58 protein-coding genes and 3 tRNA genes (1 of these 61 running past the window's edge) are annotated in these 57,671 nt (G+C 46.4%); 43 read left to right on the top strand and 18 right to left on the bottom strand.

Features of this window, described 5'->3' with window-relative positions; genetic code table 11:
* A protein-coding gene (gene dapD, locus AC58QD_RS12365; protein WP_497333546.1) for a 2,3,4,5-tetrahydropyridine-2,6-dicarboxylate N-acetyltransferase crosses the window boundary here: on the bottom strand, window positions 1-631 show its 5' portion. 80 nt of this gene lie to the left of the window's left edge; 631 of the gene's 711 nt are visible here — the first part of the coding sequence; its start codon is at window positions 629-631; its stop codon lies off the left edge, out of view.
* A 387-nt stretch (window positions 632-1,018) separates the two neighbouring features.
* Here dapD and pyrR point away from each other — a divergent pair, with 387 nt between their 5' ends.
* The 7 genes from pyrR (at window position 1,019) to pyrE (ending at window position 9,734) form a co-directional block, all read left to right on the top strand.
* Complete coding sequence (pyrR, locus tag AC58QD_RS12360) at window positions 1,019-1,567, top strand: bifunctional pyr operon transcriptional regulator/uracil phosphoribosyltransferase PyrR (RefSeq protein ID WP_497333970.1); 549 nt, start codon at window positions 1,019-1,021, stop codon at window positions 1,565-1,567.
* Window positions 1,568-2,482, top strand: a complete 915-nt coding sequence (locus AC58QD_RS12355; protein WP_497333544.1) for an aspartate carbamoyltransferase catalytic subunit — start codon at window positions 1,568-1,570, stop codon at window positions 2,480-2,482.
* 67 nt (window positions 2,483-2,549) lie between these two features.
* The gene (gene pyrC, locus AC58QD_RS12350; protein WP_497333542.1) at window positions 2,550-3,839 is read left to right on the top strand and encodes a dihydroorotase; all 1,290 of its coding nucleotides are present in this window, start codon (window positions 2,550-2,552) and stop codon (window positions 3,837-3,839) included.
* A 21-nt stretch (window positions 3,840-3,860) separates the two neighbouring features.
* Complete coding sequence (locus AC58QD_RS12345; RefSeq protein WP_497333540.1) at window positions 3,861-5,030, top strand: carbamoyl phosphate synthase small subunit; 1,170 nt, start codon at window positions 3,861-3,863, stop codon at window positions 5,028-5,030.
* Window positions 5,017-8,232 (top strand): carbamoyl-phosphate synthase large subunit, encoded by a 3,216-nt coding sequence (gene carB, locus AC58QD_RS12340; RefSeq protein WP_497333538.1) that lies wholly within the window; start codon window positions 5,017-5,019, stop codon window positions 8,230-8,232. Before AC58QD_RS12345 ends, carB begins: the two co-directional genes overlap by 14 nt.
* A 112-nt stretch (window positions 8,233-8,344) precedes the next feature.
* Window positions 8,345-9,091, top strand: coding sequence for an orotidine-5'-phosphate decarboxylase (gene pyrF / locus AC58QD_RS12335; RefSeq protein ID WP_497333968.1), 747 nt, complete (start codon window positions 8,345-8,347; stop codon window positions 9,089-9,091).
* 1 nt (window position 9,092) lies between these two features.
* On the top strand, window positions 9,093-9,734 hold the full coding sequence (gene pyrE, locus AC58QD_RS12330) for an orotate phosphoribosyltransferase (protein WP_497333536.1): 642 nt from the start codon (window positions 9,093-9,095) through the stop codon (window positions 9,732-9,734).
* A 323-nt stretch (window positions 9,735-10,057) separates the two neighbouring features.
* Here pyrE and AC58QD_RS12325 read toward each other — a convergent pair whose 3' ends face one another.
* Window positions 10,058-10,291 carry a YczO family protein gene (locus tag AC58QD_RS12325; RefSeq protein ID WP_497333534.1) on the bottom strand — a complete coding sequence of 78 codons (234 nt, stop codon included), beginning with the start codon at window positions 10,289-10,291 and terminating at the stop codon, window positions 10,058-10,060.
* Between the two features lie 133 nt (window positions 10,292-10,424).
* Complete coding sequence (locus AC58QD_RS12320; protein WP_497333533.1) at window positions 10,425-10,628, bottom strand: hypothetical protein; 204 nt, start codon at window positions 10,626-10,628, stop codon at window positions 10,425-10,427.
* Window positions 10,629-10,856: 228 nt separating this feature from the next.
* Here AC58QD_RS12320 and AC58QD_RS12315 point away from each other — a divergent pair, with 228 nt between their 5' ends.
* The 12 genes from AC58QD_RS12315 (at window position 10,857) to AC58QD_RS12260 (ending at window position 26,540) form a co-directional block, all read left to right on the top strand.
* Entirely contained in the window at window positions 10,857-11,624 is a 768-nt protein-coding gene (locus AC58QD_RS12315; protein ID WP_497333531.1) for an ABC transporter ATP-binding protein, read from the top strand.
* Window positions 11,584-12,699: an efflux RND transporter periplasmic adaptor subunit gene (locus AC58QD_RS12310; RefSeq protein WP_497333529.1), complete on the top strand. Its 1,116-nt coding sequence runs from the start codon at window positions 11,584-11,586 to the stop codon at window positions 12,697-12,699. The genes AC58QD_RS12315 and AC58QD_RS12310 overlap by 41 nt, the downstream gene beginning before the upstream one ends.
* 3 nt (window positions 12,700-12,702) lie before the next feature.
* Window positions 12,703-15,618 (top strand): ABC transporter permease, encoded by a 2,916-nt coding sequence (locus tag AC58QD_RS12305; RefSeq protein WP_497333527.1) that lies wholly within the window; start codon window positions 12,703-12,705, stop codon window positions 15,616-15,618.
* A gap of 3 nt (window positions 15,619-15,621) precedes the next feature.
* On the top strand, window positions 15,622-16,506 hold the full coding sequence (locus AC58QD_RS12300; RefSeq protein WP_497333525.1) for an ABC transporter ATP-binding protein: 885 nt from the start codon (window positions 15,622-15,624) through the stop codon (window positions 16,504-16,506).
* Between the two features lie 3 nt (window positions 16,507-16,509).
* On the top strand, window positions 16,510-18,033 hold the full coding sequence (locus AC58QD_RS12295) for an ABC transporter substrate-binding protein (protein ID WP_497333523.1): 1,524 nt from the start codon (window positions 16,510-16,512) through the stop codon (window positions 18,031-18,033).
* Window positions 18,034-18,076: 43 nt separating this feature from the next.
* On the top strand, window positions 18,077-20,656 hold the full coding sequence (locus tag AC58QD_RS12290; protein ID WP_497333521.1) for a hypothetical protein: 2,580 nt from the start codon (window positions 18,077-18,079) through the stop codon (window positions 20,654-20,656).
* Between the two features lie 184 nt (window positions 20,657-20,840).
* Window positions 20,841-23,930, top strand: coding sequence for an efflux RND transporter permease subunit (locus AC58QD_RS12285; protein WP_497333519.1), 3,090 nt, complete (start codon window positions 20,841-20,843; stop codon window positions 23,928-23,930).
* Window positions 23,931-24,017: 87 nt separating this feature from the next.
* Window positions 24,018-24,182, top strand: coding sequence for a hypothetical protein (locus AC58QD_RS12280; RefSeq protein WP_497333517.1), 165 nt, complete (start codon window positions 24,018-24,020; stop codon window positions 24,180-24,182).
* A 15-nt stretch (window positions 24,183-24,197) separates the two neighbouring features.
* Entirely contained in the window at window positions 24,198-25,061 is an 864-nt protein-coding gene (locus AC58QD_RS12275; RefSeq protein WP_497333515.1) for a helix-turn-helix transcriptional regulator, read from the top strand.
* A gap of 99 nt (window positions 25,062-25,160) precedes the next feature.
* Window positions 25,161-26,282, top strand: a complete 1,122-nt coding sequence (locus AC58QD_RS12270; RefSeq protein ID WP_497333513.1) for a Gfo/Idh/MocA family protein — start codon at window positions 25,161-25,163, stop codon at window positions 26,280-26,282.
* Window positions 26,283-26,371: 89 nt separating this feature from the next.
* Window positions 26,372-26,448: transfer RNA gene (locus AC58QD_RS12265), tRNA-Met, on the top strand.
* Between the two features lie 15 nt (window positions 26,449-26,463).
* Window positions 26,464-26,540, top strand: a tRNA-Ile gene (locus tag AC58QD_RS12260).
* A 171-nt stretch (window positions 26,541-26,711) separates the two neighbouring features.
* Here the strand turns inward: AC58QD_RS12260 and AC58QD_RS12255 are convergent.
* Window positions 26,712-27,662, bottom strand: coding sequence for an S-layer homology domain-containing protein (locus AC58QD_RS12255; protein ID WP_497333511.1), 951 nt, complete (start codon window positions 27,660-27,662; stop codon window positions 26,712-26,714).
* A 126-nt stretch (window positions 27,663-27,788) separates the two neighbouring features.
* Here AC58QD_RS12255 and AC58QD_RS12250 point away from each other — a divergent pair, with 126 nt between their 5' ends.
* The gene (locus tag AC58QD_RS12250) at window positions 27,789-27,941 is read left to right on the top strand and encodes a hypothetical protein (protein WP_497333509.1); all 153 of its coding nucleotides are present in this window, start codon (window positions 27,789-27,791) and stop codon (window positions 27,939-27,941) included.
* A 77-nt stretch (window positions 27,942-28,018) separates the two neighbouring features.
* Here AC58QD_RS12250 and AC58QD_RS12245 read toward each other — a convergent pair whose 3' ends face one another.
* Window positions 28,019-28,174 (bottom strand): hypothetical protein, encoded by a 156-nt coding sequence (locus AC58QD_RS12245; protein WP_497333507.1) that lies wholly within the window; start codon window positions 28,172-28,174, stop codon window positions 28,019-28,021.
* A 254-nt stretch (window positions 28,175-28,428) separates the two neighbouring features.
* Here AC58QD_RS12245 and ssuE point away from each other — a divergent pair, with 254 nt between their 5' ends.
* The 4 genes from ssuE (at window position 28,429) to AC58QD_RS12225 (ending at window position 30,845) form a co-directional block, all read left to right on the top strand.
* Window positions 28,429-28,992 carry an NADPH-dependent FMN reductase gene (ssuE, locus tag AC58QD_RS12240; protein ID WP_497333505.1) on the top strand — a complete coding sequence of 188 codons (564 nt, stop codon included), beginning with the start codon at window positions 28,429-28,431 and terminating at the stop codon, window positions 28,990-28,992.
* A 113-nt stretch (window positions 28,993-29,105) separates the two neighbouring features.
* On the top strand, window positions 29,106-29,312 hold the full coding sequence (locus tag AC58QD_RS12235; RefSeq protein WP_497333503.1) for a hypothetical protein: 207 nt from the start codon (window positions 29,106-29,108) through the stop codon (window positions 29,310-29,312).
* Between the two features lie 136 nt (window positions 29,313-29,448).
* On the top strand, window positions 29,449-29,682 hold the full coding sequence (locus AC58QD_RS12230; protein ID WP_497333501.1) for a hypothetical protein: 234 nt from the start codon (window positions 29,449-29,451) through the stop codon (window positions 29,680-29,682).
* Between the two features lie 176 nt (window positions 29,683-29,858).
* On the top strand, window positions 29,859-30,845 hold the full coding sequence (locus AC58QD_RS12225; RefSeq protein ID WP_497333499.1) for a 3'-5' exoribonuclease YhaM family protein: 987 nt from the start codon (window positions 29,859-29,861) through the stop codon (window positions 30,843-30,845).
* Here the strand turns inward: AC58QD_RS12225 and AC58QD_RS12220 are convergent.
* From AC58QD_RS12220 to AC58QD_RS12210, 3 genes are all read right to left on the bottom strand, one after another.
* Window positions 30,836-31,009 carry a hypothetical protein gene (locus tag AC58QD_RS12220; protein ID WP_497333497.1) on the bottom strand — a complete coding sequence of 58 codons (174 nt, stop codon included), beginning with the start codon at window positions 31,007-31,009 and terminating at the stop codon, window positions 30,836-30,838. The genes AC58QD_RS12225 and AC58QD_RS12220 overlap by 10 nt on opposite strands.
* Window positions 31,010-31,326: 317 nt before the next feature.
* Entirely contained in the window at window positions 31,327-31,701 is a 375-nt protein-coding gene (locus AC58QD_RS12215; RefSeq protein ID WP_497333495.1) for a hypothetical protein, read from the bottom strand.
* 33 nt (window positions 31,702-31,734) lie between these two features.
* Window positions 31,735-31,965: a hypothetical protein gene (locus AC58QD_RS12210; RefSeq protein WP_497333493.1), complete on the bottom strand. Its 231-nt coding sequence runs from the start codon at window positions 31,963-31,965 to the stop codon at window positions 31,735-31,737.
* Window positions 31,966-32,160: 195 nt separating this feature from the next.
* Between AC58QD_RS12210 and AC58QD_RS12205 the strand changes: the two genes are divergently transcribed.
* The 4 genes from AC58QD_RS12205 (at window position 32,161) to AC58QD_RS12190 (ending at window position 36,231) form a co-directional block, all read left to right on the top strand.
* Complete coding sequence (locus AC58QD_RS12205; RefSeq protein WP_497333491.1) at window positions 32,161-32,331, top strand: Spo0E family sporulation regulatory protein-aspartic acid phosphatase; 171 nt, start codon at window positions 32,161-32,163, stop codon at window positions 32,329-32,331.
* A gap of 628 nt (window positions 32,332-32,959) precedes the next feature.
* Window positions 32,960-34,117, top strand: a complete 1,158-nt coding sequence (locus tag AC58QD_RS12200; protein WP_497333489.1) for an amidase domain-containing protein — start codon at window positions 32,960-32,962, stop codon at window positions 34,115-34,117.
* 84 nt (window positions 34,118-34,201) lie between these two features.
* Window positions 34,202-35,698, top strand: a complete 1,497-nt coding sequence (locus tag AC58QD_RS12195; RefSeq protein WP_497333487.1) for an oligosaccharide flippase family protein — start codon at window positions 34,202-34,204, stop codon at window positions 35,696-35,698.
* A gap of 164 nt (window positions 35,699-35,862) precedes the next feature.
* Window positions 35,863-36,231, top strand: a complete 369-nt coding sequence (locus tag AC58QD_RS12190; RefSeq protein WP_497333485.1) for a YmaF family protein — start codon at window positions 35,863-35,865, stop codon at window positions 36,229-36,231.
* Between the two features lie 198 nt (window positions 36,232-36,429).
* Here AC58QD_RS12190 and AC58QD_RS12185 read toward each other — a convergent pair whose 3' ends face one another.
* Entirely contained in the window at window positions 36,430-36,678 is a 249-nt protein-coding gene (locus tag AC58QD_RS12185; RefSeq protein ID WP_497333483.1) for a hypothetical protein, read from the bottom strand.
* Between the two features lie 386 nt (window positions 36,679-37,064).
* Here AC58QD_RS12185 and AC58QD_RS12180 point away from each other — a divergent pair, with 386 nt between their 5' ends.
* Window positions 37,065-37,694 (top strand): YhcN/YlaJ family sporulation lipoprotein, encoded by a 630-nt coding sequence (locus tag AC58QD_RS12180; protein ID WP_497333481.1) that lies wholly within the window; start codon window positions 37,065-37,067, stop codon window positions 37,692-37,694.
* A 183-nt stretch (window positions 37,695-37,877) separates the two neighbouring features.
* Here the strand turns inward: AC58QD_RS12180 and AC58QD_RS12175 are convergent.
* Window positions 37,878-37,950, bottom strand: a tRNA-Val gene (locus AC58QD_RS12175).
* 353 nt (window positions 37,951-38,303) lie between these two features.
* Between AC58QD_RS12175 and AC58QD_RS12170 the strand changes: the two genes are divergently transcribed.
* Window positions 38,304-39,494 (top strand): HD-GYP domain-containing protein, encoded by a 1,191-nt coding sequence (locus AC58QD_RS12170; protein ID WP_497333479.1) that lies wholly within the window; start codon window positions 38,304-38,306, stop codon window positions 39,492-39,494.
* 251 nt (window positions 39,495-39,745) lie between these two features.
* Here the strand turns inward: AC58QD_RS12170 and AC58QD_RS12165 are convergent, their stop codons facing one another.
* Together AC58QD_RS12165 and AC58QD_RS12160 are read right to left on the bottom strand one after the other, a co-directional pair.
* On the bottom strand, window positions 39,746-40,051 hold the full coding sequence (locus AC58QD_RS12165; RefSeq protein ID WP_497333477.1) for a 4a-hydroxytetrahydrobiopterin dehydratase: 306 nt from the start codon (window positions 40,049-40,051) through the stop codon (window positions 39,746-39,748).
* 100 nt (window positions 40,052-40,151) lie between these two features.
* On the bottom strand, window positions 40,152-40,538 hold the full coding sequence (locus AC58QD_RS12160) for a plastocyanin/azurin family copper-binding protein (RefSeq protein WP_497333475.1): 387 nt from the start codon (window positions 40,536-40,538) through the stop codon (window positions 40,152-40,154).
* Between the two features lie 312 nt (window positions 40,539-40,850).
* Here AC58QD_RS12160 and AC58QD_RS12155 point away from each other — a divergent pair, with 312 nt between their 5' ends.
* From AC58QD_RS12155 to AC58QD_RS12130, 6 genes are all read left to right on the top strand, one after another.
* Window positions 40,851-41,144, top strand: a complete 294-nt coding sequence (locus AC58QD_RS12155) for a hypothetical protein (RefSeq protein WP_497333473.1) — start codon at window positions 40,851-40,853, stop codon at window positions 41,142-41,144.
* An 84-nt stretch (window positions 41,145-41,228) separates the two neighbouring features.
* Window positions 41,229-42,533 (top strand): S8 family peptidase, encoded by a 1,305-nt coding sequence (locus AC58QD_RS12150; protein WP_497333471.1) that lies wholly within the window; start codon window positions 41,229-41,231, stop codon window positions 42,531-42,533.
* 238 nt (window positions 42,534-42,771) lie between these two features.
* Entirely contained in the window at window positions 42,772-43,791 is a 1,020-nt protein-coding gene (locus AC58QD_RS12145) for an ABC transporter ATP-binding protein (RefSeq protein WP_497333469.1), read from the top strand.
* Window positions 43,772-44,581 (top strand): ABC transporter permease, encoded by an 810-nt coding sequence (locus AC58QD_RS12140; RefSeq protein WP_497333467.1) that lies wholly within the window; start codon window positions 43,772-43,774, stop codon window positions 44,579-44,581. The genes AC58QD_RS12145 and AC58QD_RS12140 overlap by 20 nt, the downstream gene beginning before the upstream one ends.
* A gap of 1 nt (window position 44,582) precedes the next feature.
* A complete protein-coding gene (locus tag AC58QD_RS12135) occupies window positions 44,583-45,359 on the top strand; it encodes an ABC transporter permease (protein WP_497333465.1) in 777 nt (258 codons plus the stop codon).
* A 37-nt stretch (window positions 45,360-45,396) separates the two neighbouring features.
* Complete coding sequence (locus AC58QD_RS12130; protein ID WP_497333463.1) at window positions 45,397-45,837, top strand: GNAT family N-acetyltransferase; 441 nt, start codon at window positions 45,397-45,399, stop codon at window positions 45,835-45,837.
* Here AC58QD_RS12130 and AC58QD_RS12125 read toward each other — a convergent pair.
* Window positions 45,834-47,429, bottom strand: coding sequence for an ATP-binding protein (locus AC58QD_RS12125; protein WP_497333461.1), 1,596 nt, complete (start codon window positions 47,427-47,429; stop codon window positions 45,834-45,836). The genes AC58QD_RS12130 and AC58QD_RS12125 overlap by 4 nt on opposite strands.
* A 124-nt stretch (window positions 47,430-47,553) precedes the next feature.
* On the opposite strand from AC58QD_RS12125, the gene AC58QD_RS12120 reads away from it, so the two are divergent.
* Window positions 47,554-47,796: a DUF3892 domain-containing protein gene (locus tag AC58QD_RS12120; protein ID WP_497333459.1), complete on the top strand. Its 243-nt coding sequence runs from the start codon at window positions 47,554-47,556 to the stop codon at window positions 47,794-47,796.
* A gap of 89 nt (window positions 47,797-47,885) precedes the next feature.
* On the opposite strand, the gene AC58QD_RS12115 is transcribed toward AC58QD_RS12120, so the two are convergent.
* Window positions 47,886-48,638 carry an MBL fold metallo-hydrolase gene (locus AC58QD_RS12115; protein WP_497333457.1) on the bottom strand — a complete coding sequence of 251 codons (753 nt, stop codon included), beginning with the start codon at window positions 48,636-48,638 and terminating at the stop codon, window positions 47,886-47,888.
* A 213-nt stretch (window positions 48,639-48,851) separates the two neighbouring features.
* Between AC58QD_RS12115 and AC58QD_RS12110 the strand changes: the two genes are divergently transcribed.
* The gene (locus tag AC58QD_RS12110) at window positions 48,852-49,046 is read left to right on the top strand and encodes a hypothetical protein (protein WP_497333455.1); all 195 of its coding nucleotides are present in this window, start codon (window positions 48,852-48,854) and stop codon (window positions 49,044-49,046) included.
* 56 nt (window positions 49,047-49,102) lie between these two features.
* On the opposite strand, the gene fdhD is transcribed toward AC58QD_RS12110, so the two are convergent.
* Window positions 49,103-49,906: a formate dehydrogenase accessory sulfurtransferase FdhD gene (fdhD, locus tag AC58QD_RS12105; protein WP_497333453.1), complete on the bottom strand. Its 804-nt coding sequence runs from the start codon at window positions 49,904-49,906 to the stop codon at window positions 49,103-49,105.
* Window positions 49,907-50,033: 127 nt separating this feature from the next.
* Here fdhD and AC58QD_RS12100 point away from each other — a divergent pair, with 127 nt between their 5' ends.
* Together AC58QD_RS12100 and AC58QD_RS12095 are read left to right on the top strand one after the other, a co-directional pair.
* Entirely contained in the window at window positions 50,034-52,385 is a 2,352-nt protein-coding gene (locus AC58QD_RS12100; RefSeq protein WP_497333451.1) for an FdhF/YdeP family oxidoreductase, read from the top strand.
* A 131-nt stretch (window positions 52,386-52,516) separates the two neighbouring features.
* The gene (locus tag AC58QD_RS12095; RefSeq protein WP_497333450.1) at window positions 52,517-55,048 is read left to right on the top strand and encodes an EAL domain-containing protein; all 2,532 of its coding nucleotides are present in this window, start codon (window positions 52,517-52,519) and stop codon (window positions 55,046-55,048) included.
* Here the strand turns inward: AC58QD_RS12095 and AC58QD_RS12090 are convergent.
* Window positions 55,039-55,203 carry an aspartyl-phosphate phosphatase Spo0E family protein gene (locus AC58QD_RS12090; RefSeq protein WP_497333448.1) on the bottom strand — a complete coding sequence of 55 codons (165 nt, stop codon included), beginning with the start codon at window positions 55,201-55,203 and terminating at the stop codon, window positions 55,039-55,041. The genes AC58QD_RS12095 and AC58QD_RS12090 overlap by 10 nt on opposite strands.
* Window positions 55,204-55,369: 166 nt before the next feature.
* Between AC58QD_RS12090 and AC58QD_RS12085 the strand changes: the two genes are divergently transcribed.
* On the top strand, window positions 55,370-55,984 hold the full coding sequence (locus tag AC58QD_RS12085) for a stalk domain-containing protein (RefSeq protein ID WP_497333446.1): 615 nt from the start codon (window positions 55,370-55,372) through the stop codon (window positions 55,982-55,984).
* A 121-nt stretch (window positions 55,985-56,105) separates the two neighbouring features.
* Window positions 56,106-56,402, top strand: a complete 297-nt coding sequence (locus tag AC58QD_RS12080; RefSeq protein WP_497333444.1) for a DUF1292 domain-containing protein — start codon at window positions 56,106-56,108, stop codon at window positions 56,400-56,402.
* Window positions 56,403-56,491: 89 nt separating this feature from the next.
* Here the strand turns inward: AC58QD_RS12080 and AC58QD_RS12075 are convergent, their stop codons facing one another.
* Window positions 56,492-56,908, bottom strand: a complete 417-nt coding sequence (locus AC58QD_RS12075; protein WP_497333442.1) for a DUF1885 family protein — start codon at window positions 56,906-56,908, stop codon at window positions 56,492-56,494.
* A 188-nt stretch (window positions 56,909-57,096) separates the two neighbouring features.
* On the opposite strand from AC58QD_RS12075, the gene AC58QD_RS12070 reads away from it, so the two are divergent.
* Entirely contained in the window at window positions 57,097-57,384 is a 288-nt protein-coding gene (locus AC58QD_RS12070) for a DUF3055 domain-containing protein (RefSeq protein WP_497333440.1), read from the top strand.
* Between the two features lie 136 nt (window positions 57,385-57,520).
* Here AC58QD_RS12070 and AC58QD_RS12065 read toward each other — a convergent pair.
* Window positions 57,521-57,671, bottom strand: a 151-nt coding sequence (locus AC58QD_RS12065) for an IS3 family transposase (RefSeq protein ID WP_497333966.1), incomplete at its 5' end; no start/stop codon positions are given.

Here is a 57,671-nt window from a genome sequence, read left to right as displayed (position 1 = left end):
CGCCGGCAACTACAGTGAATGGAGGCACATCAACAGTAACGACTGCGCCAGCGGCTACAACGGAGCCTTGTCCAACACGTACGCCTTCCAGGATAACAGCGTTAGCGCCAACCAGAACATCGTCTTCAATCACACAAGGTTGAGCGGAGGGAGGCTCAATAACTCCAGCTACAACTGCTCCTGCGCCGATGTGGCACATTTTACCGACTTTTGCACGACCGCCAAGCACAGCGTTCATATCAATCATAGTGCCCTCGCCTACGGAAGCGCCGATATTGATCAAAGCTCCCATCATGATAACAGCGTTGTCGCCGATGGAGACCATATCGCGAATGACTGCGCCCGGTTCGATGCGAGCATTGATGTTCTTCAGGTCAAGCATTGGAATGGCGGAATTGCGGCGATCGCTCTCTACAACATAATCCTCGATATTGGCTTTATTGGTCTCCAGAATAGCCTGAACAACTTTCCATTCTCCGAACACTACGCCAGAGTTACCAGTAATGAAGGTTTGAAGCTCGGAACCGAAGTCGATTTGCTCCAGCTGACCTTTCAGGTATACTTTAACAGGTGTTTTCTTCGTACTGTTTTTAATGAAATTAATAACTTCCATTGTATTCATTTCAGTCATAATAATAGTCTCCTTTATAAATGGTCTACCCTCTTTTATAGCATAAAAGGGTGGGTCAATCAATCCTCATCATTCGACTTGCATAAACAGTTTGATAAGGAGTATTGACTTATTTTGTCGAACGTGAGATAATTTCTTTCAGTTAAATAGCACCTTTAAGTCGGTCCCGTGAGACTGGCAAGGTATTCGAATGGAAGTAAAGAAGGGATTCTCTGCTTGGACAGGTTATGTCCTAGGGAGAATGCTTACCGATAGGCTAGCTTGTAAGCCTAGCTCATATCGCGTATGCGTATAGTCCTTTCACACGAACTCCTTGCCAACAGGTAAGGAGTTTTATTTATGTCCAGTATCACAACCAACGCACTGAAGAGAGGAGACTCTAAGAGGATGGCTCCCGACAAACACGTCATCATGGACGAAATAGCAATTCGCAGAGCGTTGACACGGATTGCTCATGAGATTTTGGAAAAAAATAAAGGTGTGGAAAGCTGTCGGTTCATCGGGGTCCGCACCAGGGGAATTTACCTGGCTCGAAGAATCGCGGAACGAATAGCGGAGATTGAGGGTGTGCCGGTACCTGTCGACGAGCTCGATGTACGGCGATACCGCGATGATGTAACAAGAGTGCATTCGGGTGCAATGGCTCCTGCAGGAAGCTCGCTAGAGATTGAAGACAAGAAAATCATCTTGTTCGACGATGTTCTCTACACAGGACGCACCGTACGCGCTGCAATGGATGCTCTGATGGATCTAGGGAGGCCGAGGATGATTCAACTGGCTGTCTTGGTAGACAGGGGACACCGTGAACTGCCGATTCGCCCAGATTACGTAGGTAAGAACTTGCCCACATCTAAGCTGGAACAAATCGAAGTCCGCTTGGACGAAGTGGACCAGATCGATGAGGTCATCATATTGCAGCAAAGGGGAGAAGCTTAAATGACACAAACCTATGTAGGGACCGATCGCCATTTGCTTGGACTTCAAGAGCTTGGAGCAGATGAGATTCGCAGCATACTGGAACGTGCCGCTTATTGGGACCAACAGACGAACAAGGTTACTTCCTTACTGAGCGGCAAATTTGTTGCCAATATGTTTTTCGAGAATAGCACGAGAACCAGGTTCTCTTTCGAAGTTGCCGAGAAGAGGCTTGGTACGCAAGTATTGAACTTCGCAGCAGCGGCGTCAAGTGTTGAAAAGGGCGAGTCTATATATGACACGGTGCGCACGCTTGAATCGATGGGGATCGACGCAGGAGTCATTCGGTTGAAGCCCATTGGTGTACTAGCCGATCTGGCAAGCAAAATCAAAGTACCTCTGATCAATGCGGGAGACGGGAATAACGAACACCCCACTCAGGCCTTGCTCGATCTTTACACTATGCGTAATCACTTCGGTGAAATAAGAGGACTCACGGTAGCGATTATCGGTGACATCCTGCACAGTCGAGTAGCTAGATCGAACTTGTGGGGATTGCAGAAGCTTGGAGCTAGAGTGCAATTCTGCGCACCACCTAATATGCAAGCTCCAGAGCTACTTAAATACGCCGACTATGTACCTATAGAACAAGCGCTGCAAGCCGATGTAGTTATGATGCTCAGGGTACAGTTAGAGCGTCATGAGAAGGGGATGTTGAAATCAGCCGAAGAATACCGGGAGCAATACGGCTTAACAGTGGAGCGCGCAGCACGTATGCAACAGCATGCCATCATCATGCATCCCGCACCGATTAACCGGAACGTCGAGATCGATGACGAGTTGGTTGAATGTGAGAAATCCAAGATATTCACGCAGATGCAGAACGGGGTTCCGATTCGCATGGCGGTTGTGGAACGGGCTTTGTCAGGTTCCTAGCACGAAAAGTCATGGACTTGCGGCAAAATGAAGGTCAAACAAATCGAATGACAGTTCAGGAGGGCACATGGGAATCTGGATACTTAACGGCAGTGTTGTAGAGCCAGGCAGCGCCGAGCCAATTAAAAAGCATTTCTATATTGAAAATAATAAAATTGCGGATATAAAGGAAGCATGGGTTGGCGGAGAACCGGATACCGCAGGACACGAAGTTATCGATGCAGCGGGTAAGCTCGTCTCGGCCGGACTAATCGATATGCATGTACACTTGCGTGAGCCTGGGTTCGAGCACAAAGAGACAATTGCATCGGGTACAGCTTCCGCTGCAAAAGGCGGATTCACCACCATCGCATGCATGCCGAACACACGGCCGGTTATCGATACAGTAGATACGGTTAACTACGTACTCGATAAAGCACAAACGGCACAATCCGTTAAGGTGCTGCCATACGCTTGTATCACCAAGAACCAGCTGGGCCGGGAGTTAACGGATTTTGCAGCGCTAAAAGCTGCTGGTGCGATTGGATTCACAGATGATGGAGTAGGCGTACAAAGCGCCCAAATGATGAAAGATGCGATGGCGCTTGCTGCTTCAATGGACATGCCGGTTATAGCACACTGCGAAGATAACACATTGGTTGAAGGCCTCTTCGTCTCAGAAGGAGAGTTCGCTCGCAGGAATGGCTTGAAGGGAATACCGAATGAGTCTGAAGCGATTCACGTAGGCAGGGATATCCTGCTTGCAGAAGCAACAGGTGTTCATTATCATGTATGCCACGTCAGCACGGAGCAGTCGGTCCGGCTGATTCGCCAAGCGAAGCAGCTTGGGTTCCGGGTTACTTCAGAAGTATGCCCACACCACTTACTGCTCTCTGATGAAGATATCCCAGGGATGGATTCGAACTGGAAAATGAATCCTCCACTGCGTACACCTAGAGATGTACAGGCTGTCCTGGAGGCACTGGAAGACGGGACGATCGATATCGTCGTAACCGACCATGCTCCTCACAGCGAAGAAGAGAAAGCGCGCGGTATGCAGCTGGCCCCATTCGGCATCGTCGGATTCGAGACGGCATTCCCGCTGCTTTACACGAAGTTTGTCACTACTGGAAGATGGACGCTCTCCTTTTTACTCGAGAAAATGACGGTTAAGCCTGCAGAAGTATTCAGACTGGATACAGGTCGTCTCGCCATAGGCGCTGAAGCGGACATTACCTTGATTGACCTAGACACAGAACAAGAAGTTGATCCTGCAACGTTTGCCAGCAAGAGCCGCAACACACCGTTCACCGGTTGGAAGCTTAAAGGCTGGCCGGTAATGACCATGGTAGCAGGCAAGGTAGTTTGGACAGCATAACCCATAGAGGAGTGAATGTGGATGCAAGCAAGATTATTATTGGAAGATGGTACGCTTTTTACGGGCAAAGCTTTCGGCAGCGAAGGGGAGTCTGTTGGTGAAGTCGTATTTAATACAGGAATTACAGGATACCAGGAAGTACTATCCGATCCGTCCTACTGTGGACAAATCGTGACGATGACTTACCCGCTGATTGGGAATTACGGGATTGCACGGGATGATTTCGAATCGATTCGCCCGTTCATTCATGGCTTCGTCGTTCGCCAACATGAAGAAGTGCCTAGTAACTGGCGCGCCCAGTATTCCGTTGACAGCTTGTTGAAGGAATATGGCATCGTTGGGATCAGCGATATCGACACTCGTATGTTGACTCGCATCATCCGCCATCACGGCGTAATGAAAGCCATGTTAACGACAACAAACCGTCCTGTTGAGGATTTGTTGGAGCAACTAAGAGGCAGCAGCTTAATGACCGATCAAGTATCACGCGTATCAACAAAAAGCGTGTTCAGCTGCCCAGGAACGAAGGACCGCGTAGTATTGGTTGATTTTGGCTCCAAAAGCGGGATCATCCGTGATTTGTCGAAGCGGGGTTGCGACGTAGTAGTTGTGCCTCAGGATACGACAGCCGAGCAGATTCGCCGCTTGGCACCTGACGGCGTGTTGCTCTCCAACGGTCCTGGCGACCCTAAGGATGTGCCGCATGCAGCTAAGATGATTGAAGAGCTTCTGGGAGAAGTTCCAATCTTCGGGATCTGCTTAGGCCACCAACTGTTCGCACTAGCATGCGGAGCCGATACCGAGAAGATGAAATTCGGGCACCGCGGCGGAAACCACCCCGTCAAGGATTTGGAATCCAACCGTTGCTACATCACTTCCCAGAACCACGGTTACGCGGTGAAGGAAGAGTCGATTACCGGCACGGACTTGATTGTAACGCATATCAACAATAACGATAAATCGATCGAGGGCTTGAAGCATGCGAAACACGCGGCATTCTCGGTCCAATATCATCCTGAGGCAGCCCCAGGGCCTTTTGATTCCAGCTACTTGTTCGATGACTTTATAGCAATGATAAGCAAGTTCAAGAAAGATCGTCCGGGATTGCCGCGCCAAGCAGAGTTCATCGCTGCCCGACCTAACCGCCAATCACCTGCTGTGAAAGGGGAACTAGCATATGCCAAAAAATAAGACACTCAAAAAAATATTAGTGATTGGTTCCGGTCCGATCGTAATCGGTCAAGCTGCAGAGTTCGATTATGCGGGAACCCAAGCCTGCCAAGCCTTGAAGGAAGAAGGCATGGAAGTTGTCCTGATCAACAGCAACCCAGCAACAATTATGACCGACACGAACATGGCACACAAAGTATATATCGAGCCCATTACGCTTGACTTCGTATCGCAAATTATTCGTCAAGAGAAGCCTGACGGCTTGCTTCCAACACTTGGAGGCCAGACAGGACTGAACATGGCGGTTGAATTGGCCCGCGCAGGAGTGCTGGAACGGGAGAACGTGAAACTGTTAGGCACTCAATTAACAGCGATCGAGAAAGCTGAAGACCGCGACTTGTTCCGTAACCTGATGAACGAGCTCGAACAACCTGTACCAGCAAGTGTTATCGTAACAACCGTTCCTCAGGCTGTGGATTTTGCTAACGAAATTGGTTACCCGATTATTGTTCGTCCAGCCTATACATTAGGCGGCACAGGCGGCGGGATCTGTAATACGGAAGAAGAGCTGCTTGAAACTGTTTCCTCCGGACTTCGCTACAGCCCGATTGGACAATGTCTGGTAGAACGCAGCATCGCAGGGATGAAAGAAGTCGAATATGAGGTTATGCGTGATGCGAATGACAACTGTATCGTAGTTTGTAATATGGAGAACTTCGATCCGGTTGGGGTCCACACTGGAGACAGTATCGTAGTGGCGCCTAGCCAGACGCTGTCCGATCGTGAATACCAAATGCTTCGTTCTGCATCGCTCAAGATCATTCGCGCCTTGAACATTGAAGGCGGCTGTAATGTACAGTTTGCGCTTGATCCACACAGCTTCCAGTACTATGTAATCGAAGTTAACCCGCGTGTAAGCCGTTCTTCCGCGCTTGCCTCCAAAGCGACTGGTTACCCGATCGCCAAGATGGCAGCCAAGATCGCGATTGGTTACACATTGGATGAAATCGTCAACCCGGTTACAGGACAAACTTATGCTTGCTTCGAGCCGACCCTTGACTACATCGTATCGAAGATCCCGCGTTGGCCGTTCGACAAGTTCACAAGCGCCAACCGTAAATTAGGCACGCAAATGAAAGCGACCGGCGAAGTAATGGCAATAGGCCGTACTTTTGAAGAGTCGATTCACAAAGCAATCCGCTCTCTTGAAATCGGTGTTCATCGCCTGTACCTTAAAGGTACTGAGCTGTTGGATGCTGACACACTCGAAACCCGCATTGCTAAGCCGGACGATGAACGGATCTTCCTCATCGCCGAAGCTTACCGCCGCGGCTACACCCTGCAGCAAATTCAAGATCTTTCGAAGATTGACTGGTGGTTCTTGAACAAGCTGGAAGGTATGATTCGTTTCGAATCCGACTTGCAGCAGCAGGAGCTGTCGGATGAGCTGTTACTCGAAGCGAAGCGCAAAGGGTTCACAGACCGCGCGATTGCTGAGATTCGTGCTGAAGCCGGATTAACGAGCTTCGTGAAGGAAGCAGACATCCGCACGCATCGTCTGGATCGTAACATGAAGCCAGTCTATAAGATGGTTGACACTTGCGCAGCTGAGTTCGAAGCCACTACACCTTACTACTATTCGACATATGAAACTGAAGATGAAGTATTGAAGACGAGCAAAGAGAAAGTAATGGTGCTTGGTTCGGGTCCGATCCGAATTGGACAAGGGATTGAGTTCGACTACTCCACCGTTCATGCAGTATGGGCGATTCAAGCGGCAGGCTATGAAGCGATTATCGTGAACAACAACCCGGAGACTGTATCGACAGACTTCAGTACATCAGACCGTCTTTACTTCGAGCCTTTGTTCTACGAAGATGTGATGAACATCATAGAACACGAGAAACCGATTGGAGTTATCGTACAATTCGGCGGTCAGACCGCGATCAACCTGGCAGCACCTTTGACACGCGCTGGTGTGCGGATTCTAGGAAGCAGCCTGGAAAGTATCGATGCTGCTGAGGATCGTAAGAAATTCGAAGCACTGCTCACGCAGTTGGATGTAGCTCAGCCTCCGGGCGGCACGGTAACATCCGTCGATCAAGCCGTAGGCGTTGCTTCACAATTCGGCTATCCGGTACTCGTTCGTCCTTCCTACGTGCTCGGCGGACGCGCGATGGAAATTGTGTATTCGGATCAAGAGCTGCTCAGCTACATGGAGTATGCGGTGAAGATTAATCCAGAGCATCCAGTCTTGATTGACCGCTATATGTTAGGTAAAGAATTGGAAGTAGATGCTATCTGCGATCTGGAGACGGTTCTTATTCCAGGGATTATGGAGCATGTAGAGCGCGCGGGCGTTCACTCGGGTGACTCGATCTCGGTGTATCCGCCGCAAACCGTATCCGATGATATTAAGAATCAAATTATCGAAATTACCATCAAGATTTCGAAGGCTCTTAACGTAGTAGGACTTGTGAATATCCAATTCGTCATCTACAAAGATCAAGTGTACGTCATTGAAGTGAATCCGCGCTCCTCGCGCACAGTGCCTTTCTTGAGCAAAGTGACAAACGTGCCGATGGCGAACGTGGCAACTCGCGTTATCCTGGGCGAGAAGCTTGCTGACATGGGCTATGAAACAGGCTTGTGGCCGGAAGATGATAACGTCTCTGTAAAAGTACCTGTATTCTCATTCGCCAAGCTGCGCCGTGTAGACACGACACTTGGACCTGAGATGAAGTCGACAGGGGAAGTCATGGGCCGTGATCGCAACTTCGCCAAGGCGCTATACAAAGGCTTCATCGGTTCCGGCATGAAAATCCCGCCAACAGGAGCGATTATTGCTACGGTTGCGGACAAAGATAAAGAAGAAGCGATTGAAATCTTGAGAGGTTTTTATGAGCTGGGTTATAAAATCGTTGCTACTGGCGGTACTGCGGTTGCGCTTGAAAAAGCAGGTCTGCGTGTAACGACAGTCAATAAGCTAAGCGAAGGCTCCCCTAACATTCTTGACCTGATTCGCAATGGTGAAGCACACTTTGTTGTGAACACCCTGACAAAGGGCAAGAAACCAGAGCGTGACGGCTTCCGCATCCGCCGTGAGGCTGTTGAGAATGGGGTAGTCTGTATGACTTCTCTTGATACGGTTCGAGCATTGCTGCATGTACTGAACACGATTAATTTCTCCTCGCGCGCAATGCCTGTAGCTCAATTGAAATAACGAATTGCGCCACCCGAATCTGATCATTCGAGTGGCGCATTCGACTGCATAAGGGGGTTTATAACCGATGACGAAGGCAAGTGATCCCAGTGGAAGCGTAAATGAGCAGCTCATGAGTTCGGCTATGCTTGTGGAACGTATTATGGTAGCTCTTGATTACCCGAATGCAGATGGAGCCTTCAAGCTGATAGCTCAGCTTGAAGGTATACCTTGTTACATGAAAGTTGGCATGGAGCTGTTCTATGCGGCTGGGCCTCAATTCGTGATGAAGCTGAAGGAGCGCGGTTATAAGGTGTTCCTCGATCTGAAGCTGCACGACATCCCTAACACGGTCAAAGGCGGTTCAGCAAGTGTGACGCGGCTAGGCGTTGACATGTTCAACGTACATGCTGGCGGAGGGCTTGCGATGATGCAGGCAGCGCGTGAAGGTGTAGAGGCAGCGTTCGCGGGGATGTCTAGCGGCAGCAGGAAGCCGCTTGTGATCGGCGTCACGCAGCTTACAAGCACCAGCCAAGCGGTGCTGAACGACGAGATCGGCATCGACGGTCCGGTCGAGGACGCGGTGCTCCGCTACGCGTCGCTGGCCCGCCAAGCGGGCCTGGACGGCGTCGTGGCGTCGCCCTTGGAAGTGCCTGGCGTCAAAGCCCGCTGCGGCACGTCCTTCGTGACGGTGACGCCGGGCATCCGCCCGGCCGGCGCCGCGCTGGGCGATCAGTCCCGCGTCATGACGCCGCGGGATGCATTCGCCCAAGGCACCGACTATATCGTAATCGGCCGGCCGATTACGGCCGCTCCCGACCCGCGGCGAGCGTTGGAGGATATCGTAGCTTCTCTATCCCAGGAAGGAGACTTGACCTAATATGACGATTCGATACTTATCTGAGCAAATTGCAGAAGCTTTACTTGAGATTGGCGCTGTTGCGCTGCGTCCGAAGGATCCATTTACATGGACCTCCGGCATCAAATCCCCGATTTATTGCGACAATCGGTTGACGATTTCTTACCCTCACATTCGTGACCTGATCGCGCTTGGATTCGCTGAGATGATCCGCGATCAGTATCCGGACGCTGAAGTCATTGCTGGAATTGCAACAGGCGGAATCCCGCATGGGGCGTTTGTCGCTCAGAAGTTAAACCTCCCCATGATCTACGTTCGCGACAAAGCCAAAGGTCATGGTAAAGAGAACGTGATCGAAGGTGTGATCAAGCCTGGTCAGAAGGTTGTGATGATTGAGGACTTGTTCTCTACAGGGGGCAGCTCGATTAAAGCTTCGAACGCAGTGCGGGGCGCCGGTGCAGAGGTGCTTGGCGTGTTGGCCATCTTCAGCTACCAATTCGAGGCATCGGCCAAAGGATTCGAAGAAGCCGGCTTCAAGTATGATTCCCTTTCTAACTACACCTCGCTGATTGAGGTTGCCGTCAAGCTGGGACGAATCGCGCAAGAGGACGTGGCTCTTCTGCAATCTTGGAGAACGAGTCCAGAAACCTTTGGTGTGAAATAAAAGTGCGTAAAGAAATCAAATAGAACCTCCCTTTATAGCGATTGCCGCTATGAAAGGGAGGTTCTTTTCTCTTTTATCCACACGCAACTCAATGATGTATGATCAAAGTTACAATAGACAATATAATGCCCCACAAGGGCAAGGCTAGTACAATTCCATTGAAAAGGCCAACAGCAAATCCGCGGTTGTCTTCCATTCGCTAACCCTCCATACGAAACATACTTATTTTTTATCAGTATGTCCGTTGAGAGGTTTTATATGCGTCTTTGTTCGTAATCTAATAATCTACTTCCGTTTGTTTATTGGGAACCTTCTAGTGACAATCACAATTCAGGTTTATACTTTCTCTCGCTAGAGGAGGTGCTCTTTGAGCTGCCATCTCTCTTTTTCTCCTCGCGTTGTTCGATTTTTTGATCTTCCACAGGAATGGTATCCACCGTACGCTGACTTACGAAGGTGTCGAACAAGCTTTCCTCCTCAGTTGGGTACTGCTCCGGATGATCCCGATTGTTTCCTTTGTACTTCGGATCACGACGGTTTTTCTCGAATGGATTCATAGTCATTGCCTCCCAGATTAGTCTTCTCTCTTATTAACCAAGTACAAGGAAGATGAAAACATGCTGCAAAAATAAAAAAAGACACAGCTTCAGGGGCATTCACCCTTGTCTGTATCTCGTCTTATCGGTTCTATTAGTGGCAAACGGCCACGTTATCATAATACTTCACGGAAGAGCCATCGAATTTCATAAGTGGGACTGGTTGGTATTCGGGGGTTACTTGAGCATCTGTGCTCACCCGTTCGCTGATGGCGGAGGCGACAATGGCGACGGCCACGACGATTCCGAATATCCATACTTTTTTGTTCATCTCATCAAGCTCCTTTACACGAAACATTGCACTCTTTTTATTTTACATCAAAACATAGTATTTGACTAGGGATTGACGGGATTATTTACTTAAGAAAAACTTAAGAATACTTTATACTCCACTTAACAACTTTTCCCTACAATGGAATTAAGACTCCAAAATAATTGGAAAAAGTTTAAAACATTTTGTAACATTATTGTAACTTGTATCGTCTATTATTTGGTTAATATTACTAATTGAGAGGAGTTCGGACCAATGGGGTGGCTGCAGCGTCGAAAAAAAACAGAAACGACGGAACATGAGCAAGAAACCTCTGGATCATCATCAGGCGAGACTGTCCTTTCATCCAAACCGATTGTCGTTGTTCGCGGAGTGGAGCGTTCCTTCCAGACAGGCGGGCGAACCTTGCATGTGTTGAAGGGCATCGAGATGGAGCTAATGCCTAATAAGTTAATTATGTTAAGGGGACGATCCGGATCAGGAAAAACAACTCTGCTCAATTTAATTGGGGGACTCGACCAACCCAATAAGGGAGAAATTTATTTTCAGGACTGTCCCTTTCATGAGTGGAGTGACGATCAGCGGACGGAGGTTAGACGCAAGCAATTCGGTTTTATCTTCCAATCGTTCGCTCTCATGCCGCTTCTATCCGCATGGGAGAACGTGGAGCTGTCTCTTAGAATGGCAGGAACGCCTCGATCCCAATGGAAGGGCAGGGTGCATCACTGCTTGGAGCTAGTAGGCCTGAGCAAGCGGATGCATCATCGGCCATTCGAGCTGTCCGGAGGAGAGCAGCAGCGGGTAGCAATAGCCAAGGCGATCGCGCATCGGCCAACTTTGCTGTTAGCGGACGAACCTACAGCAGAGCTGGATTCCCAGATGGGAGCCCAGGTGATGGCGGTTTTCCGTGACATCATTGATGTGGAGCAGGTAACAATTTGCATGACAACTCACGATCCTACTATTCTGGAGGTAGCCGACCATGTTTACGAGATGGTGGACGGAAGATTCACCCATACATAAACGCAAGCGCACAATCAAGAGAAGTGCCGTACTTATTCTTTGTCTTAGTCTTGTTCTATCTTCAGGTTGTTCTCTTTTGCCCAAAGAAGAGGAAGAAGAAGCACTGCCCACCATCAACCCGCCCAAGTTGTCGAAGAAACCGGAATATGTGGTCAAGACGGAAACGTTGGAAACCAAAGTACGCGGTATTGGCAAGCTGATGGCTACAAAAGAAGAGTCCCTCTTCTTCACGGAGAGCAATAAACGCATTAAGGAAGTGTATGTGAAGTCTGGAGACCCTGTTACAGCAGGCCAAGTGATCGCTGAGCTAGATGTTACGGATCTCGAGAGCCAGCTTCGCCAGAAAAAGCTGCAGTCACGCAGCGATGAGCTGAAGATGATTGAGCTGCTTCGCCAGAGCGACGAGAAGACAGCCGAGCAAATGGAGCAGGCCAAGATTGACTTTGAGCTAAAGCGCGAGGAGCTTGTGAAGCTGGAGGAGTCCATCGCCAAGTCTAAGCTTAAGGTGCCTTTCAATGGGATTGCGGTTGGGGTGTACATGAAGAAGGGCGATACCGTAACTGCCTATCAAGAGATTGCCATAGTCTCCGATCTGACGCAATTAACGGTTGCAGCAGAATTAAGCGCGGACGATCTCAAGAAGATTGCTGTCGGCATGGAAGTAACGGTCGATATTAATGCGGCAGGACAGCACAAGGGCAAGATACTGCAGCTTCCTAACCCAAGTGCGGTTACGGACCCTTCCAGACCTGGCGGAGGCATGGGAACAGGTGGAAATGGTCAGCAGAGACCGCCAGATACGATCGACAAATATACGTTGGTTCAAATGGAGCCTTTTCCACAAGGATTACAACGAGGTACGCCTCTCAGTATATCGGTTATTACGCAGCGCAAGGTAAATGCTGTAACGATTCCAACTGCTGCGCTGCGCTCTTATTCTGGACGCAACTATGTGCAGGTTGTGGATGCACAGGGCAATAAGAAGGAAGTGGATGTAGAGATCGGCCAACAGACTTCCACGGATGTAGAGATCGTTAAGGGGCTGTCGCCCGGGCAAAAAGTGGTGGGGAAATAACCTATGCCAATGCTGCGATTTCTTTACCGAAAAATGTGGAACACACGCTGGTTAACGCTTAGCTCCTTGTTAGGGCTCATCATGGCGGTAGCGTTCACGACCAGTATTCCTATGTATGCAGACGGCTCTTTGAAGCGGATAGTGGCAAAGTCTTTGTTAGAAAACAGCGACGGCATGCCCCCTGGTTCCACACTAATCCGCTATCAGGCGGTTGGCAGTGACAAAGCCGATCTCCAAGCACTTAAAGATGTTGACACCTATATAAAAGAAGAAATACCGCAGCAGATCGGATTCCCGCATCTGGCCTTTGTAAGAACGATGTCCATCCGTAATGCACAGATCAATCCCGTTGATCCGACGAAGGTCGACCCAAGTAAGCGCAGGCAAATGTCAATAGCTTCGTGGACGAATCTGGCGGACCATGTGGAACTGACAGGGAAGATGTTCGCTAACACTAGCCAGAATGGAGTCATCGAAGCCATTGTTCTGGAGGAAGCGCTCAGTACTAACGACATAAGGGTCGGTGATGAATTTAATTATCCGATTAGCGGAGGACTTGGCATTGCGCCTTTGAAAATTCGGATAGTCGGAAGCTTCACTCCGAAGATCGAGAATGATCCGTACTGGTTTCAGGGCTTCGAAGGGCTAGGAGGAACGTTCGTGGTAAGCGACGAGCTGTTCCAAAAGGAACTGCTGGAGCAAAAGAAAATTCCGCTCAATCTGGCTAACTGGTACTACGCATTTGATCTTAAAGAGATCAAGACGAGCCAGCTCGGATACTTGTCCAAAACGCTGGATCGAATGGACATCACTTTGTACCAGAAGCTCAAGGATACCCGAGTGGATATCTCATTCCGTGAAATGTTGGGTGAGTTCAAGAAACAGAGCCTGCAGATGCAGATGCTGTTGTTCACTCTAGCCGCTCCGATGCTCGCTATGGTGTTTTATTACATTGTAATGAATGCCCGTCAAGCATTAGATCGACAACGCAGCGATATTGCCGTGTTAAGAAGCCGCGGAGGCAGTACTCGACAAATCATTGGAGTTTATTTGCTGGAAGGCCTTATTCTTGGCGCCATAGCGTTAGTGGTCGGTCCACTGCTCGGCTGGTTCATGGCCAAGAGTATCGGGTCATCTAACGGGTTTCTAACGTTCGTTGATCGCAAATCGGTTCCTGTCGGATTGTCCAGGGAATCGCTCCTGTATGGAGCAGGTGCGGTCGTTCTAGCGATTGTGGCGAGTGTAATACCGGCGATATTATATGCCAGATCTTCTATTGTAAGCTACAAACAAGCGCTCGCTCGTTCGGATCGCAAGCCGTTATGGCAGCGCTGGTATCTCGATATTGTATTAGTTGCATTAGCGGGTTATGGATATTATTCGTTCCAAACGTATCAAATTCTGTCCGTCAAGACAGGGATGACCAATGATCAACTGCAGGTTCACCCGCTTTTGTTCTTCGTTCCTGCACTATCGATCTTTGCGGTTGGGTTGTTCTTCCTGCGAATATTCCCGTGGTTATTGCAATTATTTAATTGGTTAGGTAAACGATTTTTGCCGGTTCCGATTTATTTGACGTTAACACAGCTATCCAGATCTTCTACAGCTTATTACCCGCTTATGCTTCTGCTAATCCTGACGTTAGGTCTTGGGGTGTATAACTCCTCTGCAGCACGTACGATTGACCTGAACTCGACAGAGCGCACGTTGTATCAATACGGGACAGACGTTGTGCTCCAGACCGTATGGGAGGGCTTTGCCGATGAGATCTCACAGCCTGATCCAGGGAGCGGGCAAGGACAAGGCGGACAACAGGGAGGTCAGGGGCAGCAAGGCGGTCAAGGAGGCCAGGGAGGTCAAGGTGGTCAAGGCGGCCAAGGAGGTCAGGGGCCAGGTGGGGGCGCAGAAATAAACAACAAGATCCGTTATGCGGAACCGCCGTTTGAAATATTCCGTGAGCTTGACGGAGTCGCCCATGCAGCCCGTGTTCTGCAATCGAAAGGAAATGTCATTGTGTCAGGCAGATCTTTAGGCCAAGGAATGGTAGTGGGGATCGATAATGTTGATTTCGCCGAGGTTGGTTGGTTCCGTAACGATTTATTCCCGGCTCATCCAAGAGCATACCTGAACTTGCTTGGCACTTTCGAACAGGCAGTTATCATTCCTTCGAACTTCGCTGAGAAGCATCAGTTGAAGACAGGGGACTTACTCAATATTGCTATACAGCAACAATCGGTTGAATTCGTAGTTGTAGGCATATTACCGTATTGGCCAAGTCAATATCCGGACCAGACTCCTTTCTTCATCGCAAATCTGGATTATATCTATGATCAATCACCTATTGTGCCTTATGAGGTGTGGCTCAAGATGGAGCCAGGTGCCAAGCTGACGCCGGTCATTGAGGCCCTGCAAGCCAAAAACATACAATTAGCCAGCTACAAGGATGTTAGGAACGAACTCATCACTCAGAGCAAGCATCCATCTAGAGGCGGCGTTTTCGGGATCCTTAGTTTAGGCTTCCTGGTATCGGTTTTCGTATCGCTTATCGGCTACATCCTGTATTGGTTCTTCAACCTATCCAGCCGTGTTGTTCAATTCGGTGTGCTGCGGGCGATGGGATTGTCTCGCCGTCAACTGACGGGGATGCTGCTCTTGGAGCAAGGGTTCACAGCGGGGCTGTCGATTGGCCTTGGGATCCTGATCGGGAAGCTAACGAGTATTTTGTTTCTGCCATTTCTGCAAACCGCAGATTCGGCGAAGACGCAAGTGCCTCCTTTCCGGGTTATTTTCGAATCGAAGGACGCTAACCAGCTCTATCTCGTTGTTGCATTCATGATGCTGACCGGCGCTACGCTGTTGTTCCTTCACATACGCAGACTTCGCGTGCATCAGGCCGTTAAGCTGGGAGAGGAGAGGTGACCTGTGATTCACTGTGACGGACTGGTCAAAATATACAAAACCGATGAGATTGAAGTCGTCGCTCTCCAAGGACTTAACATTTCCGTTGAGGCTGGGGAGATGATGGCCATTATCGGGAACAGCGGCAGCGGCAAATCAACTTTGCTGAACATATTGGGCGGTCTCGACCGTCCTTCTGCCGGTCAAGTCAAAGTAGGGGAATGGGATTTGCTGAAGATCAGCGATGACCAACTTGTAGAGTATAAGCGGCGTACGGTCGGGTTCATCTGGCAAAATAATGCCCGCAACCTGCTCCCGTATCTCACAGCTTTGGAAAACGTCGAGATGCCTATGATGCTGGGAGGCAAGGTGGATCGCGCCTATGCGCGGCAATTGCTCGAGTGGGTCGGCCTGGCCGAGAGAATGAACAACAAGCTGTATCAATTGTCGGGCGGTGAACAACAGCGGGTTGCCATCGCGATCTCACTTGCGAACCGCCCCTCCCTGTTGCTTGCTGACGAGCCGACCGGATCCGTCGATACACAGACGATGGATCTGATCATGAACATTTTCCGAAGGTTGAATAAGGAGTTAGGGATTACAATCGTAATCGTTACTCATGATTTATCGTTGGCGAGCAAGGTAGATCGTGTCGTAGCTATACGCGATGGAATGACTAGCACAGAATTTATCAAGCGTAATCCGAATTTGATCCTGGAGCCGGGGGAAGGAGCAGATCGCCGCAAGTCCATACAAGATGTGCATGAAGAATATGTTGTCTTAGATCGGGCCGGACGGTTGCAAATCCCCAAAGCTTACTTGCAAGCTCTTCAGATATCGAATAAGGCTTCAATGGAATTTGATGGAGAAAAAATAATGATCCGAGCACCAAAATCACTGGAGGGATAATCAATGGGAACGAGAATTAATAAGAGAAGCTGGTTCAAAACGGTAACGAGTGTTACTTTAACGCTGGCGCTTGTAGTACCCTTGCTTGCCGCATGCGGCAAGGATGCCAATGTGGACGATAAGACAGAGCGAGTATTAAGAATTGCTTCTAATTATGGCGGTTCAAGCGAAGAGTACTTCCGTCAGCAATTCAGCGAAGTGTTCGAGTTTGCCCATCCGAACATCAAGATTGAGGTTGTGCCTATCGTCGATCACGATCAATACAGATACGCACCGCCCAAGCCCGGGGAGAAGCAGCAAGACCCGATGGAGAAGCTGAAGGAGCTTATGACTGGAGCGAATCCTCCGGATCTTGTGATGGTTGACCTGGCACAGCTGCCTGAGCTCGTGGACAATAACATGCTTTTACAGCTGGACCCCATGATTACCAAAGACAAGTTTGATATCTCAGACATTGTTCCTTCTGTGATTGATGGGCTTAAGAGTATGGGGAATGGCAATCTTTATGCATTATCTCCGAGCTTCACTTCAAGCGCACTAATGTATAACAAGAAATTATTCGATGATGCAGGAGTTCCTTATCCTAAGGATGATATGACTTGGGACGATATGTTCAATATAGCCAAACTGGTATCCAAGGGTGAAGGAGATCAGCGGAAATACGGCTTTGCTTTCAACACTTATTCCTATGGGGATAATTTATTTCATGAAATGAATAACTACTACACGAATGCACTTCAACTGCGTATGTTTAACGATGCCGGTGACAAGATGACCGTGGATTCCGATCAGTGGGAGAAAGTCTGGAAGACGATGCAAGGACTGGTTAAGGAAAAAGTGTTCCCGGAACCAATGGATCCGAGCAAGATGGGTGGAAAGATGAGAAGTTCGGAAGAGTATAATCCTTTCCAGAACGATTTGTTCAAATCAGGCCGTCTCGCTATGACGATCGTACAAAATTATCAGATTAACGATATGATCAATGCCAACAAAAGTGCAGTCAATGTAAAAGGCTTCACTCCGATCGATTGGGATATCGTAACCGTTCCTACGCATCCGGAGGCCAAAGGCAAGGGCGGCAACATTTATATGAATGGGGTAATGGGCATCAATGCAAAGGCTCAGAATCAACCCGATGCCTGGGCTTTCTTGAAATTTGTAAACGGGGAAGAATATGCGCGGTTGAAGTCCCGCAGTCTGAATCAGAACCAGATGGTAGCCCGCAAGAAATACATTCAACCGAAGGATGGATTGACTTACAATATCAAGGCTTTATACACTTTAACACCTGTTCCATTCAATGAGATGAACAAATTGTATCGGGAAAAGCCTTATATCGGGCAAGTACAAGGTATAGGCATGCAATATTTCAAGAAAGCGATGGAGGGCACTACTGGAGTTCGCGAATCGCTTAAGGAATGGCAAACAGCAGGGGATGCAGCACTCCTGAAGCTGAAGGACAATCCTAATGCACCGATTGATATGGGCATGGGGATGGGAATGGGTAAAGCGGGCATCGCGTATTAAGCCAGTTATTTATTAAGGATGAGTCTGGGAGGTAGTCATCAGCATGAAGCGACGTCTGTTCGTTCAGCGGTTCTGTACCGCAGCATTAGCCCTTACATTGAGTACAACAATGGTAGTTCCAGTATTTGCAGACAGCAGTTCCATTTACAGCGAGCAGGATAAAATTGCTCAATCGGCATCGGTAGGCTCAGTTTACATCTCTAATAACAGCTATTTTCAGATCGAGCAAGCTAGTGTTTTGCCTGGTGATGACGGTAAAGTTGTAACCTTCAAAGTGAAGCTGCACAACGGTGATAACCGTGAGCTTTCTTTTATTGATTACTGGGTTAGACTCCAGACCGTAGCAGGAACGCAGTTCAGCGTGAACTTGATGCCTAAAGATAAGGATAAGAATCGTGTTCCATCCGGATCGGAAGAAACCATTAGCTTCTACGCCAAAGTGAATGATTCTACCAACCTTCAGGATCTGGTGTTCAAGTTTATTCAATGGGATTTCTCGGCAGCGAATTTTGAACGCAACCTGGGTGATGTATATGTACCATGGGATTATACTCAATTAACTTTGTCGGATGAGAAAAGAATTGTGAATGTCGGCGGCACCCAGCTCAAGACAGGTGTTTCCCGATTAGTCGTCAACAAGAATGAGGACCAGTATTGGGTATCGCTCACGTACGCCATCGAGAATATTGGCAGTAAAAGCGCACTGCTCCCTGGGTATACATTCGCGATTCGAACCTCGGAAGGGTTAGTATACCCTCTGGACGGTTCCGGAGCGAAGGACTTGTCCGTTCATCCGCGTGCTACCAAGGAAGTTAAGCTGACGGGAACAATCCCCGCCACCATACCAGAGAGCGGCTGGGAATTGGTCATAACCGAGTTGGAGCCTACGGCCAAGATTCAACTGCCGGTGGCGTTCTATCAGCTTCCAGCTAGCTCAACGGATGATACGTCGACTCCGATTACGGGCAAGAAGGTCGTGCAGGTGGGAGATATCCCGCTTGCTGTATCGGTTGGTCGGGTTTCGATGAACAAGAATGATGTCAGTTATCAGACAACGGTTTATATGCATCTTGAGAATGAAGGGAATGAGTCTATAGCGGTTCCTAATTATGAATTCGTGATTCGGACTGCGGATGGACTATCCTACCCCGTGACGGCGACTGGAATGGATAAGTTATCGATTCTTCCAAGAGGCAGCAAGGATATTACACTCAATGTGAATATACCCGTTTCGGTGCAAGTAAATAAGCTGGAGCTTATTATGAATCAGCCTATTGCTACTGGAGGGACTGGAGGCAATAATGGGGGGAACGGCGCCGGAGGATCAGGAGCGCCTGGCGGCGCAACAGATAACCGGTTTCGCTACCCAATTGTAGTGTTCACTCTGCCTAGTCCTACCCAGAATGAAGGCAAGGTGGGTACGACAAGCGAATTCTCTAATAAGAACGGGGTATATGGCCTCACTTTTAATGGGGTTCAGCGACTTCCGTGGGAAGAGATGGATATTGTTTCAGCGGATCTGTCTTTGTCCAATAAAGGCAGCTCAGCCCTTCCTATCCCGGCGCTTACAGGATATTTCTTGCTGGATGGCTCGATTAAAGTACCAGCAAAGCTCGTACAAACAGATAGTGTAATTTCGGTTGCAGGCGACAACAAAGTAGGCTTTCAGCTGTATGGCACTATCCCGTACACATACGAATACACAGAGCTGTTGTTGATTGTGCAGGAGAAAGTATCGGAGACCGAGACGAACGATCTGGTGCAGTTCAAGAATGATAAGGAAGACATGTCCATGCCGTTCATCGGAACAGGGGAAGGATACAAAATAAGCGGAACCGGGCGTAATTCCAATCTTAGTATTCGTAACTCACGTACTTACAACGGTCTTGACTCCAGTCTGTTCGCTGTTCAGCTCAGCGTGGAGAATCTCGAGAAGCGGTTCACCAACATCAGCAAGCTGGTTGGTTACTTCAAGACCAAAGACGATCTGATGTTCCCGGCCCAATTTGCGGAAGTGAAGAAGAAGGTCAGCCCGCTTGGCAAAGCGATTCTGAATGTATCTACACCTTTACCTCCTAACTTTGACACTACCGGAATGGAATTGATCATTGGTGAAGGGGTTAAAGATTCCAAGCTTGCAGAGGGAGCTACTGTTCCCGATGCTTACATTCATGGTGTGACGTTCTCTATTCCGGGCGAGAGCAAGATGGTTCAAGAGAATTTCAACAAAATGGATATATTCCCTTATACTCTCACGATTAATCAATTGAGCGCTACTATGGTTACGACAGAGAAGTTTGCCTTTAAATTCGATTATGCGCTTAGCAAGAATACATTTGCTGAGACAAGCGGAGAAGAGCATAAGATTATCGTGGAATTCTCCGATGTGAACGGTGGGGTTACATTCAGCCAGACGTTTACACTGGATAAAAATGCGGATCCCGAGGCTGCGGGTAATCTGGCTGTCGGTCAGCATTCCAGATCGATACTTAAATCAGATCCTGCCATCCTCATCAAGCTTCCTTACTTAACCCAATATAAGATCAATGTCTACGACGAATTCCTGGGTCAAAAGAAGCTGCTTGCTTCTCAATCCTTCAATTGGTTCGTCACTTCCGAATAACTGTGAAATGGAGTCCTGCACAATGGTTGCAGGGCTTCTTTTTTACTGCCCGTCACAGCTCTCCAACATCTCAACTCCGCCTTGAGACCGATATTATTTTCAGTCTCACGAGGCTTTATTTCCAGAATGAAACTCGATACAATGAATTCGTTGGAAGATCCAGGAACAAGGGGAGAAACAGGGGATGAATTCATTAACACAGTTTTCTATGAAAAATGCAGCAGCCGTATTTATCTTAATGATTTTACTAGTAGTAGGGGGGACTTACGCAGCGACTACACTGAAAGTCGAGAGTATGCCTGATGTCAGCTTCCCTTTTGTCAGCATCCATACCCCTTACCAAGCATCGCCGAACGATGTGCTGAATGATGTGACCAAACCCGTTGAGAAGGCGATCGCAGGGTTGAACGGGATCAAGAACATGGTCTCAACCTCATCGGATACGTTCTCACAAGTATTCGTCCAATTGGACGCGGGGACAACGCCCGATACGTTCAAGAAAGACGCCGAGGCTGCTGTAGCGAACTTGAAGCTTCCGCAGTCTGCTGAGAGGCCGGGTGTTTACACAGAAGGCTTTTCCTCTAGTCCCGTATACTACTTATCCGTGTTCGCAAATTCCAATATGAGTCAGGAGAAGCTGGATGAATTATTCCAAGACGAGCTTACACCTGAATTCCTGGCCTTGAATGGAATTGATCATATGGATGCCATCGGAGTGCGGGAAGCAGCCTTGAACATTCGGCTAAGGTCCGATGCCCTGAGCAAGTACGAATTAACACCAGCTTTAGTAGCTAATATGATCCGTGCCTCCATGGCGAATAGTCCTGTCGGTTCGGTTAATCTGCAGCAGAATACACAGATGGTTCGAGTACGCGGAGATTTGGACACCGTGACGAAGCTGGAGAGCCTTAATCTGCCAACAGCTAAGGGAGTCATCACACTCAAAGACATTGGCTCTGTACAATCTATCTATGAGTCCAAATTTGTGACCCGTTACGATGGCAAGCCTGCAATCGCCGTTCACTTGTACAAAACCAAGGATGCTAACGAAGTAGAATTCTCTGCTGGAGTAGACAGTCTGATAGAAAAGTGGAAAACGTCTAACAGTGATGTAACGATTCAAACCGTATTCAATGGCGCCAAAGAAATCAAAGCTTCAATTGAAGGGATGTTAAAAGAGGGGATCATGGGAGCGGTATTGGCATCGCTTATGATTCTGTTATTTTTGCGAAACTTGCGCATGACTCTCATTGTATTAGTGTCAATACCTTTGTCCATACTTGCAAGTCTGTTACTTATGTCTGCGATGGATATTTCACTCAATATTATGACGTTAGGCGGAATGGCAATCTCCGTTGGACGTGTTGTGGATGATAGTATCGTGGTCATCGAGAACATTTATAATCACTTGCAAAGAGCGCAGCAGCGCAATGAATCCGTGATCAAGCTTGCAACGAAGCAGGTAGCATCTGCGATCACTTCTTCCACGCTTACGACAGTAGGGGTGTTCGGACCTATCGCTTTCGTTAGCGGAATTGTGGGGCAAGTGTTCGTTCCGTTTGCGCTAACACTCGTCTGTGCACTATTAGCATCGCTAATTGTAGCCCTGACAGTAATACCGGTATTGGCCAAAATCATGGTGCTCCGCAATGCGCCAAGCAAGCCTCATGTTGAAAGACCGAGCACGATGGTCCGTGCGTATAAAAGGTCGCTGCTCTGGTCGCTCAAGCATTGGGTAACGACTCTGTTGTTAGCAGCCGCTTTACTGGGAGCTTCCGTTGCATTTATCGTACCGCTGCTGCCGGTAGCTTTTATGCCTGAGAGTGAGTCGGATCGTTCCATGTATTTCACTTTGACCATGCCTAGAAGCTCTACTTTCAGTCAAACCGATGAACAGACCAAGAAAGTGGAGACACTGCTGCGTGACGCCAAAGACGCGGAAGGCAAAGCACAATTCACCTTCGTGGAAGCTATGGTTGGGTACAATTGGGGTGAGGATCAGCAAGCATTCCGTACGAACATGATTACTGAGGTTCAATCTGGCAGTGATGCCAAGGAAGTATTAGCCAGCTACAAAGAACAAATCCAGGCAATCATGCCGCAGGATGGTCGAGTAGATGGCCAGATTATATCTTTTGGGCCGCAGAATGAGAGCGGCAATATATTCTCCTATTCCTTAAGAGGAGATGATCTGGATAAGCTTAAGCAAGCTTCGCAGCTTATTCAGGAGAAGATGAAGCAGGTTCCGGAGCTCACTGAAGTGAAGGATAATTTGATCGGAGCAAAGAAAGAGTTGGAGATTACCGTTGATGCCAACAAAGCATCACAGGTCGGTCTGACCAATGTTCAAGTCATAGAAAGCATTCATAATTGGATCGCTAAGCAGGAACTTGGGGATGTGAAGCTGAATCAATTAAGCTATAAGGCAAGTGTTGAATTAGACGCCAAAGATAAGGGCTCTTTGGAGCAAGTTGCCAATCTCACGGTCCAAACCCCGCTTGGAACTACAGTACGTGTAGGCGATCTTGCTGCTGTGAAACAAATTGATGCGCCAAATACGATCAATCGTGAAATGCAAGAGCAAGTTGTAAGTATTACGGCGAAGATTGTAGGCGATGACAAGCAAGGAATCAGCATCCGGGCATCGGATTTATTGAAGACTGTCGAGCTTCCTGCCGGTGTAAGCCGTGAGGTTAGAGGGGTTTCGGATGAAGTAGACAAAAGCTTCAGGGAGATGTTCCTGGCAATGGGAGCATCCATATTCATCGTATACCTTGTCATGGTAATCGCATTCGGCAATGCAAGCGCTCCGTTCGCTATCTTATTCTCTCTGCCGCTCGCTGCTATAGGTGGATTGATAGGTCTGTTAGTCAGCGGTGAATCCGTGAACGTAACTTCATTGATCGGCTTCCTCATGCTGATCGGAATCGTGGTGACCAATGCGATCGTGCTTGTCGATCGAGTCCAACAGCTGCGAGCAGAAGGCCATAACGTGAGAGAGGCGCTGGTTGAAGCGGGTATGAACCGTCTGCGGCCAATCATTATGACGGCTGGGGCAACGATTATGACCCTGCTCCCGTTGGCATTAGGTTTCTCCAAAGGCGCCTTCATTTCCAAAGGATTAGCAGTAGTTGTAATCGGCGGATTAACCACTTCGACATTACTGACACTAGTCATTGTACCAATCATTTACGAACGCAATGAAAAGATCAAAGGCTTCTTTCGGAGGTTGTTCCTTAAAAAAGAAGCGCCAGCTGTGAAATCCGCTCTATAATCGTGTTAAGGTATAAAAATGGGTAAATTATTCCCGAGGTTTGGATATCCTAACGATAGAAGCTTAATCGTTAAGGAGGTCGTCCATATGAATTGGGTGTATTGGGTCAAATTATATGAAAGTAAGTTTCAAGCAGGCTGCTTGGCAAAGCGTATGGAAGAAGATTGGTGGGTTTACGGCTACGAATGCCCGAATACCGTAGAAGTGTTTCGTTCCAAGAAAGGGAGATTCGGGGTTCGTTATATTTTGTAATAGAAGGGAACTGGGATGAAGCCGACTTTTTCAATAGCCGAACCTATTACAGCGAATTATAGCGAACAGTATATATCGAATACGAACGGATTTCACTCTCATCTCCATCATGAGATCTACTATTTCCATGGCGGTTCCTGCAAATATTTAATCGGTGACCGTTTGTATGAGCTTGCGCCTGGGGATTTGATTCTAATGCATGGGATGACACTCCATTGCCCGCATGTAGCTCCAGAAGAGGTCTACAAGCGTACTACGGTGCATTTTGATGCCGACTATGCTCAAGGCTTAGCAGGACCTTCCTTTGGGATTCATTTGCTGCAGCCCTTCAAGGAGCTCCGAAATCATCGGCTTCGTCTGAGCGGACAGGAACGGGTAGAAGTGGAGAACATTCTGGAGCGGATGGTGAAGCTCGACGAGGACAAGGACAAGGACTCCTTGTCTTCTCGGCGTCTGCAGGCCGTCTTTCTCGAGCTGCTTCTTGTCATATACAGCTTATGTGAGAAGCCTATGGATGCTCTAGCTGAAGTCGTATCCGAGAAAACCTTGCATGTACAGAATATGATCACTTTTTTGGAGCAGAATTACATGGAGGATTTGCATCTGGAGCAACTGGAAGAAGCGATGCATTTAAGCAAATACTACTTGTCCAAAATTTTTAAAGAAGTAACTGGTGTTACTATATTTGACTTTCTGTATCAACGTCGAATTAACCAGGCCAAGATCTGGCTCCTCGTTGAGAAGAAGATGTCCATAACGGATATTGGGTATCAGGCAGGGTTCAAACACCCCTCCCATTTCAGCCGTATGTTCAAAAGTCTGGTAGGCAGTACACCAGAGAATTACCGTAAGAATTATTCGACACCTACTTATTCATAGCGCAGCAATGACAGTCAAATTCACCTGCTGATTTGTACAATGATATATAAGTGAATCTATTCCTTACTATGCTAGGATGATAGAGGAGGTGGGCTACACATGGATCAGGTCAGAATAGGGATTGTTGGGATAGGCAATATGGGTACGTCACATGCTAATTATTTGGCTCGCGGAGAAGTCGATGGGGCTGTACTTGCCGCTGTATGCGACGTTAGCAAGGAGCGGTTGGAATGGGCTGCCAAGCAGTGGGGAGAACGTGTGCGCACTTATGAGAGCGCTGAGGAAATGCTTGCATCAGGCACCATCGATGCCGTGTTGATTGCCAATCGTCATTTTGATCATCCAGGAACTGCGATTCTGGCTTTTGAGCAAGGTGTGCATGTATTATGTGAAAAGCCTGCCGGTGTGCACGCGATGCACGTACGGGAGATGAATATGGCTGCTGCGAAAAGCGGAACCGTGTTCTCGATGATGTACAATCAACGTACTAATCCATTATATGTAAAATTAAAGGATTTAATCACATCAGGCGAGCTCGGACAAATACGCCGTACGAATTGGATCATTACAACATGGTACCGCCCACAGAGCTATTATGATTCTGGCGGTTGGAGAGCGACTTGGGCGGGTGAAGGCGGAGGTGTATTATTGAACCAATGTCCGCATCAGTTGGATTTGTGGCAATGGGTGACGGGGCTAGAACCGAAGCGGTTGCGTGCGTTCTGTTCATTCGGCAAATACCGCGACATAGAAGTTGAAGATGATGTGACAGCTTATGTAGAATATGAGAATGGCGCTACAGGCGTGTTCATCACTACAACAGGGGAAACACCTGGAACGAATAGGTTCGAGATCGTTGGCGAGAATGGGAAGATCGTAGTAGAGGACGGCAAACTTACGTTCTGGAGACTGCGTACACCGGAGCCAGAGTTCAATCAAACGTTTAAAGGAAATTTCGGACAACCGGAGAGTTGGAAGATTGATGTGCCCGTGGGCGGTCAAGAAACAAGCCACAAGGGCATTACCCAAAACTTCGTAGATGCTATTCGCAAAGGAACTCCATTAATCGCTCCGGGAGAAGAAGGGATCAATGGATTGTTGTTATCCAATGCGATGCTTATGTCAAGCTGGACCGATAATTGGGTTAACCTTCCTATGGATGAGAAGTCCTTCTATGAGCAGTTGAATGAGCGGATTAAAACGTCGGTGTTTCGTTCATAAAAAAACGTATGGTTTGTGTTGACAGCAGATGTGTGGTTGGTGTATATTATTATTTGTCGCTGTCGAGAAGTGTTCTACAGTGTACATGTCGCGGGGTGGAGCAGCCCGGTAGCTCGTCGGGCTCATAACCCGAAGGCCGCAGGTTCAAATCCTGCCCCCGCAACCAACCCAAACATTAGAAGGGCCCTTAGCTCAGTTGGTTAGAGCGGTCGGCTCATAACCGATTGGTCGGGGGTTCGAGTCCCTCAGGGCCCACCATTAACACTTGAATACTTACTAATGAACAAGCCTGTCGAGATCTCTTAGAGATTACGGCAGGCTTTTTACTTGTTGTCCACTTGAATGCGGCTCAGCATCCATAGGTCACTAGCACCAATAGAGCGGGAGGCCTGTTTATAACAAGCCTCCCGCTCTATTGGTGCCCTGCAGCTATTCAATCCGCTTAGAATCTTGACTGCCTTCAGCAGCGGATTTAGTCGGTTTTAGTACAGGTTTATATTCTGAGCTCACATAAGTGTCTACCTTAGGTTCAACAATAACCTGTGGGTACATCTTGTTCGGATCAGGGAGGTTAGTGGTGTAATAGATCCATGCTTCACCGTTAGCCTGAAACTCAATACGATCTACACCAATTGTATATCCTGGGTTTGGTTTGGTTCCCCAGGATACCGTTACTTTGTTCACTGCTTCCGTAACCTTAGTCACTTCCATGGTCACTTCTTTATCAACAGGGGGATCAACGGGTGTAATGGGCTTATGCTCCTTCACGAACTGAATCGCTTTATGCAACATTTGCACCGACTCTCCTCGTGTAATTTCCCTTTTCGGATTGAACTTACCATCTTCCAGCTTGGCGATCTTGGCAATCAGCAAATTCTGAATGCTGCTCATTGCATCCTTCGAGATATCGCCCTCATCGGCAATTTGGATAAAGATCTTTATCATTGGGAAATCACCGTTACGGGTCATCCCTTCCCACAATAGCTGGGAGAACTGTTCACGTGTCATAATCGATTGCGGATTTACATCCTTTGGCACAGATAATCCATTTAATTGAGCTATGATAAAAGAAGGCGCATACCAGCTATCATCCGGCACATTTGTGAAATAGTCACTAGCCTTTGGCTCTTTGATAAAACGAATGTTATCAATGTTCAGTTTGAATCCCTTCACAATTAAATGAACACCCTGTGCATAAGTAACTTTACCTTTAGGAGCAAATAATTCGGCTGAGATTCCGCTAACTACTCCTGCATCACGCAAAGAGAGGATTTCCGCTTCAGCAGCATCACCTTTGATGTCTGAGAAGGCAAATACGTTGGATTGAAGAGCAACAATAAGTATTAGGGCAACAAGAATGGAAGCCCAACGCTTGGCCATGCTAAACACCTGCTTTCTATAGTTTGTATTGACGCGTCACCCTAATAACGGCCATAAGTTGGAAAAGGTTGCAAGGTGTTGGTCGAATGAGGTTCGGAAATCCTATAGTATGGGAGGTGAATACCGATGGCCAAAAAGTTCAAGAACAATAAAAGCAACAAATATAGTCATAATAATGAGTTTGCAGAAGAAGTTTTAGCAAAACACGATGAAATGCACGCAGCTATGAACAATCCTTATGGACATCCAGCGAACCGTAAAAGGCCAGGTACCAGATAACAACTACACGCCGAATGCAGAGAGATCTGCATTCGGCATTTCATTATGTAATTTGGTGTGCTGCAATTTGTTCTGTCTTATACTTGCTGTGCCGATTCTTGATTTGGACTGTAAGCAATTAGAGTGATGTCCTCTCCAATTTTTTCTTTGCATTTGCTTTCCAACTTTTCAATCTCTTGTATCAGATCCGGATGAACACTAAGGTTGGCGAAGCGGTACTTTTCATTTTCCATTCCCGCAACCCCCTTTCATATTGAATAGATGGCTTATGTTATGCATTTTTTGTATTTTTTACTCCTGTGTTTTCTTATTCCACTTGATGGAGTATTGTTAGGTTGACGTCTCCGATTAGTGCGTGTTACAATAATCCCAAGTGATTTACTATGAATTAATTCGTGTCCACCAGGCTGCTGGAGACTCTTTCCTTGTAATGCGAGGGGCAGGGTCTCTTTTTTGTAAATTACATACAGATGTGGAGAGTGAGCTTATGCCAAAAGTTGTTATTATATCAGGAAGTCCTACCCCTACGTCACGTCTTCATGGAGTAATTGATCATGTGAGAGCTCAGTTGGATGGAGCGGGTATTCAAACCGATTGGATCAAAGTAAGAGATATTCCAGCCGAGGACTTATTGTACGCCAAGTTTGATAGTGCAGCGATAGTCAACGCCAATGAGCTCGTAGCACAAGCCGATGCTGTCTTCGTAGCAACTCCTGTATACAAAGCTTCCTATACGGGAGTGCTTAAAGCTTTCCTCGATCTGCTCCCGCAGAAAGGACTTGCTAACAAAATTGTATTACCGCTCGCAGTTGGCGGAACGATCTCTCATTTGTTAGCGATTGATTATGCGCTTAAGCCGGTCTTGTCCGCTTTAGGAGCACAAAACATCCTGCAAGGGGTATTCGTTTTGGATAAACAAGTCAGTTGGGGAGAGAACGGTCAAGCCCTTTTGGATGATGAGATTACAGTGAGATTGCATCAGGCAGCAGAGGAGTTTATTCTGGAGATTGAAGAACAGCATGTACGCAAGCAGAGGACTGCAACTATATAAGGAAGACCAAAACCGCTCATGGGTGCAGTTCATATACCGGGAGTGGTTTTTTATTGATCAATCAGTTTATAATGGAACTGGATTGTAATGAAAGTATAGGAGTGTAATATTAAGTGGATGAGCGCATTAGGGACTACAGAACAAGAATTGATTCTGCATTGGAACAAGCAGATCCCATAGCAGCAGCCTTGCTGTCAGATCTTTATCAGGATTTGCAGAGGTTAGCTGAAGAGAATAATAGACTTCGCCAATTACTTGTGAAATCGGCTCAAAAGAGCAACTCGATGTCGAGTAAATTAAAGGATGCGCTGTATGAATAAGGACCTGTTAGAAGGATTGCGGAATTTGTAGGAAAATGTTTTTGAAGCGCTTTCATAATGCGACATTATTTTTGAAATCCTGGTGATATAATTAGATTACGCTTAGGTAAACTAAGCAAAATTGGAGGGGATTTCGATGAGCGACGAAGAAAACGTAGTTGGTTCAGAAGTGGAAGAGGCCGTTGTGGAAGAAGCAGAAGCTGAGATCGCTGCTACTGAAGAAGCTGCTGACGAAGCAGTAGAAGAAGCCGATGCTGAAGAAACAGCTGATGAAGCGGAGGCACAGGCAGAAGTAGCCGCTGCAGAAGAAGCGGAAGAAGCCGAAGAAGCAGCAGAAAATGAAGAAGCGCAAGAAGAAGAAACCGATTAAAGAATGATTTGCAATAATTCCCCTTCAACGTGGATCTAACTTACTTAACATCATCCGGTAACCTGTTCATTTCCATTGAATAGGTTACTTTTATTTTGCGAGGGATACAATCCATGGCGTGATTCAATAGAATCTAGTAACATTAGGATAACAAATATACATACAGAGGGATGAAGATGGCACTAATTAATAGTTTGGTTGAGGGAGAAGAAATAACTGGATTTTATTTATTGAAGCAAGCGGATGTCAAGCAGACGAATTCGAATCCTGCCAAGGATTACTTCGATATGGTGTTGGCCGACCCGAGCGGTGAAATCCCGGCTAAGCTATGGGACGTGTCCTCTACTGATAAAGAAACTTTTTTTCCGATGATGTTGGTAAAGGTTCAAGGGGTTATGCATTTGTACAGAGATAGGCCTCAGATCAAAATATTTAGAATCCGCAAAGCGGTAGACACTGATGGGTATTCTTTAACAGACTTCATACGTTCAGCGCCGATTGAATCACAAGATTTGATCAATACAATCTTTAATACTTTGTCATCGATACAGGATACTGAGATTCGAAGCGTTGTGGCATTCTGCGTATCTAAAGTGAAGGATAAATTAACTCACTATCCAGCTGCCAAAGGGGTTCACCATGCCTATTATGCTGGTCTCGCTTATCATATTGTGCGGATGTTGGAGCTGGGGGAGTTTGTTGCGAAGCAGCGTCCTTTCTTGAACCTGGATCTAATCAGGGCGGGGATTATCCTGCATGACATTGCAAAACCAGATGAGATGATTGCAGAGTTAGGCATAGTAACGGACTATAGTCTAACCGGCAAGCTCCTGGGGCATTTATCCATCGCGATGAGTTGGATCACGGAGGCGGCTATCCACTTACAGCTGGATGTGGCCTCTGAAAAAATAATCGTGCTTCAGCATCTGGTACTATCCCATCACAATAAGGGTGAGTGGGGGAGTCCGATCCAACCGCAGCTGCCTGAAGCTGTAGCGCTGCATTATATCGATACGCTGGACGCCAAGCTTCAAGCCGTTGAGGATGCTATTCAATCTTTGTCGCCATCCGAGGAATGGACACAACCGATTCGTGCGATTGATAATAAAGCGATTTACCGATTGAAATGGGCGCAGGGTGAGGCGGATAAGATTCAATCCTGATTGTCTAAATCCTCATCTGTTGTGAACGAATCCTCAATATTATCCATAATAGCCTCTATGGCATCACTGATTCCGTCTGTAGCCCCGATATTTTCTTGATCAGGCGGTGTTGGAATCCCGGCCGTCTCAAAGGCGGTCTGGTCTGTTATTTGTTTATCACTCAACTGGTTGTCTCTCCTTTGAATGGATTTCTATGATGTAGATTATCCATCGGAATGGAGGATTATCCCAAGCGTTTCAAGAGCAATTCCTATTCCCATGCCTAAACCGCGTCTCGATTTGTATGAGTGCAGTACAAGATGGAAGAAATGATTAGAAGAGCGTGGTGATAAGTCCTCCCCCTTATCGCTGCGCTCTTTGCTATGCGACTACCACAGTAGTGCGCAGACGGCCTCGAATAAAAACAAGAAGCCCAAATATCCAAATTGGATATCAGGGCTATTTTAGACCTATAGATCATTAACTTCATTTTCAGTTGAAATTATTGCAAAGCTCCCGCATCACGAACAATACGCTGTGCTTGCTCGTGATCCTCTTTGTCTAACACGACCGTCAACAAGATGTCGAAACCCGTCATCTGATTATCCGGACCTCCAGAACTCATTCCGCTTGCGCTGACGCTTGTAGCTGCCAAAATGGCGGCGTTCCGATCTGAAAAATCACCGCCAAGCGTTAAATAACCCAGACTTGGAAAATCACTATTCAGCGGGTTCATGATACGCTCATTTCCATCTCCAGGATACCCATCAATTCGATCAATGGAACTATCAACTATACGCAGTGCCTGTAATTGTTTTAATGCCTCTTCCGCTTGTTCAGGACTCTTAAAGTAAGCAAGGATGCTTGATTCCGTCATTATTAACTGCTCCCTTATAATAAATTTTCACTATTACAGTCTGGCATAATATTGTTTCAAATCCTCGAGTAAATCTGGATTGTTATTCCCATTTATTTCAGCATCCATGTTCTCGTTATTTTCGGTTTCTTCGCTAGCTCTAAGGTCGAATTGACCGATAACAGAGGCTGCAACAAATTCTGCATTCACGCTGTAATGTTTAAATAATGACAATAAATCTTCAAGATTTCTGTGATTTGCTAATATTTCTGACAATCGATTCAATGTTTTTCTCCTTCGAATGTGATTTTCATAAGTCCTGCATGCATAACTCCCTCACAAAGAAACAACAACATTTATTTTCTTCATCAGACTTGAACTTTATTCATAAAGCTTTACCAAGTTGTCAATAATAATTCGCACGCTTTAGTTTAGATGGTAAGTAATACCATAAAAAGCTTATAATTCTACCTAGTTAATATGAAAATACAGGTGAAAATAAATTTGAAAAAACAGTGCCTTCAAGAAGAACTTGAGAGATTGAAAGTACAATTAAATAACTTAGTAAATGAAGGGAAAAGTCTTGTTGATCCTGATGTTGTTGCAATAAGTCAGAGGATAGATCGCGTTATCCTTCGTTTTTATAGGTAATAGGCTTGTGTTGAGACTGTGATACTTTTACCATAATTGGCTGATTTTGCGTTTGTTTAAAAATCCGGCCATTTTCGCGATTATTCTATAGGGTCATGAGTGGATTTGTATGGCTCTTGGATATGTATCAGTTACCTTTCTAGTTAATCTCGCATTCTCTATAGTAACTTATAGGAAATCGAGGTGATTGATATGTCTGGCATAATAACTGATGTTGTAAAAATTGTGTTTAGACGCAGCAGAATAACTGGACGCAGAATTATTATAGCTGTCCGAGTATTTGGCAGTGCTAGACCGTGTAACCGATTCTTATTCATCGGCAGACGTGTGTTTTTTGCTGAACGCTGTCTTTTGAGGAACGGATTCCGTATTGTGTCATCTAGACGGAATGTCCTGGTTTTTGTGCGAAGGTTCATTTTTTAAGTATCCATCTTTTAAAAGGTCAGGATAATTTTTCCTGATCTTTTTTTATTCAATAACCACGAAAGCATCCTGAATAAATAGAGATTTACGCTGAACCCGAGAAGGAATAACAAATTTAGTTAAGGGAAATAATTAACGTAGTTTTTCACCATGCAAAAAAAGAGGATCAACTTGGAGCTTAACGCTTAGCTAAGGAATGAATAATATGATTGGGGTGAAGCATCTGAATGCAAAAGGATTTGGGATAGGTTTCCTTCTCCTGTTCTTATGTTGCGCTTCAGCAGCGGTTGCAGCAGATTCTGAGGAAGACCAAGAAATCCGCGCTTTTTTACAAAGGTTATATGAAACAAGAGCACATCTTTTGTTGCATACAGATGTAAGTCTCTTGTCCGAGTATTACATGGATAATGAAAAAATGAGTAAGTACGCGAAGGATCGAGAGCTTGCACGTAGCAAATATATTCAAAAATGGGCCGAATTAAGACATATCCAGTTTAGTTCCGCACAAAATTCAATCCGTGTCACCCGCCTCAAAAAAGAAGGGGCCATGATCCGTGTTTCTGTCATTCAATCTCTAAATTTATCTTATCAGTACGATCAGAAGGAAATGGAGCCGCAACATTTTGGAGTTGGGACCCGTCATGCGTTGAAACTGGAAAAGAGAGGAGATCAATGGTTCGTTCGAAGCGAGTGGTATTCTGATCCATTTGACGAAAATCCAGATCTTATTCCAACCATGGAGGGGAAAGAAAACGACGATACCTATGCCGTGCCGGAACATATCGAGACATCCGTAGCTGACGATTCTACAATAAAATCTCGCCTACGTTTCAATCGGGAGCAAGCGGTTGCTTATGCAAATAAATATGCGGGTGCTGCATGGGGAGCGGGGAACGACAATCGTTATAACAGCAAATACCGGGATTACACCAGCTTGGGAGGGGACTGTACCAATTTTGCATCACAGGTAATTGGTGACCCGGTAGATGGCGGAGGCTTGAACATGACTAGAGGGTGGCGGTATTGGAATAAATCAGGTGGAAGCCACACTTGGTTGAATACCGACAAATTTAAAGATTTTCTTCTGAATAGCGGATATGGTCGTCTCGTTAGTAAAGGGACCTATAAGCAAATTATGAATTCATCGGATAAGTATCCAGAAGGAGCCATTCGAAGCCTTCAGCCTGGGGATTTAATCGCATATGAATTGTCGGGAGACGTGGATCATTTTGCAGTCTTCGTCGGCTTGGACGATAAGGGCTATCCTTTGGTAAATTGCCATACCGCAGACCGGTTCCGTGTTCCTTTCGATTTGGGATGGGACCTAAATACCAAGTATTTGTTGATTCATATACAAGATTAGTTGGAATCACAACGCACATAACCGACAGCTACCGCTAATACAATGGAAAAAGGGGTAGGACAAGATCGGTGATGAGGTGAAGTTGTGAGTTCAGGCACGCTGATTAAACATATGCTATACCGATCGGGTATTTTATTGTTGGTTAAACTTTTAGGGATACTTGCACGAATACCTCTTATCCGTTTTTTGGGTCCGGAAGGAACTGGATTATATCAGATGGCCTACGCGTTTTTTGGGTTTAGCTTAACGCTTACTTCTGGAGGTTTGCCCACCGCGCTTGCGCTAACTACTGCCCAAAACCATTCACTTGGATGGCGTTTATTTAAGATTCTGGCTGCGTTCCTCGTATTGTTCGGGATCGCAGTAGGCTTGATTTGTTTTCAGCTATCGGGCGACTTAGCCCGTTATCTCGGTAATGAACAGCTTGAGTTTTCAATTCGCTGCGTAGCACCAGCGATTTGTATCGTTCCGTTTCTCAGCCTACTTCGGGGATTTATGCAGGGTAGGGACCATCATGTTCCGATTGCGTTCTCCGAATTGATAGAGCAAGCGGTTCGCCTATCCGTAATGGCTATCCTAGTTTACTTATGGTTCCCGTATGGGCAGTCTTATGCAGTTGGCGGAGCTATGCTTGCACCATTCGCCGGAGCAGTCGCCGCGCTCTGTTATTTACTAATATTGGTTAAAGCATTTCCCGTGCATGAGTTAGGCGGCTTGACTAATGGGAACCAGAGTAAAGGCGGCCGTAAGGAAATTGAATTGTTTTTATATTCTTCTCTTTCGGTCTCCGCTGCTCGTTTCATCATTCCCCTTTCTGATTTTCTAGATGCCTATATCGTTCCTCAGCGATTGCAATCTTCGGGATACAGTCAATCTGAAGCGGTTTCTATTTTCGGGGAGCTTACGGGTATGGGAGGGCTGGTCGTCTATATGCCCACTCTCGTGACAACTGCGTTGGCCTATACTTTATCAACCAAGCTTGTGTCCGATTGGACAGAAGGCAGGAGGAAAACGTTTATAAGCCGGTCCGAATTTGCTCTGCGATTATGCTGGATATGGGGCATCGTCTCCTCCTGCTTCTTATTTATGTTCGCTGACGCACTGTCAAGCCTTTTCTTTTCCGACCTTTCGGCTGCAAAAGCTATCCGATGTATGGCGGTGGTTCCAGTGATTGCCGGATTCCGAGAACTAACTACAGTCATCTTATGGGCAAGAGGCAATAAACGGCAGCCTCTTTTTGGAATGGTAGCGGCGATCGTCATATCGGCGCTTTGCAATTTCTATTTAATCGGGATTCCAGGATTCGGTTACACAGGTGCAATAATTGGCCTGCTTATATTGGAAACAGTTGCTGCATTATGGAATTTGTCGGTGTTGGGAATTACATATCGAATAAGGGTCCCCATGAGACCCGCATTTTTTGAAACCGTACAATTATTGGTATACATATCAATCATCTTGTTTGGGGTACATTTTATTTTATCCGGGCTTCATGTAGGACGATCTTTCCTTGATATCATTAAAATGGTTTTGGCGTATGCCGTTGCGGGAGTTTTTTTGGGAAATAAGGTATTCAAATAAAAGATGATATGAATGAAAGTCAATAAAGGGAGCTGTCTCAAGTGGCCCGAATCCGTCTTTAGCTTAAGGGCAAGTCTTTATCCCGAACTTATTATTTACAAAGGCTCTTGTCTAACACACATTTTTACCATTGCTAATAATATACCATGTGTATAATTAAACTCATGGGAGGTATTACTCATTTGAGTAAACAAATATCAAGGAAGAGTAAAGTAACAAGAAGGCAGACGCATGTACATGAATTTGAAGGCAGTACTAAATTAGCAGAACAAGGCGCGGATAGACATAATCATCGTTTTGCAGGTGTTACCGGTCAAGTGATACGAGTAGGTAACAGTCATATCCATGAAATAGACCTTACGAACACCGACTTTTTGAACCATTTTCATAATCTCAAAAAAATAAGAACCGGGCGTGCAATTTCTGTTGGCAATGGCAAGCATGTACACTTTGTAAAAGGAATGACTACACTAAATGATGGCCACGTACATCAGTTTAATTTCGCTACGTTAATTCAACAACCTCTTGTATAAGTTGAACAAGATCCATTTAATATATTCCAATTCAAAAATCCTTTAGCAATAATGAGACGAGGTGCAAAACCTTCGGGCACGAACAAACAGCCCCTATACTTCTAGGGGCTGTTTAAATATGATTCCTGACAACCAAGCATATTTCCTCAGCAAGAGGCTAACGTATCCGTGTCTTTACCGGGGCACCATGTGCTTAGATCAGAAATCTGCATCTACAGCTGCGATTTCTAAAGAGGTTGCCGATACTGCGATTTCCAAAGAGGTTGCCAATACTGCGGTTGCATATACTGCGATTTCCACTGCGGTTGCCGATACTGCGATTTCCACTGCGATTTCCACTGCGGTTGCCGTGACTGCGGTTTTCACTGCGATTGTCGTGACTGCGGTTTCCACTGCGGTTGACGTTACTGCGGTTTCCACTGCGGTTGACGTTACTGCGGTTTCCACTCCGGTTACATTTATTACGTTTTCTTTTTCTTTTAGTACTGCTAGTATAAACTTCCATCTCCAAAACTACCTCCCATAACTAAAGATATTGTAAAGTATGAGAGAGCGATTCGATTAGACATGGACAAGGGTTGATATTCGATAAATCAAGCTCTTATCCCCTCACTGAAAGAGGCGCTATTAAGACTGGAAAGAATTACTAGTTATGCCTAAGCGCAAAATAACCAATTAATAAAGCATGGATCAAATTTTCTGATATGATTTCATATAAAAATTAATTGTTTTTCCATCGATTCGCTCCTGCCCGGAAAGTATGTTTGATACTGTGACTGAACATCTTAATGAGTGTTCACCATTAACCAAACTAAAGACGGGAGCTGAGTTGATTGAACAAGAAAACGATCGGGTTGGCGCTTCTCACTTCACTTCTAGCCTTGTCGGCGGCCGGATGTACTGCTCGTCACGACGGAGCAAGAACGAACAACTACCGTCCGTTACAACACGGCACGAGTCCCAATCAGGATATGCGTATCGATGGCTTGACCGGTTACCATCGGGATGGCATACACCGCATGAGCGATTATAGGAATCCAACTGGCATGACCGGCACCAACCCCGGAACAACTGGTACTGATTTGTCGGGCGGCATGCACAACAATACGAGGATGGAAGCCGCGCATGACGTTGCGAATCATTTAGCCAGCGTAGAGCCGATCAAATCCGCCAATGTACTGCTGACGGACCATAGCGCATATGTTGCAGTTTCGACGAGAAACGGCGAAGATGTGGAAGGTAAAAACGAAGTGAAGACGCGTATCGCGGATGAGGTGAAAAAGATGCATCCGAACATCAAGAATGTATATGTTTCCGCAAATCCCGATTTCGTTGGAAGAGTCAATGGTTATATGCAAGATCTTCATGCGGGCAAGCCGGTTTCTGGCTTCATTAATGAATTCAACACAATGGCGAAACGCGTGTTCCCGACCAATGCAGCCCCTTCCCCGGCTACTCGGTAACAAATGGTTTAATTGGAGAAGCAATCTGATATTGCAGGAGCAAAGGTTCAGCTCCGAATTCCGTCATTTGGTGATAAATTATTAATAGGCGTTTGCTATCTTTTCCAGATAGCCAACGTCTTTTTTTGCCCACTGAAATATAAAATAAAAAAAGAAGCCTTATATATCAAGGCTTCTCGGTGATGACCTGTAGTGGGCTCGAACCACTGACCCCCACCCTGTCAAGATGGTGCTCTCCCAGCTGAGCTAACAAGTCACAATAGGATATTTTTTGGGAACGTTTCTTATAATACCAACAATTATGCAGGATGTCAACCAAACAAATCACTTATTTATAGAATCTACTAATCTGGGCATTTGTCGAATAATATTAGTATTTGCCAAACAGAGACTTTGAGTCTAGTTTGACAGCATGCGATTCTGTTCAGTATGTGGAAAGCAACCTAATATCCTGCGAAAATAGGTCAGAAGTCTGCGTTATCACATTTTTTTTTGCTTGTCAGCGGGGAGAAAGAAGGATTTGTTTACTGCATTGTCGAACGTAACAATGTTACTAAATCATGCCACATGCAAAATAATAACATCTTATAGAGGCTGAGGGGTAAGAGAATGCGAAGAGGATTTCTACATAACACGGTATTGGATCAGGAGCAACGAGCAGTCAAGCTTTTCTTGATTCTCTATTATTTACTGCAAGTGATTTTCGATTATCTTTATTACTATGTATTTCCAAATTTCACAGACGATGCAATTGGCTTTAACGAAGGCGGATTAGGATATGGATTGTATGGCATTGAACTAGCTTTACTTCCGCTCGCGATTTATTGGATTCGTGGGAAAAATCCTTTTCCAATCAAGTATGTATATCTAGCAGTTTTCTTATCAGCTACAATGATCAACGAACTGATGATCTATTGGGGTACAGCGCATGAATATCAAAGTGGCAATATTGGGGATGTCTTACTATTAATCTTTACCCCAATTTTCTTGAACAGGCGTTATTTCTTTATAGTGTTGGCTGGAATTGTTCTGAAGTATGCCATATTAGGAACACTTTTACACACAGGATTAGTTATTATACCGATTTCGCTTGCTATTGTGATCGGATCGGTTGCTTACATTCTATTGAATCGATTTCTTGACTATGTACGTGCGGTACGGGACTCTTATAGCTCTCAGATTGAAGAAATCGTCAAAGGTATTGTAGCGACACTCGAGCTGAAGGATCCTTATACGCGGGGGCATAGTGAGCGTGTTGCACATTTCTCCTTGTTGCTTGCACATCGCATGGGAAAATTCTCAGAAGATGAATTAAAAACATTCTACTACGCCTGCCTCCTGCATGATGTAGGGAAAGTGAACATTCCTGATTACATACTGACGAAGCCAACTACTCTGACAGAAGAGGAATACGACATTATTAAAACGCACCCGGTTGTAGGTGCAAACGCTATGAAAGGCATTGAGGGACTGAGAGACAGCGTAGATGTAATCTTACATCATCATGAACATTGGGATGGGAATGGCTACCCGGATCAGTTGATGGGAGATGAAATTCCTGTTCTAGCCAGGATCACTTCTGTGGCCGATGCGTTCGACGCAATGACTACTATGCGCTCCTATCGGGATGCGTTACCTGTAGACGAAGCTTATAAACGAATTATTATTGGAAAAGGGAAACAGTTTGATCCTCAAGTAGTAGAAGCTTTTCAAGAAATCTTTCCTCTTTGGGTTGATTACATTCAGAATCGGGACCGAATGACTGCAGCTATGCAGGTTGCTTCTACTGCTGCAATTTAGACGGGATTTGGATAAGGATAGTAAAGGAGGTGAGATCTATGTGCTGGTGGTGTTGGTGGAAGCCTTAAGCCTTGACTTATCGAAGAGGGGATGCCGATAATCGGCACCCCTTTTTTTTTATAAATATGAAATTTTACTTCCATTGAAACTTCTCGATTATTTAGCGGTCTGAAGCCATGCGGATTGAATCTAGTTGCAATAAAGAAATGATATAGAGTATACCGTTACTGTCCGGATTCTGGAGGGTTTTCTTATTCTTTTTTAGTTTTACTGGCTTGATACAAGTTGTCGGACTGTTCCATTAGCTTGAAATCCAACGAAGTTATCCCGCCTGCACTCCATGTAGTGACACTCAAAGTGACGAGTTTGTAATCGATGGCTATCATAGGATGGTGCTGCATGCTCTCAGCAGCTTGGGCCACTGCAGTGACGAAGAGAATGCCGTCCATATAAGCTTGGAATCGGAACTTCTTAACTAACCATTTCTGATCCTTGCGCTCCCAGCCTGGAAACAACTCTAGCTGCTTAAGCAGCTCATCGTCTTGTAATCGATCCATTTTAACCTCTCCCATTCTTTTTATAATTTAGTATTGTATGCTTTAACTAGATAAACGGCGCCGTCCTTCGAAGGACGACGCCGTTGTTCTTTCACATCTGTTATGCTACTACAATCTTGCTTTTCATAGTTACATGACCGTCGCCGCAAGGAACGGAGCATACGATACTGTAAGTGCCCGCTTTGTCAAAAGTAACTTCCTTGGACATTTCTTTACCGCCTAATTCAATACTGAGACCTTGACCTTCAATCTCAACACCATGTTTACCTTCTTTGTTAGTGAGAACAACTTTAAGCTTTTCTCCCACGGCTACCTTGTATTCTGCTTGGTCGAATTGAAAGTTGGAGGCTACCAGCTTCAATTGTTTCACCCCATCAGCAGCAGCTAATTCGTCTTCGGACTTCTCAGGTGCGGCAGTTACAGCCAGAAAGATCAAGCCGAATGCGCAAGCGCCGAAAAATAATACGGACATTAACCATTTATACATATGGAACCCCTCCTCGTCGAAATGTCACTTAAAGAATTATACGATACTTTTAGAGCAGAATCTATTCAACTAAGCTTTATGTTTATGACAAATCATTGAACAAACCGAACCAATCTTGATAGAATGCCCACTAATTTGTCCCCATCTTTTTCCATAATCGAACATAGACCATTAGTGCACTTGTCAATGGATGGATAGAATGATTATTCTAGGCGAATGCTCAATTTCTCGTGAATCTGGGTATTTACCGTGTTCCATCTAGGTGCATCCCCATAGACTGTTGATGTATCGTACGATAAGGGAGGTGGATTTATGGAAAACATGCAAAAACCTGCAGTGAGCCCAGCCGCCATGCAAGCCCCATTCCCATCTGTTATGTCAGCTCAAAACATGCCTCTGACTATGCCTATGAGTAATATGCCTCATACTATGCCTATGAGCAATATGCCGCAACATGTATCCCCTGCACACGGCAACGTTCATATTAAACAAATGCCAGTTGCGGGAGCATATGATCACGGGCCTTGCCACCATCCGTGCTCGAACACAAGCATCATTCTTGTCTTGTTCATCCTGCTTGTGATTGTTACACGCGGGAAGTGTTAAAGAGTAACCCATGTAAACATGTGATCGGAGGACGGCCCAGCCGTTCTCCTTTTGTACTTCTAGAGCAGAGGAGGAACAGTTCGCGTGAGTGCAAAGAAGAACCATTCACACAAGAAGCATACTCCCGCAATAAGCTTTCATCCCAAGATGGGAAAGTCGCTTCGTCATTATCTGCAATGGACTAAGCATGCGGCGAAAGCGAGTTCTAATGTAAAAGTCATCATAGAATTTGGCAAGCATCCATCTTCGAAGCTTCTCCAAGGGCTGCAGTCTAAAGTAACAAGTCAGCCTCATCACTTCCGGGTTCGCCGCAAATTACACGTGATTCGATCTGTGGCCGCTCATGTGCATGCGCGTTGCTTGCACAAGCTGTGCTGCCACGGTTCCGTGAAGCATGTACATCTGGATCGGAAGCTGCGTATTAGCTTAAATGTAGCTACACCTTCCATTGGTTCTACTGCTTTACAAAGAAAAGGGCTAACCGGGAAAGGAATTACAATCGCAATCATTGACACAGGAGTGTTCAAACATCCTGATCTCATCAAACCAATAAATCGAATTGCTGCATTCCGTGATTTCGTTGGGAGGAGAAAGCAACCCTATGACAATAACGGTCATGGAACTCATGTTGCAGGTGATGCAGCCGGGAATGGATTAAGTTCGGGCGGAAAGTTTAAAGGACCTGCTCCGCGCGCCCGTCTGGTTGTAGCTAAAGCATTCGATCGTAGAGGCTCGGCCGATACATCCAATGTAATTGCAGCCTTGGATTGGATTCTGCGGACCAAGAAACGATTTGGAACTCGCATCGTGAATATGTCATTCGGGGCGCCTGGAGCGACGAATTGCAATACAGACCCTTTGTGCAAGGCAGCGACTCGAGCGTGGAATGCGGGTCTTGTAGTGGTCGCTGCTGCTGGCAACGAGGGGCCGGGTAGAAGTACAATTGACACGCCTGGCATTAATCCGAGAATTATTACGGTTGGGGCTGCAAATGATCGTGGAACCCTCCGACAAACTGACGATACGATTGCACCGTTCTCGAGTCGAGGCCCTGTTGCGGGGGGAGGGGTGAAGCCCGATCTGGTTGCACCAGGGGTCAATATCATTTCCTTGCGCGCACCAGGTTCATTCCTGGATGTGAATGAACCTTCCAGCCGGGTAGGGAAAAGCTATTTCCGCATGTCCGGAACCAGCATGTCTACCCCTATTGTTGCAGGTGCAATTGCTCAACTGCTGCAAAAGAATCCAAGATTATCCCCGAGGCAAATTAAAGCTCTCTTGAAGAGGAGGGTTGTCAGGCTGCGTAATGCAGGATCGAATGCGCAAGGCAGCGGAGAAATTAACGTGACATTCGCTATCAAATCACAGATCAAAAGGGAGAAAAAGTAATTGTCAGTTCATCCAACACGTGCTAATATGTTGTAAATAAGTGGGAGGGCTTCTAGGGATCCGAAGCGCGCATCAATCATGATGCAGACGCTGTCGAACCGAGCGAGGCCGAGCGCTGGTCTGGAGTACTCGCGCTACACCGTAGGGATAAAAGACCTCCGGCAAGTTCCGCCTGCAAAGGCGGCTTGTCGGGGGTCTTTGCTGCTTTAATTAACTAAACTACGGGGAGGATTCACAGTTGAAAGCGATACGTGTTCAGGGAATGAGTAAAACGTTTCAGGCTAAGCAAAAGAAGGAAGGGCTTTATAGGAGCTTTCAAGCTTTATTCCGACCGGAGTACACGAGTAAAGTAGCCGTTCATCCAATCGATCTCGAGGTAGAACGAGGAGAATTCGTGGCTTTCCTCGGACCGAATGGAGCTGGTAAATCAACTACGATTAAGATGCTAACCGGGATTCTGCATCCTACCGCTGGCTCTGCCGAGGTGTTAGGCTATTGTCCTTGGAAAGAACGGTCTAAGCTCGGTTTTCGCATTGGGACCGTATTCGGACAGAAATCACAGCTATGGTATCATCTCCCGCCAGTCGATACTTTCGAGTTAATGTCTCGTATTTATGAGATCGGGCGAGCTGATTATAAGCGTCGTCGTGATGAGCTCATCGAGAGGTTCGGATTACAGCCGTATATTTACACACCGGTCCGAAAGCTGTCGCTTGGAGAGAGAATGCGGTGTGAGATGGCGGCGGCCCTGCTGCACCGTCCTGATATCGTTTTTCTAGATGAACCGACAATCGGGTTAGATGTTATTGTCAAATACAAGATCCGTGAATTGTTACTCGAAATGAACCGGGAAGAGGGGACAACTCTATTTCTTACTTCACACGATGCAGGTGACGTGGAGCAACTGTGCCGCAGAGCGATTGTAATAAATCATGGAACGATTATTCTGGATGATCTGGTATCGAATCTGAAACGAACTTTTTTCACAAGAAAAACAATTGTGTTGAGGCTAAGAGAGTCATCAGCTAATCTGCCCTTTCGTCATGAAGGAGTGGAGGTAGTCACGAACAGCGGATTAGACTTGAAGCTCTCCGTGGACACCTCAAGAATATCCATCGAATCCGTTCTGTCCCTTATTGTGAGAGATTACCGGCTAGAGGATGTAACGATTGAAGATCCTCCTATGGAGCAGATCATAACAAGAATATACGAGCGGACCGGTAAGGAGGAATCACCAAATGGGATCGTTCACCGCTAAACTAATCAAGTATGGGGCGATTAGTCGAATTACGATTCGCAGCCATCTTGCCTATGTGTCCGATTTCATCATTCGCTCCTTGTTCCTGATATTGATTCTGTACATCTTCATGCAGCTATGGAGTGTGACATTCGCTGGGGAAGGAACGGATCTTATTGCAGGGTATTCTTACGAACAGATGATCTGGTATTTGATTATAGCGGAGTCTGTCATCTTATCCACGCCTAAGCTGGTTGCCAAAGTAGAGATGGAAGTGAAGAACGGGGATGTGGGATATCAGTTAATCAGGCCCATGCACTACGTGCTCTATCACTACTCCGGCTTCATGGGAGAAGCGGCTGTGCGGTTATTTGTGAACCTTCTGATCGGGTGCTTATTAGGCATTGCCCTTTACGGTTGGAGCTTCCCTGGCGGTTGGCAGCTGGCAGCGCTAGGTATCGTTCTATTCGGCTCCTTCACTGTACAATACGCGATGAATATGTTAATTGCGTTATGCGCCTTCTGGGTGGAGGAGACTAGGGGACTGGACTTTGTGTACCAAAAGCTGTTATTTACAATTGGAGGAATGCTGCTGCCTTTGGAGATGTTCCCCGGTATTCTGCAGTCGATTAGTGAGTGGCTTCCTTTCCAGACCGTAGCTTATTTCTCAGCCAAAACTGCGGTTCAATTCGAAGTCTCAGCTTGGATCCGGATGGTTGCTGTTCAATGGTTATGGATACTAGGATTAGTAATAGGCGTATTCGCGTTGTATGGGAGAGGGGTGAAAAAGCTGCATGTTAACGGGGGTTAAGATGTTTCGATTGATGTATACTTGTTGGAAGCTTAATTTGGCTGGAGCACTTGAATACAGAATGAGCTTCTTTCTGACGGCCGGGATGATGCTCGTGAATAATTTCGTCTGGATTTTTTACTGGAGCATTTATTTCAACCGATTCCAAGTCGTGAATGGGTGGAGCTTCGAGGATGTTATGATGATGTGGGCGATCGGAGCAGGCGGATTCGGCTTGGCAGCGGTATTCTTCGGCAATTGCTTCACGATAGCGAATTTGGTTGCCAATGGTTTGATCGAGCCTTTCCTCGTCCAACCGAAGCCTGTTCTTCCCCATCTTCTAGTAAGCAGGATGTCGATATCGGCTATTGGCGATGTTGCATTTGCCCTTATCCTATATGGAATATTCGGCGACCACCACCTGCTAGGTATTATCAAATTTGGTACCGCCCTGATGCTTGCCACTCTGATCTTTATTTGTTTTAATGTGTTGGTACAGTCTTTAGCCTTTTACATGGGAAATGCAGAAGGGTTGGGCTTCCAGATGAATATGGGGTTCCTAACGTTCTCCACTTATCCGACTGGAATTTTTCATGGTGTGGGTAAGCTAATCTTGTTCACTGTAATTCCGGCGGGATTCATAAGCTACATGCCGATAGGTCTGCTTCGCCATATAGAATGGCCCTATTTGTCAGGCTTAATGGGAATTACGTTATTATTAACGGCTGGAAGCATCACCTTGTTCTACAGGGGCCTGCGAAAGTATAGCTCAGGGAATCAAATTACGATGCGCATGTGATTGGTCGAATTATGATAGGGATGAGGGGAATGAGAATATGAAAGTCATAATTGTAAAAGATGAACGGGAGCTAGATAAGTGTTTAAGCATTCGGAAGGAAGTGTTCGTGGCTGAGCAGGGCGTAGCAGAGGAACTTGAAGTAGATGAGTACGACGTGTCACCGGATTCCTGCATTCATTTTCTGCTAGTGGATGATGAAAACGAAGCAGTGGGCGCAGCCCGGATGAAGATGTATGAACCAGGAAGCGCGAAGATGCAGCGTATAGCCGTTCTTCAGAAGGATCGGGGTAAAGGGTACGGAAGACTTCTATTGCAGGCAATGGAGAGCAAAGCGGTATCAGAGCAATACAAATTTGCAGTATTGGACGCGCAGGTACAGGCCGTTTCGTTTTATGAGAAGCAAGGATACACGGTCATTTCGGATGCTCCATTTGATGATGCGGGAATTGAACATTTACGGATGAAGAAGGTGCTCTAGCTGGCTTCTTCAGTCTGCTTAGAGTGCGGGAGCATCAGACGAAAGGTCGTGCCGACCTGGACCTTACTTTCCACCTCCATGCTTCCGCCATGGTCTTGTACAATCTTATGACAAATCGACAAACCTAAGCCAGTTCCGTTGTCTTTGGTTGTGTAAAAGGGGTGGAATACTTTATCCATTTCGGCTTCAGGTATGCCTTTGCCTGTATCTTGAATTTCAATAGCGGCATAGTTGTCACTTGTATATAAGCGTATGGTAACGATTCCTTCCTCCGGCATGGCTTCGAATGCATTCTTCACCAGATTCAGAAATAGCTGTACAAGCTTATCTTGATCCATCAGCATCTCAAGCTCTGGGTTCTCAGGCATGTAAATAATCTGGTGGCCTAGGCGTACTGACTCTGATTCCATTAGAGAGATGACGCGGTGGATGCATTGATGGATCGGGCGGATTTTATAGTGAGCGACATGCGGCTTGGAGAATTGCAGGAATTCTGCGGTAAGCTCGCTCATTCGATTAATCTCATCCATAATCAGCTCGTACCAAGGTTCAATATTGTATTGATTCGATCTGGAAATCTGTAAGAATCCCTTAACAGTCGTAAGAGGATTGCGAATTTCATGTGCCATGCCAGAAGCTAACTCACCAACAACGCGAAGCTTCTCAGATCGGACCATATGGTTTTCTCGTTTCATCCAGATCTCGCTTTTCATAGCGAATAACATTTTTTCTGCAGCATGAATCAGCTGTTCCTTGTTCGTACCATCAGTTGGATAGAGCGAGAAGCCGTACGTGATTTGCACCCCGGTAAGCTTCGGAATCTCCGACTCCAGCAGTTGGTGGATATGAGTTACCCGCTGCTCTGCCTGCTTGGCATGGGTGACGAGAGCAAATTCATCCCCTCCATAGCGAGCAATTACATAGGCATCCGAGAATACAATTTTGAGCAGCTCAGCGATTTCCTTCAAAATGCGATCTCCACCGGCAAATCCATGAACACTGTTGGTAGATTTCAAATCGGTGCAATCAATGATTACAAGAATGAGCGGCGTCTTATTCCGAATCAACTGGTCAACTTGACGATGATATTCTTCATAGTTGAGCAGCCCGGTCAACGCGTCATGAGTGGATAAGAGGCGGTTCTGGGTATCGAGATTCTCTTTGCTTTTCTCGGCACTGGACAAGTAAGTACTAATATAAATTGCTAGGCCGAATGAGATTGCATCATACAGAGTGAGAAGCAGATTATATGTCGTGACAGGATTGTATGTTAATCGGATTAGCGAATAAGTTGCGGTATAGAGGAGCCATAACGCCAATCGCTTGAGAAGTGATTTGTTGGGGTAGGAATCTCGTCCGAGCAAGATCAAGTACACGGGTAAAATCCAGTTGATGTTAACGAGCCAATGGACGAGAGCGAGCAGCCCTAGCCGGATTATTTGTATTCGAGAAAAGCGGAGCTCTAGAAAGTAAGCCAACAGAAACAATGCACCTGACGCAACCGTTAGCCAGATGTTCAATGACTTTCCGAGCAGGATAGAGGAGATTAGCACCAGAATTGTATAGAGCGGGATTAGTATGCGATATACCATTGATCAAACCTCCATATGACTCAAGTTCAATAATCGTTCCATTCCTTGCCGGAAACAGGACTAATAAAGTGCCGTTCTTCGGGAATACTAAGCCGAAATGAATTTGTGATGGAGGTAAAAGACGATGGAATCTAATAGACCTGAACGAGAATCATTCGTAGCTGTGCAAAAAAACGGCGATGGCGATCTGACCGCGTTCAAAACATCTTCCGGTCGCGTATTGGATTACAACCAAGCTTTACAAGAAGTTAACCTCGGTACGATCCAAGGGGTAAATGCATTCAAAGGAAGAGACGGCGAGCTCTACATCCGCGGTGATGCAGATGGAGATCCTAGCAATAATCTGGATAATCTCCCGAATTTCTAATGACTGCAATACGCATTAGTGAGTTGAGCAAGGTCGTATGGAAACATCCCAGATCCAAGCCTAAGGGCTTGGATCTTTTGGTGCGACCATTAATTTGGAAAATGAAAATGATAGGGCTTATGTTGTTCTAGGAATGTCATTTTGCCGGTCTTGCCTATGTAGGTTGGCATCGTATCTCCGTAATGCATGAGAAGCACCCGTTCCTGAATGTCTTCAGGCAGGGTTAGCAGTTCGGCAAGCGTGGTGTGCACTATGCCTGGTCCTTCAAGCTGACAATCATGGAGCAAATACTCGCATTGTCTCTTGTACGCAATCTCTTCAATAAGGGCAAGATCAAAGGTCACATCGCCACTATAAAAGAGCTTATCATTCAGCACAATGGAATAACTGGGCAGAGTAGCGTAATGTTTCGTCCGGATCAGTTCAACGCTGAAGCCTGGCAAGATTTCCTGACGAACACTTGCTTTCAAGGGAACAATATCAAAGTAACTCTCTAGCGTCTGCGGACCTTCCAAGGAGTGGTATAAGCCTGCTTTTAAAGAATTGTCCCATAGGGTGTCTATTAAATCGGTTTCAATGTAAAGAGTAGGTCTGGTATTATACGCATATTTCATACGAAGAGCATATTCCTCGAGCCCCCCAATGTGGTCGGCATGCAGATGAGTAACCAATACGCCTTGAATGTCACGCATGGGAATATTCATCCGGTGAAGCGACCACGGAGCTGTGATGCCGCAATCGATCATGAACGAGTAATCGTTATACGATATCAATGCGTTATTGTTGTAGTAGGATTTGGCAAAAGCACTGCCAGTGCCGATCATTTGGAGCTGAAACTGCATAATTAACCTCCTTCTTCGATAAAGAGGCATGTAAGCCCTTTTTTGCATCCCTTCTAATTTATCACGTTTATATAGAAAAAAAAAGAATGATATTATACGAAAATTTACAAAACTTACGGGACCCCCGTCATTCGCGGAGTCCGCTTCCATAGGCCGGCCATAAACTGCTTGAGAAGGCAGAAGTCTGTTCATGTGAGAGGAGCATGCAGCATTATGGCTACGAAGTCAAAGAAGAAGCAGCCGCCCCCAAGTTCTAATAACTCGTATCAGCTTAAATTGGTAACATCCGACGTATGCTTCGTATGTAAGAAACAGTGCGCTAGAGGATTAAGATATTTGGATAAGATGAGTCAGCCTGGAGCCGTCGGAAAAGGCGTGCCCTGCATCTTGACCAAGTATAAAGCTTAAGGGAAGGACGGTGATCTCGATACGAGGTTGCCGTTCTTTTTAGTTTCGCAAAGGAGCTAGCATTCAATGATGCGGTGAGCATGGGTATACACATTCATTCCGGAGCCGCGTAAAAATCCGACTGCAGTCAGACCGAGCTCTTCTGCTAACTGTAAAGCAAGATCTGTAGGTGCGGACTTGGACAATAGAATAGGGGAGCCGATCTTCACTGCTTTCAGTACGACCTCTGAGGCGAGTCGCCCACTGAACACCGTTACTTTGTCCTCTGTTGCCGTGTGGGTCATCAAGCAGTGGCCATACAACTTATCAAGCGCGTTATGGCGCCCGATGTCTGCGAATCCTGCGAACAGGCTGCGTCCATCCGAGAGAGCGGCTTGATGAACGCCTCCCGTCTGACGGTGAACGCTTGCGGAATTATGCAATTGTTTCATTAGAGAGTAGCATTGCTCAGGAGAGAGACGCAGCTTCGCCGTATCTGAGATCGGTTTGGCCGTCTGGGCATCGGCGTGGAAGTAAAATGATTGTCTGCCTTTTCCGCAGCAGGAAGAGATTCTGCGTTTGGAGAACAGGGCAGGATCGAGTGTAGATTTCTGATGTAAATCAACAAAAGCACGGCCTTGCGCTTCATCAATAAGGATGGATTCGATCTCACTGTGAGCCCGAATGACACCCTCTGAAGTGAGAAAGCCGATGATCAAAGGCTCCAGATTGTCAGGGGTGCATACAATGGTTGCGAATTCGCGATCATTGACATAAAGCGTTAAGGGATACTCCGTTACTATTAGATCCTCGAACTCCTCCCAGTTATCGTTCGTATATCGACGAATGGACCAAGGTGAAGTGATAGGTAAGTGTTCCATCAAAAAGTCCCTCCCAATGACAGGAATAAGGGGTGAAGCTCTAGTTCACCCGTGATATGATATAGCATATAGGAAATCGCTACGAAGATATAGTCTTGAACTAATAACCAATTAAGGAAGTGTTCCTATGGGGAAAACGAAACACACCGGACCTATCAAGTTGGATTCCTCGCTTAAGCCTTCATTATGGGCGAGCAAGATGCCGCTGGGGCTAGGCAAAGTCAAACCGCATCATATTCTTGATACGCTCAAGGTCGTGTACGAGAATAGAGATAATTTGCCGTATGCTTACCGAATTCTCACACAAGGCGTGTGCGATGGCTGCGCGCTCGGCGTGTCTGGCTTGCGGGATCAGACCTTGACCGGACCCCATCTGTGCACGACACGTTTGAATGTGCTCAGACTGAACACTATGCCTGCGATTGAATCCCACTGGTTCGAGGATATTGAGAAGCTCCGCGCTATGGACAGCACGTCCCTGCGTAAGCTAGGTCGGATCCCTTACCCGATGTCCAGGCAGCGAGGGGAGACCCGATTCACCCGGCTAAGTTGGGATGAAGCGCTGGATCGGATCGCAGCGAAAATTCGCAGCATAGATCCTAAGCAATTGGCTTTTTATCTCACTGCTCGCGGGATCACGAACGAGGTTTATTACACTGCAGGAAAAGTAGCACGCTTCCTGGGTACGAATAATGTGGATAATGCATCCCGTATTTGTCACTCCCCCAGTAAAACAGCGCTCAAACGTTCACTCGGCATTTCCGCTTCAAGCTGCAGCTATAAGGACTGGATCGGTACCGATGTGCTAATTTTCTGGGGCTCTGTCGCTGCGAATAATCAACCTGTCTCCACGAAGTATATGTATGCAGCCAAAAAAGCGGGAACGAAGATTATTGTGATTAATCCTTATCGCGAGCCGTCGATGGAGAATTACTGGATCCCTTCGATCGCTGAGAGCGCGCTCTTCGGGACGAAGATCGTGGACTCGTTCGTGCAGGTGAACATCGGCGGGGACATCGCCTTCATGAACGGAGTCATGAAGCACTGGTTCGAGATGGAGGAGCAGGAGCGCGGCTCCGCCATAGATTGGACGTTCGTCAGGGCCCATACAAAGGGCATCGACGAACTGCGGTTGCACGTCCAGGCACTGCCGTGGGACGTGCTTGAGCGTTCGTCCGGCCTGACGCGGACGGACATGTTGGACTTCGCCCAGCTGTTGGCGCGGGCGAAGAGCGGGGTGTTCGTGTGGAGCATGGGACTCACGCAACACCGATTCGGGACCGACAATGTGTCCCAGGTGGCGAACCTCGCCATGCTCCGCGGGTTTCTCGGCCGCGAGCGCTGCGGCGTCATGCCGATCCGCGGCCATAGCGGCGTGCAAGGCGCCGGCGAGATGGGCGCGGAACCGATGTCCCTCCCGGGGGGAATCCCAAGCGACGCCTCGAACCGCGAGCGGTTCGAGCGATTGTGGGGATTCCAGCTTCCCGCATGGGAAGGGGACATCGTCGGCCTGACGCTCGAGAACGCGCTCTTGCCCGAGACACATGAAAGGCGCACCCGCCTGTTCTATACGAGCGGCGGCAACTTCCTGGAGACGATGCCGGATCCGGAATTCGTCCGTACTTGCTTGGAAGCAGTCGAGCTCCGGGTCCATCAGGATATCATTCTGAATACGTCAGCGCTTGCTGACGCGCAAGAGGAAGTCATCCTGCTCCCGGCAATGACCAGGTATGAGCAGCCGGGTGGAGGCACCTCAACAAGCACAGAAAGAATGATCTATTTCAGCCCGGAGATCGAGGGTCCCCGGATTGAGGAAGCGCGCGCGGAATGGGAGATCTATGTGGACTTGGCGCAGAGAGTGTACCCGGAACGCAGGCATCTCATAGGCTTTGACTCTGCACAGCATATCCGCGACGAAATCGCGATTGCTGTCCCTTACTATGAAGGAGTTCAGCATTTGCAACGTAAAGGGGATGTGTTCCAATATGGGGGAGCTTGGTTATGTGAGCAGGGCGTTTGTCCGACTGAGGATGGTCGAGGGAAACTGTTAGCTATTCAACAGCCTGATCTGCGGAAGCCGGAAGGACATTTCTACGTTACTACGCGTCGAGGAAAGCAATTCAATTCGATGGTATACAGCGAGAAAGACCCCTTCAATAATGCATCACGCGATAATATTCTGATCCATGAGGCAGATGCGGCAGCGCTTGGAATTCGTAATGGAGAAGCGATAGCGATCTATAATAAATATGGGACTTTTATCGGACGGGCGCTTTATGCAGAAATGAAAAAGGGTAACATTGAGATGTATTGGCCGGAAGGGAATGTGGTGCTTCCCAAGGGAGTCTACGAGCCATATGCAGGTATTCCAGAATACAATACAGCGGTCGTAGTCGAGAAGGCAGAAACCTATATTGCTCACAAGGATACAAGATATGCGGAACGGCGAATAGAAGAGCTGGAAGTAGAACCAGGGTGATTTAGAGAGATTTTGCTCCTTTTTAAGTAATATTAAGGACTATAGACCTAATCTTGCAGGATTTTAGTAGTTTATGTGGAATATAAATCCAATCGGAACTTACCTTACAACAGTTTGGATGAAGAACAATTATGCTGCTCAGACCTATTGTGCGACTTATGAACCAATTGAAATATCCGCAAAAGCTTTATATTATTGTGCTCTTGTTTGTCATCCCGATTTGTGCTCTTACAACATGGATTATGCATGATATTTCCGAGCGGATCTCACGAGGTGATGTGCGCCAAAATGGACTTCAGTATCACAACGCGTTACAACACATTGCAAATGATACCTTAATGATTCGAAATACATATATTCGTCAAATCTTGGCTGATTCCAGCAATAACAAATCTCAAAGAGACAAGTGGCTTCAAAGCGTAAAAGAGAGGGCGGTAATCATTCAATCCCTGGATCATCAATTCAGTAAAAAGGTTACTATGATGGATCGGTGGGAGCCCATTCGGAAGCAATTGATTGAGCTTGATCAGAAATCGGGTTGGTTGGCACCGATGGATGCTATATCGCTTTATAACCAAGCTATCAATGATACCTATTCGCTTTTGGCTCATGTCGCCGATGTTTCCGGTATTCGTCAGTTAAGGGATGAACAAGGACGGCTACTCGGGAATGCAGTGGCTGATCGGCTTCCGGAAGCTCTGATGCAGCTGGATTCAATCCTTAATATCGGAATCAATGTATCTGCCTCGCGGACAATTATGATGGAGCAGAAGCTGCGGCTTTCTCGATTACTAGAAGCAGTGAGACGCCATGCTAACAGCTTAGAGGCTAATAGCACGGTTCTACTAGTTAACTCCGAAGACCCCATACAGCTAGGACAGAACATCCGATCCTACAAGAATATGGTGGATGAATTTGGCAGCATGATGGAAGGAGCGCTTACTTATACACTTGAAGTTCCTTTTACTAGCTTGGAGGCGTATCAATCGGGAGATGCCTCTATCCAAGCCGTAAATCGCCTCTACGACAGCTTCGTGCCTATGCTGAACATTAAGCTTCAAGAACAGACTGATGAGTATGAGAGAATGCGATTATTCATCCTTCTGCTTTTGCTGGCTGGCCTTGCATTAATTGCTTGCATCTTTACTGGCTTCTACTTATCCGTGGTCAATACAGTTTCAGAGCTGCAGCGAACATCGATGCGTATAGCGTCAGGGGATCTCTCAGCCCGGGTCAATCTCCACACAAAAGACGAGTTGAAGAGCATAGAAACAGCGTACAATGTGATGGCAGGTGTTTTTGAAAAACTCATGGCTGAGAAAGAGGAAGCAGAAGAATCGATTAAGCTCAAAGCTTATTACGACGCATTGACGGGTCTTCCTAATCGCTTCTTATTGGAGGATCGATTGCGGCTAGCCATCTCGCACGCTCAGCGCAGTAAGACCATGATTGGGATCCTGTTTATCGATCTGGATGGCTTCAAACAAATTAACGATACCCTGGGGCATCATACCGGGGACAGGCTGTTGCAAAGCATGGCAAGCCGGCTTACTTCCTGCTTGAGAGAGAGCGATACAGTATCGCGTGTGGGCGGAGATGAGTTTATTGTTCTATTGACTGATCTGACCGAGCCTGAACATGCATTGAATGTAGCCAACAAATTAATCGGAGTCCTTCAAAATACATATGTTATTGGAGGCAATCAAGTCGAGGTTTCCGCTAGTATAGGGGTAAGCATGTATCCGAAAGACGGTACAGACTGGGAGTTGCTAGTGCAAAAGGCTGACACAGCTATGTACAATGTGAAGTCAGGCGGTAAAAATGGAGTATTGTTCGCAACCGAGCCTAAGGGTATGCAGCTTGAACACCGCGCCCAATTGGAGGAGGAGCTGGCAAGAGGACTTGAGCAGAAGGAGTTCGAAATATTTTACCAGCCAATGTTCGATCTGAAGACAGGGCACATTTCGGGAATGGAAGCTTTATTACGATGGAATCATCCTGAACGGGGGCTGCTGCTGCCGGTGGATTTTCTGGATTCTCTTCAAGAAAACGGTTGGATTATTCAATTAGATGAATATACATTGAACGAGGTTTGTAAGCAAAACAAAAGATGGCAGGAAGAGATTGGTCTCTTTATTCCGATTGCTGTCAACGTATACTTGCATCCCGGATGGCGGGAAAGGCTTGCGCCCACTGTTACTTCGATACTCGGTTCGGTTGGACTTTCTCCGGAGTATCTAGAGATAGAGATTACAGAAAGCCGAATATTCCAGAACCTCGACGTTACCTTGCCCCAACTGGATAAATTGCGAAATGCAGGGATCAAGGTAATGTTAGACGACTTCGGAACAGAGTTATCTTCCTACAACCAATTAAAGCGTCTTCCGATATACGGGATCAAGATTGATCGCTCTTTTGTTAAAGATGTTCCTCAAGGCAAGAAAGACAGGGCGATTACTTCTTCCATTGTTACCTTAGCAAGGGAGCTTCAACTGAAGGTTGTTGCGGAGGGAGTCGAGACCGCGGAACAGTATGACTTTCTTAAAAAACTGGAGTACGGCGATGCTCAAGGATATTACTTCAGCACTCCGCTAAACGCAGCCACAATGACTGAATTAATCAGTGTGGGCAGCCTGCAAATTCCTAGGCAAGCCTATCTATGATTGGGGTTCATAACTTGAAGAATAAGTCGGTCCAACTTTTGGCTTACTTCCAGTACACGAGGGTGCCCAAGATTGAACTTATACCGCTTGGCAGTAGCATTAAGCAGCATTTGTAATTCATGAATTTCCTTTTCAAGTCCAGGGTCACTAGGCATCCGATTTCCCACTTCCATACAGTTTTGATCGCTTTGGTATTATTTTACTAGAAATACTCGGAAAAAGGTACTAGTTCCCATCTTTTTTTTCATTCACGTGATCGCAACTCTTTCGACAAAAGGGAGTATATACTAGCAGAAGAATTTGAGATGGAGGTTTGATTACATGAAAGGAAAACGCTTGGTTGTGCTGACCCTTGTATTTACGCTGTTGGGTGCGGGAATAGCATATGCCAGTTCACCATGGGGAGATTTTCAAGGCTTTTCGAAGGTGAAGGTAACGATTAATAACACTGAAGTAGCTACAGGAGAAATTCCAGCTTTTGTGATCTCAGGAAGAGCAGTGCTTCCAATGAGAGATTTGACCGATTCGCTGCAAGGTTTATTGAAGTGGAACGATTCCACCAGCACGGCGGATATATATAAACCCAATGTACATATGTTCGTAGCCAGAGATGTGAACAAGGATTATTCCATCAAGCAACCGTTCGGCAAAGTGAAGCGAGGAGACAAGATCGATTTTGTCATCTTCGCTCAAGTAGACAATCTCAAGACCGCCATTCACTCATTCAAGATTGAGATTATTCATCCAGACGGCAGCATACTTCGCAGCAGTGATCCCGAATTACTTAATGATCAGAAGGAAAGCTTCTGGTACCCATGGCCTTTCCAAGGCGTGACTTTCGACGCATATGGAGAGTACAAGGTGAACTTCCTCATGAAGCTGGAAGATAAGGATGGCTATACGATTGTCTCTAATAAAGTAATCCAATCCGAATAAATTTTATTAAGGGGATAGCGATATACCGAATAGGGTATCGCTATTTCCATTAATTGACCCGAAATGGGCAAAATGTTACGATAGGCTAGGTTATTAATTCATCGAGAAAAGAGGGTATTGCATGAGCGACCATAAGCACGATGAGAATTGCGATCATGGAGAGGATCACGAAGAGGATGTGTTCCTAGTTACGGACGAGGATGGTCAAGAGCATGAGATGGTCATCGTCTACACATTCGAATCCCAGAATCAAGCATACGCAGTTATGATTGATCGGAACGACCCAGAATCGGACGGTATGATCTTCCGCGTGGAAGAGCAAGACGAAGACGCCTTCTTGGTGAACATTGAAGACGATGAAGAATGGGAACGCGTTTCTGCTATTTACAATCAAATTGTGGAAGAAGATTCGAAATAACCTATTCCGTAACAATACCCACCGCTCCAGTTACTACAACGGATCGGTGGGTATTCTCATTAATAAGCGGAATAAGCGAAAGCGTGCATCTATTTACGTGGATTGAAATACATCACTCTACCGTTGAATAAATGCAATTCAGCCTTCAATACTTTGGCCAGGTACCTGCAAAGTTCATTGCCCTTAGCCTTATCGCCGTGCGTTGCACCCGAAGGGAGAACGACTTGAACGAAGGAGCGGTCTGTCTCATTAACTTCTTTTCCAATACCTAATATCATGTGTTTGTAGGATGGATCTGTACCTTTTAAGTAAAACCATTTGTTCTCGCCTTCAGGCTTCGATTCAATGGAGTAAGGAAAGGCAGTGTCCGAATAATCCCAACCAAGCTGGCTGCCGGTCTTCTTGAGTTGATCCTTATAATGCAGCAACCGTTCTTTAAGCTCATCTACTGTAATCGATGGGACGGTCGAACCGTCGGTCAAATACATGTAAGCGCTTTGCGCCATGAGGACACCACCTTTTATACATACAAGTTCTTGATCATCATAGCACTTCATCTGGTCTATTTCAAGGCGCACAAACAGAGATTACAACCAAGCTGCCGCAAAAAAATATGGTCAAAATAAGCAATGGATGATATATTATTTAAATAAATAAAATATTCTGACAAATCATCCGGTAGGAGCGTGATCGTATGTTTGAACGATTCTATGATCTGACCGAGCAGGCGCAAGTTAATTTTACTGGTTTTGCCACTGACAATTCACGCTATGATTTTGCTATTGTTTATACGAAGTATTTTTTCGGCAAACCACTGGTCATTTGCATGCAAACGAATAAGTCTTCTTTGCTTGACGCAGATGATTTGTCGAATCTGACCCATTTGCAAAAAGCGTTCCAGCTGAAGGAAGAGGAGGCTAGAGAGCTGTCAGATTTCTTGGTGCAGCGGATGCCGATGGTTCCAGCAAGCGATCAATATTGAACAAGGGGCAAGAACAGAAAGAAGCACAAAAAGGGCGTAACCCATCCTCATGCCCGTCCACGCGCCTAACTGAACTCAATCGCCAATAACCGTCCAGGAAAAGCAGTGACCCCTAAAAGTTAGACAGTTTATTTTGTTAAGCGGAATGTGAGGTCTGAATTCGGTATTGTACCGGTCTCAGGCCTTTTAGTTTTGACTTAATTCGTTTGTGATTATAGTATTCAATATATTTATCTAGTTCTTGTTTGAATTGTTCTATGCTCTCAAATTCCTTCAAATACAGAAAC

The organism is Paenibacillus sp. J2R1T-4 (assembly GCF_059692235.1).
Note: the sequence above shows the minus strand (reverse complement) of the source record. Positions and strands in the feature narration are given on the sequence as shown.

Bases quoted from the DNA above. Each gene is read 5' to 3' on its own strand.
- pyrR (WP_497333970.1), top strand. From the start codon at position 1,019: ATGGCTCCCGACAAACACGTCATCATGGACGAAATAGCAATTCGCAGA.
- AC58QD_RS12355 (WP_497333544.1), top strand. From the start codon at position 1,568: ATGACACAAACCTATGTAGGGACCGATCGCCATTTGCTTGGACTTCAA.
- pyrC (WP_497333542.1), top strand. From the start codon at position 2,550: ATGGGAATCTGGATACTTAACGGCAGTGTTGTAGAGCCAGGCAGCGCC.
- AC58QD_RS12345 (WP_497333540.1), top strand. From the start codon at position 3,861: ATGCAAGCAAGATTATTATTGGAAGATGGTACGCTTTTTACGGGCAAA.
- carB (WP_497333538.1), top strand. From the start codon at position 5,017: ATGCCAAAAAATAAGACACTCAAAAAAATATTAGTGATTGGTTCCGGT.
- pyrF (WP_497333968.1), top strand. From the start codon at position 8,345: ATGAGTTCGGCTATGCTTGTGGAACGTATTATGGTAGCTCTTGATTAC.
- pyrE (WP_497333536.1), top strand. From the start codon at position 9,093: ATGACGATTCGATACTTATCTGAGCAAATTGCAGAAGCTTTACTTGAG.
- AC58QD_RS12325 (WP_497333534.1), bottom strand. From the start codon at position 10,291: ATGAATCCATTCGAGAAAAACCGTCGTGATCCGAAGTACAAAGGAAAC.
- AC58QD_RS12320 (WP_497333533.1), bottom strand. From the start codon at position 10,628: ATGTTTCGTGTAAAGGAGCTTGATGAGATGAACAAAAAAGTATGGATA.
- AC58QD_RS12315 (WP_497333531.1), top strand. From the start codon at position 10,857: ATGGGGTGGCTGCAGCGTCGAAAAAAAACAGAAACGACGGAACATGAG.
- AC58QD_RS12310 (WP_497333529.1), top strand. From the start codon at position 11,584: ATGTTTACGAGATGGTGGACGGAAGATTCACCCATACATAAACGCAAG.
- AC58QD_RS12305 (WP_497333527.1), top strand. From the start codon at position 12,703: ATGCCAATGCTGCGATTTCTTTACCGAAAAATGTGGAACACACGCTGG.
- AC58QD_RS12295 (WP_497333523.1), top strand. From the start codon at position 16,510: ATGGGAACGAGAATTAATAAGAGAAGCTGGTTCAAAACGGTAACGAGT.
- AC58QD_RS12290 (WP_497333521.1), top strand. From the start codon at position 18,077: ATGAAGCGACGTCTGTTCGTTCAGCGGTTCTGTACCGCAGCATTAGCC.
- AC58QD_RS12285 (WP_497333519.1), top strand. From the start codon at position 20,841: ATGAATTCATTAACACAGTTTTCTATGAAAAATGCAGCAGCCGTATTT.
- AC58QD_RS12280 (WP_497333517.1), top strand. From the start codon at position 24,018: ATGAATTGGGTGTATTGGGTCAAATTATATGAAAGTAAGTTTCAAGCA.
- AC58QD_RS12275 (WP_497333515.1), top strand. From the start codon at position 24,198: ATGAAGCCGACTTTTTCAATAGCCGAACCTATTACAGCGAATTATAGC.
- AC58QD_RS12270 (WP_497333513.1), top strand. From the start codon at position 25,161: ATGGATCAGGTCAGAATAGGGATTGTTGGGATAGGCAATATGGGTACG.
- AC58QD_RS12255 (WP_497333511.1), bottom strand. From the start codon at position 27,662: ATGGCCAAGCGTTGGGCTTCCATTCTTGTTGCCCTAATACTTATTGTT.
- AC58QD_RS12250 (WP_497333509.1), top strand. From the start codon at position 27,789: ATGGCCAAAAAGTTCAAGAACAATAAAAGCAACAAATATAGTCATAAT.
- AC58QD_RS12245 (WP_497333507.1), bottom strand. From the start codon at position 28,174: ATGGAAAATGAAAAGTACCGCTTCGCCAACCTTAGTGTTCATCCGGAT.
- ssuE (WP_497333505.1), top strand. From the start codon at position 28,429: ATGCCAAAAGTTGTTATTATATCAGGAAGTCCTACCCCTACGTCACGT.
- AC58QD_RS12230 (WP_497333501.1), top strand. From the start codon at position 29,449: ATGAGCGACGAAGAAAACGTAGTTGGTTCAGAAGTGGAAGAGGCCGTT.
- AC58QD_RS12225 (WP_497333499.1), top strand. From the start codon at position 29,859: ATGGCACTAATTAATAGTTTGGTTGAGGGAGAAGAAATAACTGGATTT.
- AC58QD_RS12215 (WP_497333495.1), bottom strand. From the start codon at position 31,701: ATGACGGAATCAAGCATCCTTGCTTACTTTAAGAGTCCTGAACAAGCG.
- AC58QD_RS12205 (WP_497333491.1), top strand. From the start codon at position 32,161: ATGAAAATACAGGTGAAAATAAATTTGAAAAAACAGTGCCTTCAAGAA.
- AC58QD_RS12200 (WP_497333489.1), top strand. From the start codon at position 32,960: ATGATTGGGGTGAAGCATCTGAATGCAAAAGGATTTGGGATAGGTTTC.
- AC58QD_RS12190 (WP_497333485.1), top strand. From the start codon at position 35,863: ATGGGAGGTATTACTCATTTGAGTAAACAAATATCAAGGAAGAGTAAA.
- AC58QD_RS12170 (WP_497333479.1), top strand. From the start codon at position 38,304: ATGCGAAGAGGATTTCTACATAACACGGTATTGGATCAGGAGCAACGA.
- AC58QD_RS12165 (WP_497333477.1), bottom strand. From the start codon at position 40,051: ATGGATCGATTACAAGACGATGAGCTGCTTAAGCAGCTAGAGTTGTTT.
- AC58QD_RS12160 (WP_497333475.1), bottom strand. From the start codon at position 40,538: ATGTATAAATGGTTAATGTCCGTATTATTTTTCGGCGCTTGCGCATTC.
- AC58QD_RS12155 (WP_497333473.1), top strand. From the start codon at position 40,851: ATGGAAAACATGCAAAAACCTGCAGTGAGCCCAGCCGCCATGCAAGCC.
- AC58QD_RS12140 (WP_497333467.1), top strand. From the start codon at position 43,772: ATGGGATCGTTCACCGCTAAACTAATCAAGTATGGGGCGATTAGTCGA.
- AC58QD_RS12135 (WP_497333465.1), top strand. From the start codon at position 44,583: ATGTTTCGATTGATGTATACTTGTTGGAAGCTTAATTTGGCTGGAGCA.
- AC58QD_RS12130 (WP_497333463.1), top strand. From the start codon at position 45,397: ATGAAAGTCATAATTGTAAAAGATGAACGGGAGCTAGATAAGTGTTTA.
- AC58QD_RS12125 (WP_497333461.1), bottom strand. From the start codon at position 47,429: ATGGTATATCGCATACTAATCCCGCTCTATACAATTCTGGTGCTAATC.
- AC58QD_RS12120 (WP_497333459.1), top strand. From the start codon at position 47,554: ATGGAATCTAATAGACCTGAACGAGAATCATTCGTAGCTGTGCAAAAA.
- AC58QD_RS12115 (WP_497333457.1), bottom strand. From the start codon at position 48,638: ATGCAGTTTCAGCTCCAAATGATCGGCACTGGCAGTGCTTTTGCCAAA.
- AC58QD_RS12110 (WP_497333455.1), top strand. From the start codon at position 48,852: ATGGCTACGAAGTCAAAGAAGAAGCAGCCGCCCCCAAGTTCTAATAAC.
- fdhD (WP_497333453.1), bottom strand. From the start codon at position 49,906: ATGGAACACTTACCTATCACTTCACCTTGGTCCATTCGTCGATATACG.
- AC58QD_RS12100 (WP_497333451.1), top strand. From the start codon at position 50,034: ATGGGGAAAACGAAACACACCGGACCTATCAAGTTGGATTCCTCGCTT.
- AC58QD_RS12095 (WP_497333450.1), top strand. From the start codon at position 52,517: ATGCTGCTCAGACCTATTGTGCGACTTATGAACCAATTGAAATATCCG.
- AC58QD_RS12090 (WP_497333448.1), bottom strand. From the start codon at position 55,203: ATGCCTAGTGACCCTGGACTTGAAAAGGAAATTCATGAATTACAAATG.
- AC58QD_RS12085 (WP_497333446.1), top strand. From the start codon at position 55,370: ATGAAAGGAAAACGCTTGGTTGTGCTGACCCTTGTATTTACGCTGTTG.
- AC58QD_RS12080 (WP_497333444.1), top strand. From the start codon at position 56,106: ATGAGCGACCATAAGCACGATGAGAATTGCGATCATGGAGAGGATCAC.
- AC58QD_RS12075 (WP_497333442.1), bottom strand. From the start codon at position 56,908: ATGGCGCAAAGCGCTTACATGTATTTGACCGACGGTTCGACCGTCCCA.
- AC58QD_RS12070 (WP_497333440.1), top strand. From the start codon at position 57,097: ATGTTTGAACGATTCTATGATCTGACCGAGCAGGCGCAAGTTAATTTT.